Source organism: Rossellomorea sp. NRS-1567 (genome assembly GCF_050467885.1).
GTDB classification, from domain to species: Bacteria; Bacillota; Bacilli; order Bacillales; family Bacillaceae_B; genus Rossellomorea; species Rossellomorea aquimaris_C.
Genome location: NZ_JBITPL010000032.1, coordinates 1 through 56,960 on the forward strand (window position 1 = coordinate 1; position 56,960 = coordinate 56,960).

A 56,960-nucleotide genomic window follows, 5' to 3' on the forward strand; every position below is an offset into this window, starting at 1 on the left:
CAACAGGTGCAACGGGACCGGCAGGCGCAACAGGTGCAACGGGACCGGCAGGGGCAACAGGTGCAACGGGACCGGCAGGGGCAACAGGTGCAACGGGACCGGCAGGGGCAACAGGTGCAACGGGACCGGCAGGCGCAACAGGTGCAACGGGACCGGCAGGACCAACCGGTCCATTGAGTGACACGGTAACCATTGAGAACATTGGACCCGAGGTCAGTTCACAATTTAATGAATTGATGACGGCAGAACGAACACCTGTATTGGAGTTGCAATCGGTTTACGGGTTATCCGACCTGAGAGATCTTGTAACAACTACCGGAAGCGGAACGGTTACAAGTACTTCTGTCGAGTATCAAGTAAGTGTTACAGGCGGAGCGGCAGATACTGCCACATTGGATAGTGTGGAAAGGGGGAGGTACATGCCCGGTTATGCTGCAGAAGCAGGGATTGGGGTGAGAGTACCTTCCGGGCCAGATACAAACCAAGTTTTTAGATGGGGCCTTTTTGATGACGAGAACGGGGCTTACTTTGGCCAAAGTGTAGCAGTTGGAATATTTGTGGCCATTAGAAGGGAAGGAGTTGATACAATCACTCCACAAACATCCTGGAATATTGATCCACTTGATGGATCCGGCCCCAGTGGTATCACCCTGAACCTTGCTTTAGGGAATGTTTTTCAGATTCAATTTACTTGGTACGGATACGGTGTTGTTGAATTTAATGTTGTAGTCCAGGATCCCTTGACCCTCGCTCAAGAGGTAGTGACTGTCCATAGGTTCAGGCCCGTTAACCAAACGAGCTTTACCGATCCAAATTTGCCTCTCAGAACACAGATTGAAAACCAAGGGGCATCCTCTCCGCGGAGTATCTTCGTTGGCGGAAGGCAATATAGTATACTCGGAAAGTTCAATCCGGAATTTCGTATTACGTCGGATCGACGGGCAGTAACCGTCGGTACGGGAGGGTTACCTGTTTTATCTTTTCAAAGAAAACCTGTCTTCCCGGCTGGTTCCGCAAGACCAAACTCAGTAAGTGTAACTCTTGAGGGATTAGATATAATCAATGCCGCTGATATTTATTTCCAAATATTAGTAGGAGGTACTTTGAATACAGCATTCACTAATTTCCCAACGGCAAATACAGCAATTCCGAATACCGAAACAGCCTTGCTGGTGAACAATACGGCTACTAACATAACAGGAGGACAAGTAGTGTATCAGGGGGTAGGTGCTGGAGCACAAGGAAATACGAGAAATCTTTCAACAGCTACTTTATTATCGTTTCAATTACCCGATGATCAGATTGTTTCATTGGTAGTGGGTACATTTAGTGGAACAACACCAGTAGTGGCTGTCTTCCGGGTAACGGAAGAGTGGTAATAACATTTCAATTTAAACCAGAAAGGGGGGAAATACTTGACTATCATAAATAATATAGGACCTAATGTAAGCTCTCAATTCAATGAGTTAATGACTGCTCAAAGGACTCCTGTCTTAGAATTAAAATCAGTATATGGATTATCAACCCTAAGGGATATTGTTGAAACGAGTGGTGCTGGAACCGTTACAAATACAACTGTTGAGTATCAAGTAACTGTAACGGCAGGGGCAAACGACACCGCTACTTTGGATAGTGCTGAAAGGGGACGTTATATGCCTGGATACGCCGGTCAAGCGGGGATTGGAATTCGAATACCTGAAGATGCGGCAGCAAATCAAATATTCAGATGGGGGTTGTTTGATGATGAGAATGGAGCATTTTTTGCCCAGAGTTTAACAGATGGCATTTATTTGGTGATCCGAAGAGCAGGGGTGGATACCACTATTCCACAGCTTTCCTGGAATGTGGATACATTAGACGGAAGCGGGCCAAGCGGCCATACTTTGGATTTGGCATTAGGAAATATTTATAACATTACTTTTACCTGGTATGGGTACGGAGTGGTGGAATTCGAAGTAGTTGTCCAGAACCCAGTCACATTGGCCCAGGAAATGATTACGATTCATCGTTTTAGACCCGCAAATGAAACCAGTTTTGCCGATCCAAACCTACCTTTGAGAGCTCAAATTGTTAATACAGGTGCGTCGGAAGCACGGAGTATATTCGTTGGTGGCCGCCAATACAGCATCCTTGGAAAATTTGATCCTGAGTTTCGTATTACTTCAGAAAGAAGATCCACTAGCGTTACTACTGCTGGAACCCCTATCATATCCTTTCAAAGAAAGCCTATTTTCCCAGCAGGTTCCGGCAGAGCAAATTCTGTAAGCGTAACCCTTGAAGGAGCAGATATCATTACAGCGGAGGATATCTATTTTCAGATTGTATTGGGGGGGACGCTCGATACCGCCTTCGTCAACTTCCCGACTGCAACTACTAATATTCCTGATTCTGAAACCGCTTTGCTGGTCAACAACACTGCTACTACGATTACAGGGGGAGAAGTCGTATTTCAAGGGGTAGGAGCCAGTGCTCCTGGGGTAGCAAAAGATATTGCCAAAGTAAACCTATTGGATTTTGAACTGCCGGATGATCAAACAGTATCGTTGGTCATTGGTTCATTCGGGGGAAGTGTATCGATCTCAGCCGTATTTCGCGTGACAGAAGAATGGTGATTTGTTAGAAAAGCTCTCTCTTATCGTGTGAGAGCTTTTCTGCTTATCTGATTGAGGTGGGTAGATTTTTAGAGGTAACTAGTCCAATTACCTAAGCAGTTGAATCGCTTTTCCATAAGTTAAATATAGAACATTCAGGAAGGAGCAGATTAATGATTTCTATTAGTTTATGTATGATTGTTAAAAACGAAGAGCAAGTACTTTCCCGTTGTCTTGACTCAGTGAAAGACCTTGTAGATGAGATTAATATAGTTGATACCGGTTCAGGGGATGGAACTGTAGAAATTGCAAGGGCCTATACAGATAGAGTTTATTTTTTTGAATGGACAGGAAAATTCACAGACGCTAGAAATGAATCGTTTAGGCATGCTACCAAGGAATATATTATATATTTAGATGCCGATGATGTGATGCTGGAAGAAGATAGGGCAAAGTTAAAAAAGTTAAAGAATTCCCTTGACCCAGCAGTTGATTCCGTTTCCATGTATTATAACGCCGGAGTCGATGAGTTCGGGAATGTAACCTTGAAATATCGGCGGAATCGATTAGTTAAAAGGAGCCGATATTATAGATGGGAAGGGGATTGTCATAATTATTTGAATGTATATGGCAACATCATTAATTCTGATATATCCATTACGCATATGAAAATCCAACATTCCGTAGGAAGGAATTTATCCATTTATGAAGATAAGATAGCCAGAGGTGATGAGTTTTCTCCTAGAGACTACTTTTATTACGGAAATGAGTTACGTGAAAATGGACTCTATAAACAGGCGATTGAAAGCTACACAAAAAATATAGAATTAAAGGAAGGATGGGTTGAGGATAAAGTATATGCTTGCATCAACCGGGCAGATTGTTACCATTATTTGAATGATTCTCAGGGGGAGATGTCATCTTTATTTGAATCTCTATGTTATTCCAAGACACCACGACCTGAGATGTGCAGCAGAGTCGGCTATATATTTCAGTGCAAAGGGGAATATGAGTCTGCGATATATTGGTACGAACTTGCCACCAGCCATAAAGAGGACCCTGATAAATGGAGCTTTACGTATCCTGCATATTCAACCTGGTATCCCCATCTGCAGCTTTGTGTTTGCTATGATAGAATTACAAATTTAGAGAAAGCGTACGAGCATAATGAATTGGCGAGGAAATTCCGGCCCAAGGATAAAAATGTACTATATAATAAAGAACTTTTAGAGAAGAAAATGGGTATTGACTGAAAGTGAAAAGAAGCTATTTTAATCTTAGGGGGACTTCTTTTCCTGAGTACACTGAGTGTCAAATGACATTGCCAGACTTCTAAGAAAATTTTCCACAACATAATGGAATAAGTTACAAAAAATGCCATCACGATTTACGTAATGGCATTCCATTTTATGATCTTATCTTGAAGGTTCGAGAAGAACAACACTTTCTATGGTTGTAGCCAAAAGGCTGATGTCTGTAAACTCTTCAACTTTCATTGAATCCATATAAGTGATTTGAAAGCAATCCGTGTCCAACTGGTAGGTAACGGTCATAACAGGTGAGTGATCATGACTTGATATCGTATGAACAATCTCACTATCCTTGAATTCCTTAAGAGTCTTGAGCATGGTTACGATATTTTCTAGTGACATATAACATGTCTCCCTTCTACTTGCTCGAGGGATTGACTAAATACAGTCTCGTAGACCCAATGAAACTTAAGTATAACATATAAACGTATAAATAGAAACGTTTGTTCTGAAAACAACTGGAAATGAGCTCTTGGTCACAGAGAATATACGTATACCTCCTTTTTTGTTTTCATATGATAAAAGAAACAGGGGAGGCGGGTGATGACAGATGGCAAATCAACAATCAAGGGATGACCCTTCCAAATTGAGTTATCCAAATGACATGCTGGATATTATTCGAAATGGATTAAAGCCCGCTAAGTCAAAAAAAGTAATCGTCGTTGGAGCAGGGATGAGTGGTTTAGTCGCAGCTTCTCTATTAAAAAAGGCCGGGCATGAAGTAACGATATTAGAAGGAAATAAGCGAATTGGGGGTAGGGTATATACTGTACGCAAGCCCTTCACCCCCGGTAACTATATGGACCTGGGCGCCATGAGGATTCCCGATAACCACAAGTTAGTATTCGAGTATATTAGAAAATTCAACCTGCCCTATCAAGAATTCATCAATAGTTCTCCAAGAGATTTACTACTAGTTAACAATATCCTAACAACAAGGGAACAATATGAAAAAAATCCAGACATACTACAGTATCCGCTACCAGAAGGTGAAAAGGGGAGAACGGCTTCGGAATTATTTATCGAAGCGACAAAACCCTTTATGGATTTATATAATAACAGTGCTCATGATGAACAGCAAAAATTAATTAAACGATACTCAAGTTATTCTATGGGACAATTTTTAGCAAACAATCCATTTGGTAAATCCTTATCTTTAAATGCCATACGAAAAATCAATGTTATTCTCGGGATAGAAGGATTCCCTGAGTTCTCATTCGTGGACATATTAAAAGACATCATTTTTCCTATATTCAGGAAACAAACAAAATTTTATCAAATAACAGGTGGAAACGACCACTTACCTTATGGATTTGTCCAAGAGCTTGGGTCACACATTCTACTTAATCAAAAAGTGACCCACATTAGACAATCCGATGTCGGAGTAAGCGTTCGTGCAGTAAACTCCGGAGACGGATTGGTGCGGGAATACAATGCAGATTATGTCATCGTAACCATTCCATTTACTGTCTTCCAGTTTATCGAGGTCATACCTTATGATTCAATATCCTTTAAAAAGTGGCAGGCGATCCGTGAGGTGCCGAATGTCCCATCCGTGAAAATAGGGATTGAATTCCGCCGTCGCTTCTGGGAAGATTTGAATTACGGAAACATCGTGTCAGATCTCCCCACACGCTTTACGTATATGCCGAGTCACGACAAGGGTAGCAACAAACCAGGAGTCATGTTAGCGAGTTACAGCTGGGGACAGAATGCACTCTTATGGAACAGCAAATCAAAAGAAGTAATCATCAAAGAAGTTTTAGAAGACCTCTCTAAAATATATGGCGAACAGGTGTATACAGAAATGCTGAATTATGTAGTCTACAACTGGAGTAAAAACCCATTCTCCGCAGGATGTTTTACCCTTTATACCCCTGGGCAGGCAAGTGATATCGGCGATTATATTAAGAAACCTGAAGGCAGAATTCATTTTGCCGGAGAGCACACGTCCTCCTTTCATGGTTGGATGGAAGGGGCGATTGAGTCGGGGGTGAGGGCAGCCAATGAAGTGAATAGCAGATAAGGGTTTAAAACGCATGAGATTGCTCATGCGTTTGTTATTTGTATAGGAAGTTTTTAATAAAGAATAAAAATAAAATTTTATTGGAAAACAATAAATCTCATTATATAATTTAGAAAAACATGGTATCAGAGGTGTGTTATGAAACGAGGAACGACGATTTTTTTAAAAGGGGCAGTAATAGCAATAGGTGCGATTGTATTCGTCCTTTGTGTTGTCTGGTTGCCAACAATGGCAAAGCATTCGGCTGATTTATTTCCGGAATTTGCTTATTTGAAATGGCCGATTCTAATAGGGTTATACTTAACAGCGGTTCCATTTAATTTAGCGCTGTATCAAGCTTTTAAGCTTTTAACGTGTATTGAAGAGAACGCTTTTTCAGGTAAAGCAATAGTGGCTCTTCACCGAATTAAACTGTATGCCTTACTGATTACAGCCATCTATGTGGCAGGTATAGTGTTTCTACTCATCCAAAATGCTCTTCATCCGGGTATCGCTATGGTTGGGATCATTATCAGCTTTGCGTCTGTCACCATTTCGATTTTCGCAGCGGTTCTTCAGGAATTACTGAGGAATGCTCTTGAGCTAAAATCTGAAAATGATTTAACGGTCTGATGACGATTATCAAAAATATTGATGTGATTCTGGTTAAGAGGGAAGGTTTAAACCGCTAAGATCTAGGAAATCCGACCGAACCTCGGAAAAAACCTTCTACTCTATCAACCCCCTGCATAAAGTTAACTATTAAATACTTTATATAGGGGTACTGATGATGTCGTATAAGTCTCGAAACAACAATAGCTTAGTCCCACTAGTATTCGTCTCTATGAAGGCCATCATTCGGGTAGTATTGATCGGTATTGTCCTCATATACTTGACAGTCTGGTTGATTTCGTCGACGGCAATTAAATTGAGGGTGGATAGTTTACTGTATTCATCGATGTCCGAACTCGTCCCAAAGGAAACGTTTCTTATGTTGTTGTCACAGGAAATGACTGGACTGCGGGCTACCAATGAGGAAGCATTAAACAGTGATTTTGATTGGTTGGAAAGCGTCACGAACGTATCTCTCCTTGATCCGCGTAGTTTATTTGGACGGGAGATCCCCGGAATCGAAAATTATCATACTCACATAGCCGTTGCCGGGAAAGGGACAGACATCACGAACCTCCCAAATGAATCACCGGCTCCAACAGAAGATCAGTTGAAAGATCAGGAAATCGATCAGAGTCAAATTGATCAGGCCAACAACAACTCAGGAGACGGCGTTCAAGAGATTGATGAAAAATCCGTCTACATCTATCATTCACACAGTTGGGAAGCGTTCAGCCCGCTGATTAAGAATAACGATTCGAAAGATCCAGCGAGTACCAACGAGAAGGTCAACGTCATTGCTGTCGGCTCAAAATTGAAGCAAGAGCTTGAAGCAAGGGGGATTGGAGCAGTCCAGGATAAGACAGATATAAACAAAGCTCTCAAAGACAAGTCATGGACATATTTTGAATCCTATCAGTTATCAAGGGGTCTAGTACAAGAAGCCATTGCCCAAAACGATGACCTAACGTACCTGATTGATATCCATCGGGATTCTCAGCCACGAAGCATCACTACCAAAACCATCAATGGGAAAAACTATGCACGTTTATTTTTTATCGTAGGAAAAGAAAACAAAAACTTCGAAAAAAACCTTAAGATTGCAAAGGAATTAAATGCTAAACTGGAGGAGAAATATCCCGGCATCAGCCGGGGTGTCTTCATCAAAACAAGGGCAGAAGGTAACGGGGTCTACAATCAGGACCTAACCGAGAGAGCCATGTTACTTGAGTTTGGCGGAGTGGAAAACAATTTAGTGGAATTGTATAACTCTACAGAAGCGTTCGCCGAGATCTTTGCAGAATATTACAAGAAGGATGCTGTAGAAGTAAATGCACAATAAGTGTTAGGGAAAAAGACGTATGCCATGTGGTGGACGTCTTTTTTCTGTTCTCAAGGAGAATGGTTTCTATGACGTCCTCAATTATGTTCTCTTGTTCTTCCTCCAACGATATCCCCAATAAAACATCCCAACCACCATTGAACCTGCCACCATAATAACCGTGCCCTTATCCGCATCCAACACATTCACCACCACAAATGCTTCAATCAACAAAGAAGGAATCTTCCCGACAGAACTGATCACAGAAAAGACAACAATAGAAATAGAGCTAAAGGCAGCGGCAACGGTAACCACACTTGAAGGCACAAATGGAACCATGCGAAATAAGAATAGAAGAAAGATCCATTCTGTACCTGACGCTTCTTTTAATTTGAGAAAATATTTGTTAGACAGAATCTGATCAATCCCTGTAAAATTCATACCTTTTCGATACAAATAAAAACTAACAATGGCCCCTAATGATTCACCAAGTATGGAAACCCCGACTCCCGGCCAAAACCCAAATGCGGAAATATTGAATGCCGTCAAGAAAACACTTGGTAGGAAACCTAGAATACTGATGAATATATTAATGGTTATACTGATGAAAATGAGAGACCAACTATCAAGGGCGATGAATTCGTTCATGAAATGCTGCAGTGTGTCCGTCATATTTCAATTCCTTTGTAAGAGACTAGATTATCAGAATAATGCATCTGGAATCCTTTTGGAACAATTTTATTTTGTGATGAGTGCATACTCTTCTATAAAACACTCAGTTAATAAACTGGAATCACCACTAGGGAGGATAGAATAGTTTAAAAACTGAAAGGAAAACGAGTTAACAATTATACAATCTTTCTTTGATTTAAGTGTGAAGATGTAAGACAGTTAGTTTAAGTAAATTAACAGCAATCCAATTCCTTGGATTGCTGCTTTTTAACTGCTTAATTTGGAACAATTTTTCCAATGAATGGAGCCAACATCGCTATGCGGATGGCATTCCTTTTGAAGATATTTGTATTCGTCCTCAAGTTCCTGGAGGGTCAACTCAAATAATTGTTTGTCTCCTTTTTTGAATATGTTGTGGACAATTAATTTGTTTATTAACTCGTTTCTTCGATTGTGAATCGCTTCCTGAAGGATTTCTCCCATATTTGATCACTCCTCTTATAATGTATACGAACAGTGGAAGAGGCTCTTTCATTGAAAAAAGCCCTCTTCCTAGTAGATAAGAAGAAGGCTTTATGTATCAAACTTCAACTCATCTTCCAAGCGAATTGCTTGTGGAATTAGCACAGTGTTCTACGATGTAGAATCTGTTGCTGAGGCATCGTCGGGCCAGTCCCTCTTCCTCTCTGGATAAGCGGCTATATAGTTGTCATGGATTTCTTATAATTATATATATTAGTATTCATAGTTGTCAACTAGGAATTGGATATTGGGTATAGGATAGATGAGAGGAATTAAAAATAAAAATGTTGGAACTAACCCTCATCCCTATACTTTTTACCAATTCAGACACAGAATCTTTTTCTAATCAACAAAAAACATGATAATCTGTATACATAAACGCAATTATTGGAGTGAATCGTATGAAGACAGTGGTTGTCGTAGGTGGAGGAATTACAGGATTAACAGCGCTGTACCATCTTCAAAGAATGTCCATTGAACGAGAAATAGATATCGAGTTAATCCTGATCGAGCGAGATCAGCAGCTCGGCGGCAAAATTAGAACCATAAATGAATGCGAATTCATAATGGAAGCGGGAGCAGATTCCATCGTTGCCCGTAATGAAGGAGTTCTTTCACTAGTTGAGGAACTTCAACTTCAAGAGGAGCTTGTCTATAATGAAACAGGCACATCCTACATATATACAAATGGCGAATTACATAAGATTCCCCAAGACACGATTTTCGGAATTCCCATGTCCGTTGAGTCTCTTCAAAATAGCACCCTGGTCTCAGAAGAAGGGAAGATCGACGCACTTAAAGACCTTGAAACGGAAAATACACAATTTACCAAAGAGAGTTCCATCGGTGAATTTTTAGAAGCGTTCCTGGGTAAGGAACTTGTTGAGAAGCAGGTAGCTCCAGTATTATCAGGGGTCTACTCTGGAAATTTGCATAAGCTCACCATGGCTTCGACACTCCCATACTTACTTGAATATAAAAATGAATACGGCAGTATCATTAAAGGTTTATCTGCAAATAAACAAAAATTCCAAGGGGCATCCAATAAAAAGTTCATCTCGTTTAAAAATGGTTTATCAACCATCATTGAACGTTTAGAAGAACAATGTTCCAATGGGACAATTTTAAAGGGAGTAGAAACAACTAAGCTCCAAAAAACAGGAGACAAATATGAGCTGACTCTAAATGGTCACGGGAGGATTCAAGCGGATTATGTGGTATTCGCAACACCTCATGACGTAACCCAGAAGATTCTGACTCATGAAAAACTTGAACCTGATTTTAATAAATTGAGAAACTCTTCCCTTGTTTCAATTTACCTTGGATTTAACATTCCAGACGAGGAGCTTCCTGCTGATGGAACAGGCTTTATCGTATCAAGCGGCAGAGATGTGAAATGTAATGCATGCACATGGACGAGCCGGAAATGGAAGCATACGTCCATTAATCAAAACCTTTTATTGAGACTTTTTTATAAAAGTACAAACCCTCATTACAATGAGTTGAAAGAGTTTAGCGAGGAAGAACTTGTGAGCACGGCACTTGAAGATATCAGAAAAAGTGTCGGCATTTACGGAGATCCGATTTCTGTTGAAGTAACGAACTGGAAAGACCTGATGCCAAACTATCATCTTGAGCATAGTCAGTCTGTGCAATCGTTAGGTGAAAATCTCGCAACCGAGCTGCCACGTGTGAAGTTGGCAGGTGCTTCATACTTTGGAGTGGGCATCGGCGCGTGTATTCAAAACGGGAAGAAAACTGCAGAAAGTATTATAGATGAGTTAGAGGAGAACGTTTGAGGAAGATAAAGAATAAAGGAAAAGAGTTTGGAATTTCCCAAGCTCTTTTCCTTTGTGTTTGCACGAGCTATGAAATCATTCGTCATTCTCCATTTTCCTTTTGAAATATTCAACAGTATTTTCTAAACCGTAGTGCAAATCATATTGAGGTTCCCATTTTAGATAGTGTAGAGCTTTCGAATTTGAGAGGTGACTGTGTAAAATATCTCCTTCCCGTTTCGCTTCGTAGTTTGGCATTTGCGAAGAGTGGAGTTGGTTTGAAAGTAGGGTGTAGAGTAGGTTGACGGTTGTTTGGGTGTTGGTGCCGATATTGATGACTTGGTTGTCAGCGTTTGCGATGGAAAGAAGATTTGCCCGGGCTACGTCCTCTACGTAAACAAAGTCCCGAGTCTGGTTTCCATCCCCAAAAATGATGGGTGTTTCAATATTTAATAGTTGCTCAATAAATATGCTTATAACTCCGCCTTCGCCATCGGATCTTTGCCTGGGTCCATATACATTGGCGTATCTCAAGATGGTGTATGGAAGATCATAGAGCTTATTAAATAGTTTAATATAGGTTTCTGATACTAATTTTGAGGTACCGTAAAAGGAAATCGGACTAGTAGGACTCTCTTCATTAATCACCTCATTTGTATAACCATATACTGCACTGGAAGAGGAGAAGATGAATTTTTTCACACCGTATCTGGTACTGTACTCCAACAACTTTACGGTTCCTAATACATTGACTGCTGCATCTTCTGCAGGATTTTCCAGTGATTTAGCTACGCTCACTTGGGCCGCGAGGTGCATAACGATGTCGGGTTTTTCTTTTTCAAAAATCTTTTCAACTTTATCGGATAATAGATTTTTTCTATATATTTTGACTCCACTTGGCACGTTTTCCTCCCTGCCATTAGAGAAGTTGTCTAGAATAATTGGGGTGTGACCTTCAGCGAGCAGTATTTCTACGAGTTGTGAGCCGATAAATCCTGCACCGCCTGTAACTAATATCTTCATGTATGATCCTGGATCCGTTCATTCTCCCTCATGATGAGTCTCCTTTCTTTATAAATATGTTTGATAGATCTGTTCAATTTTTCTCGTCATAACATGGCAGGTTAAGTGTTGTCGAGCATAGGATTCAGCAGCGTTCGCAAACCTATTACGTTCTTCCGTATTCGTTATGAAGCGCTTTATCGCATGTGCGAGTTGTTCGACGTTACCAGGTTCACAAAGGATGCCTGTTTCTTCATGTTGAACCATTTCCGGGATTCCGCCACATGTGGTGGAGATGACCGCTTGACAGGAAAACATTGCCTCCATGACGGATAGGGGAAAGTTGTCATTCACAGTTGCTAATACATAGATGTCCGACATGGAAAGAATATGGGGTATATCGTGTCGTTTCCCCAGGAAGTTCACGTTATTTAGCTTAAGTTCTTTCGCTTGTTCAATCAGTTTTTCCTTCATGACCCCATCTCCGACAATCCATACTTCCACATTAGTCAGGTGTTCACGAAGTCTGGACAATGCTTCCAAGAGAAATCCATGACCTTTACGTGGTGACAGTCGGGAGACACACGTTAGGATAATGTTTTCATGATTTTTATGAGGAAGTGGTTTAAAATCGATGCCAGTATGAACGGTGACCATCCTTTCATCTTTTGCACCGAAATCCATTAAGTTAGGGCGAAAGGAATCTGAAATCATCACGATTTCAGTGCTTGCTTCAATGCCTACTTTCTCAAGTTCAGTAAAATAGGCTTCTTCAATGGAATCTTTCTGCATTTTGTTGAATTTTAAGCGACTTTTCGTAAAGAACCCGTGTGGCGTAAAGAGTAAAGGTTTTTGGTATGTTTGGTTTAAATGTCCCAGGATGAAGATGGCAAATAGGTCTTGAGCGTGTATGATGTCATACTGCTGAAGATTTTTTTCTTTGAGAAAAATTTCAAATACATGAAGGTAACTAAGATTTTTGACGATTTTTTCATTCACTCTTCCGTAGCGTGTATTCATAAATTTACGGGCTTCAGAGGAAGCTTCAGGAATCCATTCTTCCAGCTGTTCTGAAGACATATGGTTTGGCGCCAGTACATCTACACTATGACCGACCTTTTCAAAACCGTTTTTTATCGAAGTGATGTAATGAGATAATCCCCCTGTATGGGGGTATTGAAAAAATGTAACGTATAAGATTTTCATTGGCCTTGAATCATCGCCTTTTGTCTTCTGACCGAATGGTTGGAGAGCGAGAGGCTCCTTATAGTCTCTTTCCACATCATAATACTGATCCATGATGGCAAGAAGAGAGGGATGAATGTTGAAAGGTGGCATTCGACTCAAGTTTTCTCATCCTTTCGTATCTATTTATAGATTCCCAGTTCACTTCCCCAGGTTGATAATTTTTCTAAATGGTAGGGAAGTAGCTCACCTCCGCGGTTGTCAAAGATACGTCTCAGCTGAGTGTGTAATCCTTTTTCAAGGGTTCGTTGAAGGTACGCCATTTTATATAAATGAATGGGTTTGGTTTTGAACTCGATTCCATATTTCTTCATTTCATTCGTGTACACGTCGACCGCATGGGTGCGAATTTCTTCTGCATTGCTTTGCCAATCCTTCCGAAAACCTAGTAAAATTTCTACCAGGACAATCATGTCAAACCATGTCGGGGCAAATTTGGCTGATTCCCAATCGATGAATTGAATCGCCCAGGGTTCATTTTTACTGACATCTTTTGAACAGATATTCTGCATATGAAGATCTCCATGTGTAATGGAATAGCCACTGGTCAATAGTTCCGGAAAGAAGTCAGGACCGTTACTGTATAAGTTTTTTAATGGTTTATAATGTGGTTTGATGATGTCCTTCAATTGTTTATCCTTCTTGGCATCGTCTAGAAATGTCATTGTATTTGAAATGAATTTTTCCCGGTCGTTTTTCATTTTTACCGAGTTGTAAATGGGAAACCAATGTTGAAAAGTCTTTTTTTCTTTCTTGAAATTTTCTTCATGGGTGTGGGCGTGAAGTTTAGCAAGTGTTGGGATAATATAATCAAAATGCTTGGGTGTAAAGGTCAACTGTCCGCGAATTTGGCGAACAAACTCCATGAACACCCAAGTATCACTTCCTTGTTTCTCCATCAGGTATATTTCAGGAAGAAACTCTTTTAAAAATGGGTAGGCTTGACTGTAGACATTAATCTCGACTTCATTTTTGTATTTGGTAGAATGGTAGATTTTAAAAATGATAGGGAAGGTGTCTGTGTGTTTCTGTAGCTGAAGCTGATAAATGCTGCTCCTTTTAGTTGATTTAAGGTTTTGGATTGATGAAGCCTGGATGGTCACTTTACTTCCAAGGGATGTGGAGAGTTTTTCTTCGATTCCATGTTTATGAAACATGGATATCAGTTCTTGTGGTGTATACATACTCAATCACTCCTTCGTTTTCTTTTCCACGCATTCCGCAGGTGAGACATGGTACTCCTTATAAATGGCATAGGGTCATCAAAGGCAAGAAGAGCGAATACCTTTTTTCCTCTGAATCCATAAAAGAAGTCTTTTAAGCTCATTTCTCCATTTTTTCTTTTTTCAAGAAAGGTAAGGAAGTAACGTACCAGGTAAATCCATTGAACCCCGTCAATTTGCTGCAGTTTTGGAGATGGACGTTGACCTGTAAGGTACTGGTAGTATTGAAGGGCAAAATCAACTCCGGAGTGACCGGTTAAACTATGGGTAAGCCAGAATCTGGGGTTGATTTCAATGAGCTTATATTGCCCATCCCGTGGATCTTTTTTATACTCGATCATACTTACTCCTTTTAGTCCCAACTCTTTCAGTAGTGGAACACCGACATCGACCAGATCAGATATTCGTTTGCTCACGATGTGTGCTCCCGTTCCGAATTGTGCAGGGAATTGGTGGTTTTTTTGGAGAGTGAAAAGGGCAAGTAATTCCATATCCTCATCGAAAAATGTCGCCACTTTATAGAAACATTGGTTGTCTCCAGGAATGATTTCCTGAATAATAAGCTCACCGAACTTGCGATAAATAGGATAGATTTTCTTTAATTGGATGGCGTCTTGAATATGAATGGCTTTCTTATTAACATGTTTTCTGAATTCATGTCCGAACACTGGCTTTAAGATACACGGAAATTCTAATTGAGTAATCGCCTCATCAAGCTGCTCTTCACTCTCCACAAAAAAGGTTTTGGCTGTTGGGACATTATATTCCAATGCTAATTCATAGGTTTTCTTTTTATCTAATAAATCCATAATTAAAGAGTGATCAGGATATAAAAATAGGTAGTACTGGGATAATTCGTCCCTGTATTTTGAAATGAAGACAACATAATCATCTGCACCTGCGTAAAGCACAGGCTTCTTATCAAGATTCATCGCTATTCCTTTTAAAAAAGACAGCAGATCTGCTTCTTGGTTCAAGGGGCTTGGACATACCCCACATGTTGCAAGTCTTGATTTCCCCTTTGAATAGGGACCTTCTGTATCAAATGCATATACATCAATTCCTTTTCTGGAAAGAGCATGAATGATGCCGACTCCATTAGCGCTTAAGTCAAGGACAACAGCTGGATGTGATGACAACATTATTCATCCCCCGAAGCTATTAGATTTTGGTAAATCCCTTCAATCTTGCCAACCATGGCTTCCCGAGTGAGATGATTTTTGGCATATTGATACGCATTGCTGCCCAGCTTCTTACGCAATGCTTCATTTCCGATCAGGAGTTTGAGTTGAGTTGCCAACTGGCTGACATTGCCTGGCTCAACAATGATTCCAGTTTCATTATGATGAACGATTTCCTTAATACCACCGCAATTAGTTGTCAGGATGGCTGCACCGCTATGCATGGCCTCAATAATGGAAATGGGAAGGTTGTCATTGACGGTTGGAAGAATAAATATATCCGTTTTACTTAGTATGGCAGGGACATCATCGCGTTTACCCAGGAATCGAACGTTCGATAGTTTCAGCGATTTGACTTGAGCTTCAAGCGCTTCACGCATTTCCCCGTCTCCGACAATTTGCACCTCAACCTGATGATTTGTTCCATTCATGCGAGAAAGGGCATTAAATAAATCCGAATGTCCCTTTCTAGGTCCAAGTCTCGCGATGCATGAAATCACAATTTTCCCACTCGTTTTAACGCGTTCAATGGTTTTAAAATCAATCCCTGTATTAATGGTTGTCAGATTTACAGGTTTCGCTCCCAGTGAACTCAATGGATCACGGAAAGAGTCACTTAAAATGACCATATGGTTCGCGTATTCAATCGCTTTTTTTTCAATCTCTTTGTAATACACTTCTTCTACTGAGCCTTTTTCAATTCGGTTAAATTTGACCCTGCTGAAGGTGAACATGCCATGTGGGGTAAAAAGAAGAGGTTTACCCAAATCTTCATTGAATCTCCCTAATATATTGGCTGTGAACAAATCCTGTGCATGAAGTATATCGTACTTTTCCAGTTTTACAGATTTCAGCATCTGTTCATAGATGTAGAGCAAACGACAACTTTGTATGATTTTGCTTGTGTATGATCCGTATCGTTGCTCAAAAAAAGTCTTTAATTCAGGAACGATCACCTCACGCAGCTTTTCTACATTCACTTGTGAAAACTGGTTCGGAGCAATGACATCCACTTTGTGACCTAAAGACCTCAAGCCTTCTCGTAGAGTAGTAATGTAATTGGAAAGACCACCCGTATGAGGATAGTCCCAAAAAGTCGCTATCAGAATGGATAATTTCTTACTGCCAGGTTTACCTTTCATCTTCTTAGTCTTGGATTTCTTTTTGCGTTCTTTTTTTCGTTTAGAATCTTTACCCTTATCCTTTATTTTTGCTGTTATGGGTTTTGACTTTACTCCATAATATTTATCGAGAGCAGAAACAAGGTAAGGATAAGGAAAAAATAGCTCTTTCATTTCCATACCCTCCTTATAACTTCAAATGCTTCAGCATACGGTACCCCAACCGTCATGCCTCGGACACTTGCTAAATGTTTGACTCCCTCATAGGAACGTGGATGTGGAAACTCTCGCATTTCCACTTCATAATGTTTTAAGGAAGCAATTTTCTGAACAATCACTGATGAAATGTTCACATAATAATTCGGTTTAAATTGCTTATCATTTGTCTGGGTATTCCATTCACTTGAGGATACCGTTTCAAATGTAATCAATTCAATCGGTTGTTTATTTGGTAGAGGACGAACTGCTGTTAATACGGCTTGAAACGTAATTTGATGATCACGATTCACATCGCCGTAATGATGGGTAAATATCTTAGTAGGCTGATAGATATCAATTAATTTTTCAATTTCCTTGGTAAATAGATGAAGAGGCATCATTTCTAATTCCAGGTTCGGATGCTCCAGAAAAATAACTTCTTTAATCCCAATCTCTTTGTTTGCTTTCCGGGCAAGCTGCTGAATGTGATGGGCCTCTTCCTTTCTACCGTTTGCTGTAATGATCGAGATAACTCTATTTCCTTGATCCACTAACCTTTTTAGCGTACCAGCTGTCCCAAGTAGTTCATCATCTGGATGTGCTGCTATGACCAATACAGTTTCTTTCATTCCCTTCACCCCATTCTAATCTCTATTACATTACTATATGTATCCTTCTATATTGTCGAAACAGACACTAGCACAGGGCTAATGTCTGTTTCTTATTTTTTCTTTTTCGTTTGACCGATACTGATTCCACCGCTGATAATTTGTAACCGTACATATCCATCACCATCAATCCATATGAAGAAATCAGGTCCGGCTGTTAAAAATGTCCCTTGCTGATCAAGTAATTTACTTCCGGCATATACATTGATTTTGTCACCGAGTGTGAAATATTTATTCAAAATCGTGGTATGAAAGTCGTCTTTAACCTTGGTATGAGAAGATGGTGATACTGTCTTATTAACCTTTTTATTCGTTTTCTGGTGGAATGGTTGTAATTTCGATTCTTTAGTTGGGGTGTTGGAGTGTAAGATATCGAAATCCCGCTCTTTAGTATTTTTCACTTCGTCTTTTACGATACTTTTTTGTTTGTGATTACTGTTTTTGACTTGGTTATTAGTGCGGGTTAGTTTGTATTTCACTTCATTCCCGGGTGACTTAGAGCTTAAGATATCAGATTGAACTTGTTTATTAGATGGAGTAGGTTTTGTTTCGTTTTCTTTCACTTTTATAGGTGAGATATCTGTAAACTTGACGTCCTTTTTCACTTCTTTGATAGATGAAGCAGATTGTAAGATATCAAAGTGAAATTCTGTAGTAGGTGTAGGGGAATCTGATTCATCACTTGCTGATTCTTTAGCTAAGTGTTCTGCACGATCGACATTATTATTTCCTTCTTTGGTTGGCAGGCTCAAGTTTAAAGTGTTGGTTTCATCAGCACTTTTTTTATATGCATCGACGATTTTTATAGTCTTTAAATCAGTCCGATTTAGTTTGTATTTTATTTCTTTACCCGGTGGGCTCGAGCTAAGAATCTCGAAATTGAACTCGGCAGCATACTGCTTATGTTCATTAACGATTTTCTTTGCCATGACGCAAGTGCGATTTAGTTTGTATTTCACAACTTTCGCTGAAGGAATCGGGTCATCGGTAGTAGATTTTGTATTTTTATCTTCGTTTATGTTTTTACCCGGGCGGTTATCCAATCTTGTTGTAAATGGGGCTGTATCATCATACGAATTTCCTGGATGTATAACGTCAGTATCCATTGTTAATGATGATTGATTAGAAATATCTTGATCAACTTCATCTTTCTCTAATAGGGTATAGAGCTGCTCATCTTTTTTATCTTCCAAAAGGTCTTCATGTAAAACTGCTTTCATTTTTTCTTCTTTCAAAATGATGTCACGAGTACCATCTTCATTGGCCAGGCCGGCAGAGTAAGTTTGTATCGTCATATCTGATTCTGATAAGTGGGAGGGGCGCATAGATTTCATTTCATGTGGCCGTTCCTCATGAGAAACCTTATCGTTAACTGGTTCAATATCTTGATTGTTAATATAGGTTTTTTGATCATTTTGATGAATGTCTTTTCCAGTCTCTTTTTTTAACGTTTTTTCCTGTTCATGCTTGATTTCGATATTCTCTTCTTGTCTCTCTTGATTGTCACATTGGCTGGTCGATGGATTGTATTTTGGTATATGTTGTATGGGTGGTGCGCTTGCTTGATATTTTGATTGGGGGATACTGTTGTTGCGATCGATATAATTGAATCTTTCGAATGGTCGCACCTCTCTGGATAGTAGGCGTGGACATTTGCCAAGTCTTTTACGGTGTTTTGGCTTGGAAATTCGAGAAAGTACTATGCTGGGTTGAACTTCGGTTGTTAGAGTGATGTCGAAAGATGGTCGCTTAGTCGAATGATGGTGAGTATTGGTTTCGTTCAAGCTGCTCATCATACTGTGAATGATTTGAGATACATGAGCTTGATCAAGAAAAGGAGCATTTTGCAGCTGCTCTACGGGATAAGTAACTGATTGTTTTTTGGATTCTTGGTAGCTCACAAAGATGGATTGATTGTGACAAGGGACCATATAGTCATCGTAATAAAAGGAGGAAAAGATCCTTGGCAATATATGTTCATTAATAAAAAGATAACAATTGGGCATGTGCTTCACTCCACGTCTCTGTATCTATTAATAACCTATTCAAAAGCCCGGTTAGAGTGAGCGGAATTTGGGATAATACCATAAAAATAGGCTATACATTCCTTTTTCACATACATATATTGATTATGAATTGTAGACAAAATGTAAAGGAGTGGAAAACCTATGGTAGAAGAGTATGATGATTACACTAGAAAATATTCCGATCATCATGACGATGAAGAGCATTGTGAGGGAGATCCTGATGAGCAAGATGAATTGTGCTTAGGAGACGCCGGTGAGAAAGAAAAACCAGGCAATCAAGATCTTCCTGAAACAGACGAGAACTGTGCACATGATCAAGAAAAGCAATGTTCAAATCAGGATTTTGACGACCTTCCGTGTAAATCAGTCGAAGGGGTGTTGAATTCAATGTTCCAGCTTGGAGATCATCTTGAAGTCTTCTTTGAGGATGAAATGATTGACAGCGGAGGAACGTTTGTGGCAGCTTTCGACAGTATTCTCATTTGGATGGATTATGATGCAAATGTCAATTTCACAGACTTATGTGGTCCGATCAGTGTAAGAAAAATAGGCTCAAAGAGAAAGAAAAACCAGAAACACAACGAAAAAAACAAAAATGAGCCTAAACATAAAGGCAATAACCAGATCGACAAGAAGAAAAAAGACAAACCGGATAAGAAAGAACAAGGTCCCCGGAAAAAGGATGTAAAGAATGAACAGTCCGGCGTTAATGAAGAACTGCTGAACTTCGTAAAGCTTGAGAAAGAAGAACCTGAGACTGAGGGAATATCCCAGCATTCTCTAAATCTTCAACAAGTACACGAGGACAATGAAATAATTGAAAATGAGAGCAGCACTGTAGAAATTCTTTATTCCTCTGGTGGTGAAGATGAAACCTCCATACCCGATTCAGTTGATGAAAAAGAAGGGGTAATCAATTTGTACGATGACGATTACTCTAACGATTCAGATGAAGAAGAGGAAGAGGAATACACTCCGCAATTGGAACCAGGTGAAGATCAACCGGAGGAAAAAGAGGTAGACCCTGACATTGAAGAAAAAATTTCCGATAACGAAAGTGACTCTCAAGAGGTATTAGAGGAAGAACTAGACATTAATATCCCAGAGGAGAACCTGGCTTCTTCACTAGTAGATGATGAAGTTACAGATGTAGTTGAAGAGTTCGAAAGCCAGGAGGAGACTTTATTCAGTTTGGAGGAAAGCTCTTCAGAAGATAGCTCGGAACACCCACCGACCAGCTCACTCCTTGAGGATGATAAAGAATAATTAATCTAGTAAATGACTAATTCGAAATATTTTTATGAAATCTAGTTATCTGCCTTTACGCATTTAACGGTTCAGCATAAAAATAGAGTAAACACCGAAAGGAGGAAACATAATGTCTAATTTGTTCAAAGATGGTAATATGGCTGATTTTCTTAATAAAATTTTATCTCTAGGTGATAAAATCGAGGTCCTATCTGGTGACGAAGAAATCGAAGAGGGTTCATATGTTTACGCAAGCGATAACTTCGTTGTATGGGCTGATGATAATGGCCATATGAACACGTCTAACTTAAATAATGTTACTGTTCGTAAAGTTTAGTTAACATTATTTAGAAACGAAAAAAATGACTGGACGCAATCCAGTCATTTTTTTTTGAGGAAAAATGAAAATGATAGGTAATAGCCCTATCATTTTTCGTTTTTTTTAATATAAATATATAGACTGTTGAATGTTAAAAGAGAAAGGAGGAGGCATTATGGGATTTTCCGATAAACTTAATAAAGTACTCAAGCTTGGTGATAAAATCGAGGTTATTTCGGGAGCAGAAAAAATAGACTGCGACGGAACATTTATAAAAGCTGAAGATCACTATTTAGTGTGGTCTAATGGTAATGGTGACGTTTTATTCACTCACCTGGATAGGGTAACGGTGAAAAAAGTATAATCATTTTTATTAAAAAATTCTAGGGATAGTACTTTTATGGGAGTACTATCCTTTTTTTGATTTCAGGTGCTTGTCCTAAAAACTTTTAATAAAACATTCTTTCCTTTTTGATTTTAGGAAAGAACGTTCTTGTTTCTATGATATTTTACTGAGGAACTTCATCATGTATGGAACTACTTATAGTTCTTCCAAGCATCATGGAGCTCAGGATTTAAATTCTTTACATGTTCCAGGAATTCGCCTGTTAAACCAAATTTCTTCATTCCTTTTAACAACTTTGTTGGAACAGGTGAGTCGGATGTAAATGCTCGCTTGTGATCAATCACTTTGAATTCGCCATTTTCATCCATTAACATATGGCGAACCTCCGTATCCCATCGTGTGAAGCCTATTCGTTTAAATTCTTCTAAAACGAATAATATTTTTTGTGTCATTTCTTCATCAATATGACCGTGTCGTTTCATATGACGGGCAAGGGATATCCCTTGAACAAACTCCATGACAATGTAATTGTCACCAAATTCATATAGACGAGGCATAATGGACGAGTTCTGCCCTATTTTCATCGCTTCAAGTTCCCGTTGATGTGTTTCTTCCTTAAAGAAGTACTTAACAACTTTGTCCTCTGCTACCTTATAGATTTCACCATCTTTCCCATCACCAATCATTTCAAAGGCTTCCAGGTCTTTCTTTGAGATTTTCCCGTTAAAAAAGTTCTCCATTGATCATCACTCCTTTACATGGTAGACTTTCACTTTTTCTATATTGTATGGAAACAGTTTCATTTGTGTAACCGAGCCAAATGCTGAAATTTCATAGAACTTGGTTTAAAATAATGCTTTCTTACCAAAGTGTGTCGTGTTGTAACGTAAAAGCCAGGGGTTCAGTCAATCAGTGTGTGCTTGAGATAAGAAATGTCTAAATTTAAAATGTAAAAACAAAGGGCGGCAGCAAGTTCATCATCATATAGCCTGCCGCTTTCGCAGCAGAGGCTACTATACTATAGTATTCTTCCAATACTTATAGACTATCGTTTATTTATAGAACCACAGGATGTTTGTCTACACGTACTATTCATAATTTTCATAAACTATAGTAATTCTGTTTAGTTATTCATCATTTGATTAATAGGATTAAAATATTGATATATGAAAAGTAGGTGAGTAAATTGGGATCTAAAAGAGGTCATGATAAGGAAGACAAGCATAAGAAATCAAAGATTGACGAATACGATGACAAGCCTAAAGAGTGTAAGAAAAAAAGCGAGAAAAGTAAAAAACGAGGAAAGCGAGTAGCACAAGAAGAGTTGGAACCCCAAAATGTCCAAGTTATTCAAGGCGTACAAGGGCTTCAAGGCGAACAAGGACCTCGAGGTGAACAAGGGCCTCAAGGCGAACAAGGGCTTCAAGGCGAACAAGGGCTTCAAGGCGAACAAGGACTTCAAGGTGAACAAGGCCCTCGAGGCGAACAAGGACTTCAAGGTGAACAAGGCCCTCGAGGCGAACAAGGACTTCAAGGTGAACAAGGCCCTCGAGGCGAACAAGGACTTCAAGGCGAAGAAGGACCTCGAGGTGAACAAGGAGTTCAAGGCGAACAAGGGCCCCAAGGTGATCAAGGACTTCGTGGAGAACAAGGGCCTCAAGGCGAACAAGGGCTTCAAGGCGAAGAAGGCCCTCGAGGTGAACAAGGGCCTCAAGGCGAACAAGGAGTTCAAGGCGAACAAGGAGCTCAAGGCGAACCGGGCCCTCAAGGAGAGCGTGGAATTCAGGGTGTCAAAGGTCCTCAAGGGGAATGCGCTTGCAATCAGAGATATTGTAATGTGTATAGAATTGGTGGAGATCTTATAATACCTGACCAACCTGTTTCTTTTAACCATACGGGCATTAGTTCTGCCGGCGACTTTATTCACTTGGGAACCTCAATAATCGTAGTAAACGAAGGAGACTACAAAATAAACTATAACGTTGTGTTTACTAGTGGAAAAACAGGATTTAGTAGAGGAGGAGCATACGCATTATTCGTGAATGGTTCAATAGTAACATCCAGCAGGTATGGTAACCAACTAGGCATCTTCACAAGTGCTCCTGTGACCCTGGATTCCATTTTCCAAGTAAATGGAGAAGCGATTGTTACTATACCAGCAGGAGGAAAAGTAGAGCTTAGAAATATTGGGCATACGGCAGATAACCTCATTGGTAATGTGGATAATACCCCTATTAATAGTGCAGGATTAACAATGTTAAAGCTAAATTAATAAAAGGAATTAACTAACTAGAGGGCGCTGACCGGACTTATGGAGGTCAGCGCTTTTTTTATACTTTTCCAATTCCCTCACTGCTATTTTCCAATTCTTCATTAACCTTACACATTAATGGAATTAAATGTTAATATGTTTACTGAGTTATGATCTTTCACTCCTATTGATATGTAAAGCATAAATTAGAGACGGATAATAATGAAGATATCGTATATTTAGTATTCTAAAGGGGGAAATTCAATGGCCAGGGTACCAAGGGTTGTCCAATCAGTATTAGATAACTACCTGATTTCATTTAACAAATACTTTCCAAATACGATAGAAGGTGTGTATTTACACGGTTCCATCTCGTTGGATGCGTATGCGAATAATTCCAGTGATATTGACTTTATCGTAGTTACCCGCCGCCGAATGACATCTAAAGATGCTGAGAGTTTATATCTTGTACATAATGAATTAGCGTTGACATACCCTAAGCCGGAAATGGATGGGGTTTATATCATTCAAGAGGAGATAGGAAAACTTAGCACAACCGAAACAACCGAATATCAAGAAAATGCTTATTACAATAATGGTGAATTGAAATTTGGTGAGTATTTTAATTTCAACCCAATCACTTGGTATTTGTTTAAGCATAAGGGGATTAGCGTGATGGGGCCGGACACCGCTTCTTTTGATGTAACCATTTCTTTACACCAATTAAGTTCATATGTTCTTTCTAACATGAATTCGTATTGGAAAGGAAGGATCAGTGGAATGGAAAATTCAATTGAGGACGTTATGAATTATCCGACTGAAATCATTGATAATGAGATAGAATGGTCCGTCCTTGGTTTGCTTCGTCAATACTACACATTAAAAGAATATGGAATTACCTCAAAGCAAGAAGCAGGGGAATATGGACTGCAACATCTTCAAGATGAATGGCACAACATTATAAGGGAGGCTATGAATATTCGGGACGGTTTGAAAGTGGGTCTCTTCAACTCAGAAGAAGAACGGATTAAACATACCCTTGGTTTTGCAAAGTATTTAATTTCTTATTGTAATGATATGTTCTCTCCTGCCAATTTTAATCATACATAAGGTTCCAACTCTCTAAATGAGGGTAAAGATACTGTATACATATTAAAAGGAGGATATCGCTGTGAAACAAGCCATGCTTATCGTTAACCCCTCTTCTGGGAAAGAAAAAGGGAAGGACTATAGTGAACATGCTCTTGAAACCATGTCAAAAATGGGGTATAAAACGGAATTGCGCATTACAGAAGGGGAAGGAGATGCCAGGGATTTTGCCAGGGAAGCATGTGAGCGAAAGTTTGATTTCGTCGCAGCCATGGGAGGGGACGGAACAATCAATGAAGCGATTAACGGAATAGCTGAGCAGGATCACCGTCCTCTATTTGGTCTGATCCCACTCGGAACAGTAAATGATTTCGCACGAGCTTTAAATATTCCTATGAAACCCGAAGAGGCAATCGACATATTCAAGCATAATCATGTGCAGAAGACCGATGTTGGAAAGATCAATGGCCGATACTTCATCAATATCGTAGCAGTAGGAGCGTTGGCAGAAGCATCGTTCTCAACACCCGTCGAACAGAAGTCGAAGCTTGGTCCACTTGCCTATATAATAGAAGGAATGAAGAAAATGAAGGAGAAGCAGCCGTTCGAGCTCAAGGTCCATTCCGACCATGACTGGGAAGGGAACGCGCTTCTCATGCTTGTTGCCCTGACCAATTCTGTCGGAGGCATGGAAACCATTGCACCCGAAGCCAAAGTAAATGACGGTAAGCTCCATGTCTTTATCATCAAAGACATTGCCCTTCCTCATTTTCTATTGCTCCTTCCAAAGATTCTTTCAGGAGAACTGGCAGAAAGTGAACATGTCCATTATATGAAAGTCACAAAGCTGGAAGCGTCATCGTCCTATAAGATGATTGCCAATGTTGATGGGGACGAGGGGGACGAGCTGCCAATCACAATAGAAAACCTGAAACAGCACCTTGGCATACTTGTTCCACTTACAGAATAGGAGGAACGTACAATGAAATTGGAAATCACCCAATTTGCAAAAGAAAAACTAAACGAAATCCCTTATGGAAAAATCATACATCTATCACTTGACCGCGGAAGCTGCGATATAGTGAACAATCTCTATGACATAAAGGTAGTAGAAAATAGAGAACCTGATTCAACAGAGAATATCATCCAATCCGATGATTTGACCTTCGTTGTTGACGACGACTTCGAAGATTTGTATGAACACGAACTCACGATTGATTTTAAAAATAATTTCTTTGTGTTTAAGAATAAGAATCAGACGTTTAATAATCGAATTGGACTCAGGTACGTATAAAAGGGTGAGGGGACCTCTCTTTTTTAATGGTAAGTGCTACGTTGTATAGTAATTCTATACTTTATGTGTTACCATTACCTCTTACAGCAAACAAAGGACGTGACATTCATGATAAAAATTGACATCCCACAAGCGGATATTTCCATAACGGAACGCAGACAACCAAGAGACTCAGAAGAACCGAAGATCAAAAGTATCCAAGGGTTCATCGATCTTCACGAAATCCCAAGAGACAAAGGCGGTATCATCTTGTTTTACAACATCAACGACGAACTTCTCTTCGTTGGAAAAGCACGTAAACTAAGACAAAGAGTCAAGAAACATCTTGAAGATACCGTATCACCACTACGTAACCACAGAGGCGAAATCTACCGAATCGATGTTAGCATTGTTGAAGATGCGATGGATCGTGAGATTTACGAAACGTATATCATTAACAAGCTTCAATCGAAATATAACGTAGATAAAGTTTTCTATAAATAATATAAAAAGGAACCAGTGTCACAAAATAGACGCTGGTTTCTTTTGGGTTAAAATGTATTTCAACACCTAATCACAAATTCAGGATTCCATCTAACCAGCAACTCTTCTCGAACCCCATAATATGTCGTATTAGTCCGATCCGTCACTCCATAAGACACTACACTTCCATCATCCGACCAGGTGATGTTGATTGTTACTATGACAGAAGGTCTCTTCACTCCGGCAATCTCAATATCCACTGGCTGATTCAACTCAAAAATCGTCCGAAAACGAATCTCTTCCCGATGAATCGAAGGCGGTGAAGGAGCATCTTCTATATTCACAAACTTCTTATCTTGATCATGGATGTCATACGTAATAAATGATTTCCCAGGCTTTATCCAGTACGTTATTAATTCCACACGTCCTGCTCTTAAGGGTGTCCCCTTAAAAGCTTCGTGAAAAAGATCTTCATACTTGATGACTTCGTTCAGCTTAATGGGATTGATGGTTCCTTTCACAGAAGTACCTCCTTTGTATATGCCTATATATGGTCATAGTTATACATATTGGAGGTCAGGCTTCAATAGAACAGATAGTTAACTGCAGATATTGCCGTAGAATAAGCCTATCGAGGGAAGTCGGCCAGGGAAAAGGTATAATTGAATGATGAGAACGAGTGACTAAATGAAAGTTACTTGTTATAAATGATACTATTAATTCAGTGATTAAAATAAATGAGAATAGAAAGGAAAAATAATGACTATTCATTTTACTGAGCTAATCGAACCAAATCCTATGATTATTGATGCCTTGAATCGTTGGGAAAACAATCCTGTCTTAGTTCCATTAATTCGACCTAATAAAAACAAGAAGGAACTGGAACAAGAGTGGCAGATAACTTTAGAAGAGTTCAAAAACCGTTTAGACACTCAACATTTTTATCTTATTTACATAGATGACAAGCTTGTGGGAGAAATGAATTACATGGTGGATCCAAGTCATCTTCACAAAAGAGAACCCGGAACTGCCTGGATAGGAATTACAATAGGTGAAGAGGATGGACGTGGCAAGGGAATAGGTTTCAAGGCTATCCAGTATTTAGAAGAAGAGATAAAAAAGCAAGGACTTACAAGAATTGAATTGGGTGTATTCGAGTTTAATACCCGGGCATATAAGCTTTATCAACAGTTGGGATATCAAGAAATTGCTAGAATTGCTGACTTTACCTATTGGAATCATAGAATGTGGTCTGATATCAGGATGGAGAAGTATTTAGGAGAATGAGCGTAATAATGATGGTTGGTAGAAGTAAGTCACCAACTCTCTTCTGATATATTATTGTAATAAATGTAATGTTTTGTCATTCTCATTTACTTGCACTACCCTCACTAATGCATTTACAATAAGTCAAATTGGATCAAAATGCTTTTGTATATCTCCCTATTAAAAGCGGGTTTAAGTATATCCTGAACCAACCTTGTCACTTCTCGGTGCATAATAATCATCGCTTTAACCATCCGGCGCCATTCGAAAACACAAAATTGTAAAATCGTGGTAACCTTTCTTTCTTTGTAATCAAGTAAAATGAAATTAGCTTTAAAAGGGGGGAACAAAATGCAAGAAAACATTCATAATTATGATGATTTACTGGAAATGCTGGATTCATTTCTAAGGGAACCTGCTCCATTTTGGGATGAGTTTTATTCTGATCGTGACAGATCAGTACCCATCTTTGTGAATGCACCTGACGAGAATTTAGTATCATACGTGGAAATGGGGAGGATTACACCTGGCAAAGTACTGGAACTCGGGTGTGGACCAGGCAGAAATTCAATTTATTTAGCGGAACAGGGTTTTGAGGTAGATGCAGTTGATTTATCGAAAACGTCCCTCGATTGGGCAAAGGAACGTGCAGATGAAAGGAATCTCACCATCAACTTTTTACACCAAAATATTTTCGACTTCAATAGTGAACAGGGAAAATATGATTTCATTTTCGATTCAGGATGTTTTCATCATATAGCACCTCATAGAAGAATGAGTTACATAGATATTATTGACAAATCATTAAAGGAAGAGGGATATTTCGGTATTACTTGTTTTCTTCAAGGTGGAAGTCTAGGAGGCTCTGATATAACCGATTGGGAAGTATATCGAACAGGCTCACTTATGGGTGGATTAGGTTATACAGAGGAGCGGTTATCGAAGATTTTTCATTCATTAAAGCCTATTGAGATCAGGAGAATGATCGATAAAAAACATTCAGAAAATCTATTTGGTACCTCTGACTTATTGACTGGAATTTTTCAAAAAAAGTAATCAATAAAAGGACGACATGATCAGCAGATAGTGATCATGTCGTCCTTTTTTTTACACTCTGAATCGAGACAAAAAACGCAAAAATTCCGTTTGTACTTTATGTTGATATTTTGTAATGGCGAAGGTTTTTGCTTCTGGCATGGGAAAAGCTTTTGTTTCAACCTCTAAGAGTCTTCCTTCCAGCAGCTCTCTCCTGACTGTAGACGAGGGAAGATAGGAAACGCCAAGGCCTTCTGCGATGAATCGTTTCGTAATATGCGTTTGTGAAACCCTCATCATCCTGGTTTTTGGATAAAATTGCTTTATTGTATAACAAAGATCATCCCAATAAGCAGGGTGGTTGTGGGTCAATAAGTAGTTGGATGCTAATAACTCCTCTTCATCCAAAGGTGGGGCTGATTCGAAATCCCGTCCATCATGAGGAGCCACCAAAATGACATTATCGGAAAACAATAGAGTATGTTCAAGTTCAGGACTAAAGCAAGGAAGGCAGGAAAGTCCAATATCGACTCTTTCCTCTAAAACAGCCTTCTCTATTTCAGCAGATTCAATAATTTCAACCGAAATCTCGACCTGGGGATGAGTTTCTAAATATTGTTTTAAAACAAAAGGTAACACATTATCAGCAATCAAGGGGGATATAGCCATTTTAAGTGTTGTCGTGTATCCCTGACTAAAGGATTGAAGATCAGAGATTCCTTCCTCATAGATCTCAATCAATCTCTTAGCATGCTGTAAATAGGACCTTCCCGCTTCTGTCAGTTTGAGTTTCTTCCCCTCTCTCTCAAATAGGGTAACTCCCAGTTCTTTTTCAAGTTGTTTAATGTGTACCGTAACGGTAGGCTGTGATATATATAATCGCTCCGCCGCTTTCCTGAAATGATTGAATTCAGCTGCTGTAATAAACGTTTTCACCACATTCAAATCCACTTTTTCCACCCTATCCTTATTAATAAATGTAATCAATTTAATTAAATATATTTAATTTTCTTAATTATAAATCCATTATACAATAATTGTAATGAAGGAAAAGGGGATGAAACGAATGTTTAGTCATGGATTAAAAGGAATTATAGCAGCACAAACCACTATCAGTCATATCGATGGTATGGAGGGCGTCCTCATCTATAGGGGATATGAAATCGGGGAACTTAAAGACCTGTCATTTGAAGAAGCCGCTTTCTTATTATGGTATGGGCATATTCCTACAATGGAGGATACAGTGGACATAAAAAACAAACTGAATACGTTCCGATTCTTAACGCCTGCAATGAAGGAGATCCTTCATTCTTTACCAGTGGAAATGGACATGATGAGTGTATTAAGAACCGTCATCTCCTCTCTAGGTGGACCAGAGTACAATTGGAAGCCAACTATTGAGCAGTCAATGCGATTGACGGCCGTCATTCCTACCATCATTGCCTACCGATTCAATAAGATGATGGATAAACCTATAATCGATCCGGATACCCAGCTGAACCATGCGGAGAATTATCTCTATATGCTATCCGGAAGCAACCCGTCCAAGGCAGTTGCTGATGCATTGGAAACGTATATGGTGCTGACCCTTGAGCATGGAATGAATGCTTCTGCTTTTTCAGCAAGAGTCACAGCCTCAACGGAATCCGATCTGGTTTCAGCCATCACTTCAGCCATCGGAACAATGAAAGGACCGCTTCACGGAGGAGCACCATCCGGGGTCATTGATTTACTGAACGAAATAGGTACGGCTGAAAAAGCCGAAAGTGTCATCAGAAGAAAATTGCTGAAAGGTGAGAAGCTCATGGGATTTGGACACCGTGTCTATAAGACTCATGATCCAAGAGCCATCGCTTTAAGAAAGAAACTGTTAGAAAATATGGGGGATGATCACTCTCTGGATCTAGCACTCTATGTGGAGAAGAAGGCGATTGAACTTTTAGCTGAAATTAAGCCGGGTAGATCCCTATACACAAATGTAGAGTTTTATGCTGCTGCCATAATGAAATCGATTCATCTACCATCAGATCTCTTCACACCGACATTTACGGCCAGTCGAATCGTTGGGTGGACAGCACATGTGATGGAGCAGGCTGAAAACAATACCATATACAGACCTCAATCCGAATATATAGGAAAACGAAACTGCTAGTGAGAAAAAACCTGCTTGATCTACACAACGCAGGTTTTTATTTTGTAATGATCGCCGTTCACGCGACAATTGACCTTACATTTGGGAATGTTCATTTTAATGGAGGGTATTGGGAAATTTTGTCGAATTGAAATAATACGTATTTGTATAAGGGCAAATATATAAGAGTGCTCAATTTTTCATAAATGAAGGAATATGGAGGGAACGAACATGAAAAATCAAAATGGGAAAGTAGTTGGCTTTGAATTAAGTAGTCAGGATCCAGAAAAAGCAGCAGCATTTTACTCAAGCGTATTCGGCTGGGAAGTGGCCGAACCCCAATGGGACTACTGGGCAGTTTCAACGGGGCAAGGTGATGGAATGAGTGGGGGGCTAGGCAAAGGACCTCATGATCATCCACACGGTACACGTATTCAAATTGAAGTAGACTCCATTGAAAAAACCATTTCATCAGCTAAAGAAAATGGGGCGATGGTGGTAAGGCATAAGATGGAATTCGATGATTTTTCCCTTGCGTATTTAGTGGATCCTACCGGGGTGGGAATTGGGTTGATTGAAAAGAAATAATAGCGGAAGAAAATTCATATGATAAGGATAATGAATCTACTATAATAAGGAGAATAGCCATGCTAAAGCTAGAAATCATTAATAAAGCGATGGATTACAAGAAAGCGATTATCACTCACCTGGCTGATCAAAAACAACAGTTTGATGAAGGATTGATTCCAGAAGGAGTGATTTCAAACAAACAAGGCAGGATTCAAATCCTTACTCAAACTGCCATGATTGAGGGGGAAGTGAATTTTTTTGATGGTGATGAAGAGATGAAGACATTCCTTGAATATGGGCTCGATCGATTTGGGGAAGAACTCCAGGAACTTTCCCCTGATATGATGGCAACAAATGTAACTGGACCGATACATATTAAAAACGTTCGATTCAAATCAATTTCAGCCTCCGATTCTTTTATCGAAATGGATGAAATGATTGTCTTCTCGGATCAAGTTGTTGGAATGGCTATTGTTAAATAAAAGGAAAGGAGCGCCACTTTTGTTTGAAACCATATTAGGAAAATCCAAAACCGAAATAACTGACTACAAAATGAAATATAGAACCGCCGTGAAAGCAGTCATCATTCAAAATAATAAGATTCTCCTTATGCACTCAAACAGAGGAGATTATAAATTTCCTGGTGGCGGAGTTGAAGAAGGTGAAACCTTGACTCGTGCCCTGAAAAGGGAGCTGGCTGAAGAAACTGGCTTTATACATTGTGTTGTTAATGAGCCCCTTGGAATTGTGATTCAAAGGCATTTGGATGTGTTTGAAGATGATGTCTTATTCGAAATGACTTCCCATTATTTCAAATGTGAATTAACTGACAGAGAAAGAATACCACAACAATTAGAAGGATATGAATCGGAACTGAATATGATACCAAAATGGGTTACATTGGATGAAGCGATTGAGGGGAATGAAAAGTTGATGGACCAGTTTGATAACAACCGCTGGATTAAACGGGAGAACTATGTATTGGGAGAGTTGAAGAAGTTATATAAATAATAACAGGAACACACTAGAAAAAAGAGCTGCGAATTCCAGATCTCAGCTCTTTTCAATATGAACATAGTTCTATACCTAGAAGTTCAGCCCATATTTTTTCAGTTCTTCTGTATCATTGGGCAATGTCACATATCCTTCTAATTGCATATCAAGTTTTTCCAGCAGTTTAGATGAGGATTCATTGTCCTTCGTCGTAATCGCTACAATACGTTTTATTCCTATGTCCTTTGCAAGTTCCACCGTAGCTCGTGCTGCTTCAAATGCATATCCTTGGGATTGATAGGAAGAGAGAAAAGCAAAGCCAATATCTACATCTTCAAGTCCGTCGCGCTTAATCAATCCACACAATCCGATAGGAGTATGATCCTCCTTACGTTCTGTTAAGAACAAACCAAATCCTTCCCGTTCATACATTGCTCTGGGACCCTTCAGGATATAACCATTTGCATCCTCGATTGTTCGAATTCCTTTGTCACCTATGTATTGAAGCCATCCAGGTTCATTTAATAATCTCATAATGAATTCTGCGTCTGCAGCCTCGACCCACCTCAGGGTGAGTCGATCCGTTTCTAGTACTTTCAAGTGGGACACCTCACTTATTATCATTACACCTTATTTTACCTCGAAAAATGAATTAGGTACACCAGCCATTCGATTAACCACTAAAATCATTGCGAGACACACAGCCGAAAAAAATCCAAGACTACTATTCAAGTTTCTACATGCTATAGTTTCATTATACAAAAAGAACATAGTAGAGGTGCAGTCATGACGTTAAAATTCAAAATAGAAGCTCCCAAAATCCCAACTCTATTAGAGTCAGCTAATTTTCAGGATGTTTATTATGAAGAAGATCCATTCTTATCGAATTGTACAATAGAAAATGCAAGGCTGGATCACGAAGAAATCGATCAGCTCGTTTTATCAAAAATTGTTTTTAAAAATGTTTCCTTTATAGGTTCATCGTTTCCTCGAATCGATATGACCGATGTTGTATTTGAAAACTGTGACCTTTCGAATGCGAACTTCACCGAAGGCATCATTCACCGGGTAACGTTTAAGGAATGCAAATTAATGGGGGTGAATTTTTCCCAGGCGAATTTAGGCAATGTCAGTTTCATAGAGTCCTTGGCAAATATGAGTGACTTTGTTGATGCACGATTAAAGCAGGTGAAATTCAACCAAACCTCCTTACAAAATGCCAACTACTCAGACTGCAGGCTCGTGAAGGTAAACTTTGATCAGTGCGATCTTAATGAGGTTGAATTCACCCAGACTAATCTTAAAGGAATCGATATTAGTTCATGTACGTTTACACGTATAAATGTAGCCATAGAAAATCTATATGGATGTGAGGTTTCACAGGAGCAAGCGATTGGATTTGCAAGCTTATTGGGATTAAAGGTGAAGGAGTAAAATCAAAGACGTGTAGAGGTTGTTAGCTCTACACGCTTTTTTATGCATAGTAAATATGAGGTTCTCCATGAAAATAGTGGTATAATTAATAGTCTGAAAATTATATTCTATGTTTATCTGGATTTGAGGCAACGTTCAATTGGGTTAATTTAGAATGAACGATTTCAATGAACAACAAGGAGATGCGGAGTATTAACAAGCTGCCTTCTTACTTTCGAAAGGGGAAAATGAATGAATTCAAACAGTGTGAAATTAGTAGAAGTAAATAAAGATAATTGGTACGATTGCTGTCAGCTGGAAATTCCCGAAGATCAAAAGGCATTCATCGAATCAAATGCGATATCGATAGCCCAATCAAAATTTGAACCTTCACTAAGGCCATTTGCCATCTATTATGAGGACAAAGTGGTCGGCTTTTTAATGTATAACACTATGCCAGAAGAACTCGATGCTTACTGGGTATACCGAATCATGGTGGATAAAAGCTATCAGGGTAAGGGCATTGGAAAAGAAGCAACTGCCTTGATGATAGAAGGAATGGTTGAAACCCTTGCTGCCGATAAGATTGTAGTGGGTTATCATCCTGAAAATAAAGGGGCACACCATTTATATACGAGTCTGGGATTTGTTGACCAGGGAGATAGATTCGGCAGGGAAATGGCTGTTGTGAAAAATTTTTAGTAGGAAAGGCCAAGTTAAGATACTTGGCCTTCATTAAGACAATTCTGCTTGAATCTCTCTGATTATTTTCAGCTTGAAAGCCAATCACACCTATAACCACTAACTATCATTTTACATCCAACAATCCCTTTAATCTCTCCTTTGCTCCCTTACGCCACTTCTTCACTGCGGAAATCGAAACATTCTCTACCTCTGCAATCTCACTCACCGTCAGCATGTGCATACATGTATAAAGCACCCATGTCCTCTGATTTTCAGTTAAATCCTCACAGTAACTGTACAGTAACTCTTGTGCCAACCCATCATTCCCTTTTTCATCCTCGATGATTTCAAAAAAGTCCGCTTCTTTGAAAATACTTTTTTCTTCATTACGGTTTTCACTTGTTAATTGAGATAGTATTCTGCCACGTACAAATGAATAAGCATAAGCAGGGAAAGCCCCTTTTTCTGAATCGAAATTTTCATGTGCCTCCCAGAGTGCAATCAGACCTGTCTGATAATATTCATGTTTGTTTTTGTATATGTGTAAAGAATGAATCACTTTATGAATCATTAAATCATATTGCTTATGAAGCTCTTCAAATTTCTCCAACGCAGATTCCTTCTGATTGGCGCGCCTCTCTTTGTATTCCCAGGTAGCTTAACCATACAAAGAAAAAGGGAGAGGGACAAAAGGAGTAAGTGTCCGTAAACCTGAAGTAAACACAGAGTAACTTAATGACGTGGTATACGCCGTTTTCTCATTAAAAACGCATAGTTTACCTGAACTATCACCTTTATTAAATAAATACAGAAATAACGAATCAACATTGCCTCTATTATTCAAGATTTATTACATTAAGGACATACTAAGGTAGATTCGTTTACCAAATCACATCATTAGGCAATACTACATGTACCAAGTAATGCTAAGGAGGGACTCACATGCCAAGGAAAGATGAATCCTCAACTGAAGAAAATGATGAACCGGTACAGGAAAAAGAAAAAACCGAGAAGCTCGAACGAATGTTAGCGGCTGTTCTCAACTATTTATCCGATGATGAAATAGAAGAGATTGACCTTGAATATCTCCTGACAAATACAGAAGATCTTAGGCAATGGTGGAATCAGTACAGGGAGAAAAACAAAAAGCAGATTGAGGATGAAATCAAAAAGTCTTTGAGCAAGTTGACTCTTGAAGAACTAGAAAGCATTAGGGAACAAATAAAGGAAAAGAATGGCTAAGTCATTAATGACTTAGCCAATTTATATAGTATTATTTTTTTTATTTATAACAGTATATAAATCTATATTTCAAATCTCCTTAACAATTTCTCGAAACAACTGATCTGCAATCGCCACAACCCCGATTGGCATTTGATTCACGATAACGGTTAAAGACATTTCACAGTCAGGATAATAAAGTGTCACTGATTCGTAGCCATGTATGCCTCCCTGATGACCAACGGCCTGTCTTCCATCTTCAAAGGTATATTGTTGGAGTCCCAAGCCATAGGAATGCTTCGGATCATCAGCTTCGAGGAAACTCATCATTTCAGTCAAAGATTCCTCAGTTAATAATTGACCGTTAAAAAGGGCCTTCATAAACGTTTGAATTTCAATGGGATTGGAAATAAGAGCCCCTGCAGTCCAGATAATCGATATGTTTAGATTCGTAATTTCTGATATTTCATCTGAAAAGTCTGTCAGGTCAGGAGTCGCTCTGGAACATCCTGTCGCATAAGGCTTTCTTAGATCATTCGTAATAGGAAAGTATGTCCTTTCCAAATCAAGCGGTTGAATGATCCATTGATCCAATAGGTATTCTATCGATTTTCCGGAGAGTTTTTCCGCTATCATTCCAAGCAGGATATAACCTGTATTCGAGTAGTTAAATTCAGTACCCGGTTCAAATTCAAGATCATGGTTGGCAACAAGTCTGATGAGGCTTTGTGGCGGGAATACATCTTGAAGGCTGTTTACAGCGTGCTGGATACATTTTGTTCCAGCAACATCCATCCATATGTAGTCCTTCAAGCCACTTCTATGTTGAAGTAATTGACGGATGGTTATATGGATGCCATCTTTCAAGATACCGGGTAAGAGGGAATCTACGGTCTGTTCAAGCGACACAATGCCTGCATCCTTTAGTTTTAAAATAAGTGTGCTGATGAAAATCTTCGTAATGCTCCCGACCCGTAGATGATCATACGGGTCTAACTTTGTATCTGATGCAATGTGACGAACCCCGGCTGCCAATGGAAAGTCCTCTCCAGTAGAATCTGTCAGGCACACTGAGATGCCTGGAAGCTGATATCTCTCGCGCAAAGAATGTACGGTATCCTCAACCAATATGCGATCTATCAAAAAAATCATCCTTTCGAGTTGTAGTTAAGCTCAGTGTATCAATGGTTTATCTTAAAGTACTCAGTCCGGAAACCGAGATCTCATACTCCCAAAGAAGAAATGGAAGAGTCAGGCAGGATATGCGAAGCCTTTTATTGAAACTTATTCTAGTACTCTAAAAGAATTGGAGGGAGCTCTATGATGAAGAGTCCGATCAAGAACAAAGTGAACCTGGTTTTTATTCCTGTAAGTAACATTGAAAAGTCTAAAGAATGGTACTCAAAAATCCTTGGGATCCAAAAAGGAGAAGAACATTTTGAACATCTATTCGTTGCCGACATGGACGGAGCAGGTATGATCCTTGACACAATGCCCATGTGGAAAGACGAAAATGGAAAACTTCCAAGGCTGAATTTCCCGGCCATTCAATTTGCCACTGATGATATCCATGATTCCTATCAATTTATGAAAGACAATGGTGTCGAATTGGTAACTGATGTTGAAAATGATCAATACTTTGTTTTTAAAGATCCCGATGGGAATGTATTGATGGTTTGCAAATAATCAACACTTTAAAGTTGGGAGACTCTTTTACAGTCTCCCGTCCTTCCAAATGATTGTTAGATAGCGATATTTTATACATATGAGAAATGAAAGCAAATAGAAGGAGAGATTATCCATGGCCATCCGAAATTCAGCTAAAGCCATCATTATAAGAGATGACAAAATCCTGCTCACTAAGAATAAAGACGGGAATGGATTCTTTTATCTGCTTCCAGGTGGAGGCCAGGAACAAGGTGAGACACTTCATGAAGCGTTAAAAAGAGAATGTATCGAGGAGATCGGAAGAGAAGTAGAAGTAGGGGAACTTTTACACATTCGGGAGTATATCGGGCGGAATCATGAACATGCTTCCTTTGATTATGACGTACATCATATGGAGTTTTATTTTAAGTGTTCAATGTTCAATGAAATGGACAAGGAGCCTGCCCCTACCAATCCGGATAGTCATCAGGTAGGGGTCGAATGGATGGATTTGACTGAGTTAAGGAAGTGTAGGTTATATCCTAAGAAAATCATTCCTTATCTAAATAAAGAACTAGCTCAGGTAGTATATCTTGGAGACATCAACTAATGAAACAAGCTCAGGGTTTAAACTCTGAGCTTGTTTCTATCTAGAGAAAAAGAGGGTCTCCTCGATGAATCGGTGGTTTCATTGAGAATATTCCATTCTGCACATCAATGATCAGCAGTGCTTTCTTCAAGCGATTCCCTCCTTAATGCTCAATTCCCGTAGGTGGTTTCGGTCTTCTGACTAACTCTCCACTACAGTTCGGGCAGATAGAGTCATTTTTAGCTGTACAGTCCTCACAAAAGGTACATTCATGGACACAGATGTACGCGTCATCCGTCAAAGTCCTCCGGCACGCCTGACAATCCGTCTTCATTTCTAATCCCATATGTATCTCCCTTTCTATTAATCTCTTTCCATTATATTCTAAAATGCGTTAATATAGTGAATATATGGTAAAGTCTTTTTGAATCGGGGCGGATTTTATGGATTCTATATACGAAACCAATTAACATAGGAACCGTATCCAGTCCATTTCGGGCTGGGAGATGTTTATTTTGCCTAAGATACTGGAATAGTGTGAGTTCGCTGATATATTTGAAATTCCGCTGATAAAATCGGGATTTCGCTGATAAATGAATACGTAAGTCTAAATTTTATAGTATAGGCAGGAAACATCCGCACAAAATCAACAATAATCAATAAAAACAGCTGGGATGAAGATGCAAATCCCTTATTCGGACGAAATCTGCTACCTATTTGACAAATTCTCTATATGCAATATGAACCTTCGACTAAACTGAGGAATGGAGGACACCACATCATGATTCAAGCGGCCATATTCGATCTGGACGGAACCCTGCTGAACAGAGACGCCTCTGTAAATGAATTCATCACTAGCCAATATGAAAGATTGGATAAATGGCTAAGACATATACCAAAAGAATCGTACATAACCAGATTCATTGAATTAGACCAGCGCGGCTACGTCTGGAAAGATGAAGTGTACAAGCAGCTTATCGAGGAATTCACTATTCCTGAAATAACCTGGGAAGAACTGCTGGAGGATTACATCAGTGAATTCAAGCACAGCTGTGTACCTTTTCCACATTTACATAAAATGTTGGAGGAATTAAGAGAGAAAAATATCAAACTGGGAATGATCACAAATGGCTTTGGCCAGTTTCAAATGGACAACATCCTGGCTCTTGAAATAAAAGCATACTTTGATGAAATTTTAGTTTCAGAATGGGAAGGCTTGAAAAAGCCAGACCCTGAAATCTTCAAGAGAGCATTAGTAAGGTTGAATTTAGAACCTCATGAATGCATCTTTATCGGGGATCACCCTGAGTATGATGTGTATGGTGCTCAGAAAGTCGGGATGAAAGGTATTTGGAAGAAAGACACTCACTTTAATCATGCGGAACAAGCAGATGGGGTGATTGATGATTTGATGGAATTGCCGAAATATATTGATCATCTTAATAGCAATGGAAGGTGAAATAAATGACCATCAACAAACCAATCGTCCATTTAACTCCTTGAGTGATCATCCACTGTGTACAAGTTAGGGAATGAGCAGCAGAATTCGTAATGTTGTCATTAAATTCATAAAAAAAAGATGGGAAAATACGTAGAGTCATTCCTCAAAGTATTTTCCCATCTTTTTGCCTCCAATAAACTTCTAACCGACGTTAACTGTTCGAATTTATACAATTACATACAGCTGTCTAAAATTTCTAGCAAATTACAAAGGTGCAAAATTGATATCAGGGTTTGGTAGGTGCTATATTATTCTGAATAAGGTATGAATTCCAATCATACCTTTAATAGAGTTCAATTCCTACGAAGGGAGAATATATGGATAATAAATGGGAAACAGCACTACCATCTCTATCCCAAGTCACCGTGTCTTCCAATCCCAATAATGAACCTGTCAGGATACATGGTGGGGATGATAGTCTAAGATGCATCGGTGTCGGGACGGATGCAGCGGTCTTTCAATCCATTCATGCTCCAGAGTTTGCGTTCAAATTGTACGCGGAGGATAAGGGATCGAAAATTACTATAGAAGAAAAAGTGTACAATGCCATTGGGAAATCACCTTTTTTCTCAACCTGCTATGCAGCTTACGATAAATTTCTCGTTTTAAGTTACGAAGAGGGACCAACGCTATTCGATTGTCTGCTCCAGGGAATTCATATTCCAGAACAAGTAGTTCAAGATGTGGAGGATGCCAGACAATATGTTCGTGATCAAGGAATGAATCCCCGTGATATTCATTTAAAGAATATTTTACTTCAAAATGGAAGAGCGAAAATTATAGATGTGTCAGAATATGTGCTTCCTGGAAATGATTTCAGATGGGAGCATTTAAAGAAAGCATATGAGGATCACTACCACATCATAGACGGTAAAGCCGTTCCATTTTGGTTACTTGAAACGATTCGGAAATGGTATAACTCCTGGAACAAGCATTTTACTTCCTATGAGGAATTTATGAAAATTGTATTGAAGTTTACTTCATTTAAAAGAGACTAAAAAAGCATTCAGAGCAATAAAAGCTTTGAATGCTTTTTTTTCTAGGTAAAGGTACTTCCAGTTGCCAATACCACCTTGCAAGTAAGTACTTCTCAATACAGTAAATGAGGAATTCTTATATGAGTTTTCGTGCTAATACAATCAATCTCAATTTATATCTTACATTTTTCCCCTTCACTTTCTATAGAAAGAAAAAGAGTAATCAATTGTACATGAAGGATAAATTTGTCATAATTTATTTATACTTCAATTTAAAGCACTTCAAGAAAAAGGAGGGGAAATCATGTGGAATCAAAATAGCGTTTCTAAAGTACTGGGCACACACTACCCCATCATCCAAGCAGGAATGGCTGGTGGAGTCACTAATGCAAATCTGGTATCAGAGGTCTCAAATTCGGGAGGTTTGGGAACCTTGGGAGCAGGATATATGTCAGCAGATAATATGAAACTAGCAATCAAAGAAATAAAAGATCAAACGAATCAGCCTTTTGGGGTGAACCTTTTCATACCTGAAACTCCAATAGTAAATGAAGAACAAATAACCAACGCCAAAAGATTGTTGGAGCCTTTTAATAAAGAATTAAACCTAACGGACAACAGCTCGTTTTCAGAGCTCCAAACCGATTTTGAAAAGCAGCTAGAAGTCATCTTCAATGAAAAGATATCCATCTGCAGCTTTACGTTCGGAGCCCCATCTAAAGAACTTGTGAAAGAGTTAAAAAAGGAAGGAACCATCGTGATCGGTACCGCGACGACCGTTGAAGAGGCAGTTATCAATGAAGAGAGCGGAGTAGACATCGTTGTCGCCCAAGGAAGTGAAGCTGGTGGGCATCGAGGCACGTTTCTTGACTCATTTAAACACTCAATGATCGGAACCTTTGCTCTCGTTCCACAAGTGGTGGATGCGGTGAGCATACCTGTGATTGCTGCAGGAGGGATAATGGATGGAAGAGGCGTCATTGCAGCACTTGCTTTAGGGGCAAAAGGAGTCCAAATGGGAACTGCTTTTCTTACATGTAAAGAGAGTGGGGCTGGGGCTTCTCATAAAAGGGCTGTCTTAGAATCATCAGAAATTCATACGGTCATCACAGCTGCCTTTAGCGGGAAACCTGCCCGAGGAATTGAAAACAGATTTACAAGGGAAATGCAGGAATTCGAGAGCCAATTACCGCCGTACCCCATACAACATGCGTTAACGAAAAGGCTGAGAAAAGAAGCGGGTAAACAGGGAATTCCAGAATTCTTGTCCTTGTGGTCTGGACAAAGCCCGAGACTCAGCAGGGATATATCTACTAAAGACCTCCTTATATCCATCGTATCTGAAGTTGAAGAAACGATAGGAAGGTTGAATGAATAACCAATTCACTCGTTCCATTCATAGTCCCAATCTCACAAATCCTATTTTCCAAATATTAAACCTTGTAATCATTTCTAGCAAAGGTATAATTTTGATATAAGGAAAGCGTTTTTTTATTTATCTTAAATTTTCTAAATAGTTAAAATCCATTCGCTATGTTGCTTTTTTTTAGGAGGTTCTAATGAGAGAAATATTACCTGGATCTGTACTGTCTCATATTCAGTATGGTTATCAAAAAGTTCCTAAGAAGGTCAAAAGTCAATGTCCAAGCTGCTCAAAGACAAGTGAATTTGTTTTGAAAGCCAATTTTTATCAAGTAAATAAAACAGGACTGTTTGCAGAAGCAAATTGTTCAGAGTGTAAGAAATCTGCTCTCTTTGTTATTATGCTAAATGATGATTCGGTCAATCGACGTGAGGAAGCGGGCCTGTATATTTATGATCCCCTGGCAACGAACGGACCGTTGGATCAGATTCAAGGGAATAAACGGATTCCACAGGACCTCGTCCGATCATTTCGATCCGCATTAAATGTCAGCCAGTCGAAGGATAACTCTGCTACAGCCGTTATGTCTAAGCGCGTACTGGAGAGTGTGCTGAAGAATTTTAATGGAGACAAAGTAAATGGGCAATCGTTATCGGAACAGTTCGACCAATTACCCGAAAATGTCGATCTTTCAAAGCCAATCCAGGCGCTGAGCCACCTTGTTCATCCCAACTCCCCATTCTATGAAATGCTGGAATTGGAAAGGGAAATTGACGATGAAACAGCGGCATTACTTATGGAATTATTAGAAGGCCTCATTGAATACTTATTCGTTCTTCCAGAAAAAATCGAAACGCTACAAGAGAAAATCGAAAAGAAATATTAGTAGAAGTAGAGTGCCGTTTCTAGCACTCTACTTTTTTATAGTGGTTTTAACTTAAGGGAATACAGTGCCTGATTCACGTCATCCATGTCATAGATTTTCTTCTCTAAACAAAACTGAATCACGAGATCGAATCGGTCGCTGTCTGAAAGGGAGAAACCGGCGGCACTCAACATATCACCGGTTTCTTCCTCCGATAGTTCAAGAGAGAGACACAGGGCTACTACTGTCCGTTTACTCGGCTTGTAATCAGGGATGGATCTGATTTTCGAAAAGTGCTTGCGGTCGAGTCCTGCTTTTTTGTAGATGGAAGCATCTGTCTGACCCTTGCCATCGATGTGCTGAAATAACCTCTCTGAAAAAGACGCTGATTGATGCAGCTCAATAAAATCTTGCAGCTCACTGGAATAAATCTTATCACTTAAGAAGGGTTCTTCTTTTTGTATATCATATATCCGTATTTCTCTATTTGTTTCCACGAAATCACGAAGTTCCTGCAAGATCTTTTCACTAAGCATTGTTTCACCTCCAAAATGTCGCTTACTAGGCGACCCATTCCTTACTCTTCGTGGTTATGATTATATCAGAAACCACGAAGAGAGGATGGAAAAAAATGAATACTGACTTAACCGAAATTATATTCCTGTTAGACAGAAGTGGATCAATGGGTGGACTTGAAGATGAAACGATTGGAGGTTATAACTCTTTTATTGAAAAGCAGAGTCAATTACCGGGTCAAACCCTCGTTACTACCGTTCTTTTTGATGATAAGGTCGAGCAATTATGGAGTGGGATGGAGGCTAATAAAGTAAGGCTCACACAAGAGGAATATTATGTACGCGGTTGCACTGCTCTGATGGATGCTGTCGGAAAAACGATTCTCAAAGTAGGTCATCGCTTATCTGGTCTTGAGGAATTGGAACGACCAGGTAAAGTCATCTTCGTTATCACAACCGATGGTATGGAAAATGCAAGCGTTGAGTTCTCGGCCAGTAATGTGAAGGACCTTATCAGTCATCAGCAGGATAGATACAATTGGGAGTTCACTTTCCTGGGAGCGAATATCAATGCTGCTGAAGAAGCATTGAATATCGGCATCGATATGGGGAATGCTTATCAATTTGAGGCTTCTTCTGAAGGGGTCGAAAAGATGTATGATGTGGTGAGTGAGGCTGTGTTTGATAAAAGAAGTAGATAGTAATATCGATTTTGGGATCTCATCTATAGGATGGGATTCTTTTCATTATAAAGAATACCTGTCGTGCTTTATAATGAATTCGCCGTTATATTTAAAATATCGCCGTTAAAATAGAAATATCGCCGTTAAATCAGACCAATAGAAATCAACAGACCAAAATTCCCACCTTAACCCATTCAACACATATAAAAATCACCTCAAAAACCAAGATCTTTATCGATTCTAAACAGAATTTATTTAAATTTTGCCAAAACTAGTTTATCATAATGAGGTAGATTCAATTTAATCAAATTGGAAGTCAACGGAATTAAAGGAAGGTACACTATGTCGACAGAAAACGAAAAGAATATTACCAGAATACATATGGATGGGAAGGAATACATTCTCATCGGAACTGCTCACGTGTCGCGTCAGAGTGCAGAGCAGGTAAAAGAAGTGGTCGAAGCCGAACAGCCGGACACGGTTTGTGTCGAGCTGGATGAACCAAGGTATCAATCAATCGTCGAGGGTGATAAATGGAAAGATACGGACATCTTTCAAGTAATTAAAGACAAAAAAGCTACATTGCTTCTTATGAATCTGGCCATTGGATCATTCCAACGGCGTATGGCCAAGCAATTCGGCATCAAACCAGGGCAGGAAATGATACAAGGAATTGAATCGGCTAAAGAAGTTGGCGCTGAACTCGTCCTGGCTGACCGGAATATCCAAATCACGTTTTCCCGTATTTGGAATAGTGTGGGGTTCAGTGGCAAAGCGAAACTTATGACCCAAATCATATACAGCATCTTCAGTACCGATACCATTACAGAAGAAGAGCTCGAGAAAATCAAATCTCAAGATATGCTGGATTCGATGCTTAATGAATTTACCCAAGTGTTTCCTAAATTGAAAATACCATTAATCGATGAACGGGATCAATACCTTGCCCAGAAAATCAAAGATGCCCCGGGAGAGAAAATTGTAGCAGTGTTAGGCGCTGCTCATGTACCCGGTATAACGAAAGAAATCTATAATGAACATAATCTGGACAAGCTGAACGAACGTCCTGCTAAATCAAAATGGCCAAAGATTATCGGCTGGGCCATTCCCGTCATGATTCTTGCCGTGATTGCCTATACCTTCATCTCTAATCCGGATGCCGGGATACAACAGGGAATTAGTTGGATACTATGGAACGGAGGATTCTCTGCACTGGGCGTAGCCATTGGATTAGGACATCCATTAGCAATATTGACAGCATTTGTGGCAGCACCATTCACATCGTTAAATCCACTTCTGGCAGCAGGGTGGTTTGCCGGATTCGTGCAAGCATATTTCCGCAGACCAAATGTCGGCGACTTTGATTCACTATCTGAAGACGTTCTGAGTGTAAAAGGATTCTGGAGAAACAAAGTAACGCGAATCCTCCTCATTGTCATGCTTGCTAACTTAGGAAGTACACTTGGTACTGTAATTGGTGGGGCAGATGTTGTGCGACTGTTTCTAGAAAATTTAAAGTAAAGTGAAATAAGTTATCCTTTTGGGGGTAGCTTATTTTTTATTAAAAGATTTTGGAATATTATGTTAAAATGAATAGAATAATGATATTTTGGAGGGATCCTTAAAATGAACCACCTTATAAAAAGATATGCCCACTGGTTACTTCTCCTTCTTGTAGGATCTAGTTTTGTTATGGGATTCTCTCTCTTCACACATTCCGTTCAGGGAATAATCGCTGGTGTTTTTGGGATTATTGGTTTTAGTGGTGTGGCTTTTCTTGCTTTTCATATTGAGAGACAGAGGGGGAAAGAGACTAAATAATACATACAGTGTGGAATTATTAAGTTCAGGAGGCATTATAATGTATCCAGAATCACTATCAAACTTGATATCTATTAACAATGATGTTTTGTGGGGAATCATTTTAGCAATGGGACATTTAATCTCCACTACTCTGGCATTAGCCATATTTTCATCAATCGTGCTTCAAAATAAAAAGAACGGATTATTATTCCTTATTCTCTTAATTGTCATGGGTGTGCTGACCCTCTATCGAGTAATGACTTATTCTATAACATTAGGATTAATCATTGGTTTCATGTATATCATGTTATGTTTTGTTACCTTTTTCTCTTTGAAAAAGAAAATGACCAGGGAAAATCAATTATGACTTGGATTTAAACCGGGAGTAAATAACTCGTTACATATGGGAGATAGAATGATAGAAAGGAGTGTATATATGATATACGTTATCAGACACGGTCAAACTGACTTGAACAAGGAAGGCAGATTACAAGGAAGAAAGGGACTCCCCTTAAATAAAGAAGGTTTCAGACAAGCTGAATACTTAAAGGACAAACTGTCCCAGATTCCTTTTGATTATGTCTATTCCTCTCCACAAGAAAGGGCGGTTCAGACGGCTGAAATTGCCACTGGAAGGAAAGCCCTCATAGATCCAAGATTGGATGTTTATGATTTAGGTGAAGCGGACGGGCTGCTGAAAAGCGAGGTGAAAATGGCTGGGGTTCTCCCTAATGCAAGAATTTATAAAGGACTTGAAGAAACAGATTGTTTCATAGAAAGAATTTTTTCATTTATGACTGAACTGAAAAAAGAGCATGGAAATAATGAGAAGAATATTCTGATTTCAGGTCACCGTTGTACGACTGGGGCTATCGGCTCATATTTCACAGTAGGGTCCAAGGATGAAAATATCCTGAAGCACTCTTCTAATAATGGCGATTATAGATTATTTTCTTTCTGAACTATAGACAAACTGATTAGGGGAAAAGATGATTGAAAGAGAATTTGTTCCTCGTTGGGGGACAGGAATTCTATTCTGGATCAACGCAGTCCAGAAAATACGCTAATTATAAATGCTCGATATACGTTTTCAAAAAAGATCAATGGGTAAATAGTAAGTAGCCTTTACCCGCAACCTTGTGAGGAGAGAATAATAGGAGCTGTGACGATCGTTGCTCAATATACATGACAAATATTCCATTGTTTTGTATCAAACACATATGGCAAAAAATCAAGCTTCTCGTAAATCTCAGAAAATTACGATCCAAATGCTTTCTCAGTATACAGGTTACTCTGAGGAGATCATTCTCGAAGCACTTGAGTTTGGAAAATTAGCACCTGATTTATCTATTAGATAATCACCTACGTGTAAAGGTCTAAGAAAATTATTTTCTCCTCCAAGGTTGACCATTAGGAAGCTGTAATGTAGTTGATTCATTTTTTTACATAATTAATTTTTTAAGAATATATTGAAAAAACAAGTCTATATTTATTATAATAACAGAAAGGATTTATAGAGGAGGATCTAATGGACACCCACAGGAGTAAAAGGATATCCAAGTTATACCGAAAGTTGATTACTTCTGATGCAACACAAGCTTTCCTTATTTATAAAGGCCTAGATGAGACAACGAAAGCAGAATTACTCGATTTAGTGGCAGAGATGGGCTCTCAGCACTCAGAAAAACTTTTGAATAAAATAAGCTAACATACATTAACCGAGTTTAAGACCTGGAGAGGTGATTTCTCCAGGTCTTTTCCTATGGAAGGTTCATTATCATAAAAACGAATAGCTGTTGGAACCAATAAAATATGAACCTGGGTCATTTATCCTTCATCAAACGCTCTATCCTAAGGATATAAAACATCTACATTAACAAAAGGTGCGGTGTGATTTCGATTATGAAATCCATCGCATTTTTAGTTTTTCATTAAATTTGATGATTCTAATGAACTATTTCTTGATTAAAAAGGTGGAAAATCCTTTTGGAGGAATCTAAAAATAGTCCTATTTTCCTTATTTTATGGAAATAGGAATAAATTCCTTTTTATTCAAAAAATTGTTGTAATTAGGCGGATTAATATTTATAATATTAAGAAAATTTAATAAATATTTCCTAGGAAAGGGGGTTACTATATGAATGTATATATGTCGGTGGATATGGAAGGAATTACAGGCTTAGTTGATCATACACACGTAGATTCGATCAAGCATAATTATGAGCGTGGGAGGGTCTTGATGACGGAGGAAGCGAATGCGGTAATATCTGCTGCCTTTGAGTCAGGTTGCGCCGAAGTACTGGTAAATGATAGTCATTCACAAATGAATAATCTATTAATTGAAAAGCTGCATCCAGAAACAAAGTTGATATCCGGTGGAGTGAAACCATATTCGATGGTTCAAGGACTGGATGCCACGTTTGATGGGGCTTTTTTTGTGGGTTATCACGCACGGGCTTCGACGAAAGGGGTGATGTCCCATTCGATGATTTTCGGCGTTCGCAACATGTATATCAATGATGTTGCCGTAGGTGAGCTGGGCTTTAATGCGTATGTTGCAGGATTTTACGGGGTTCCAGTGTTGATGGTTGCAGGAGATGACCAGGCAGCACTTGAGGCAGAAGCATTGATCCCTAATGTTACGACAGCCGTCGTGAAGGAAACGATTTCCCGTTCTGTGGCAAAAAGCCTGACACCTCAGAAATCAGCTCAATTATTAAAGGAGAAAACCGAAGAAGCGATACATAATAAAGAAATCGTAAAACCTCTCACTCCACCTGACCATCCGACATTGCGAATCGAATTTGCGAATTATGGACAAGCGGAGTGGGCAAGTCTTATGCCAGGAACAGAAGTGGAGGCAGGCACCACCACTGTACGATTTGAGGCAAAAGATATCCTGGAAGCCTATAGAGCCATGCTTGTGATGACTGAACTGGCGATGCGAACAACATTCTGTTAGAAAGTGTGAGATCAATGGGTACATATTTGTTGAAACGGCTACTGGCCATGGTGATTACGTTATGGCTGATTGTGACATTAACATTTTTCTTAATGCATGCCATACCAGGGTCACCGTTTAATGAAGAGCGAAATACAAGTGAGATAGTACAGCAAAATTTAGAAGCTCATTATCATTTGAATGAGCCGTTGATGGTTCAATATCTTCTCTATTTAAAGTCCCTGGTTTCATTAGACTTTGGTCCATCTATTACACAACCATCACAAACCGTAAATGACTTATTGGGAAGGGGATTTCCAATTTCCTTTGAATTAGGAATGATTACTCTCGTGATTGCAGTATTGTCTGGCATTATTTTAGGGATATTGGCTGCTCTCAGACATAACCGAATCATAGATTACATGGCAATGACCTTCGCCGTACTCGGTATTTCGATTCCAAACTTTGTGATGGCGACATTACTTATTCAGGAATTGGCTGTAAACAGGGGAATCTTTCCTGTAGCCACATGGACGAGCTGGCACCACATGGTTCTTCCGACCTTGGCATTAGCGACAGGGCCAATGGCCATCATTGCCCGTCTGACTCGTTCGAGTATGTTGGAGGTGTTAACCCAGGATTATATTCGAACAGCCCGTGCCAAAGGGTTGTCACCAATCAAGATTGTGTTTAAACATGCCCTGCGAAATGCCTTACTTCCGGTTGTAACTGTACTGGGTACTCTAGCAGCAGGAATATTAACAGGAACATTCGTTATTGAACAAATCTTTGCGATTCCGGGAATGGGAAAGTATTTCGTGGAAAGCATCAATCAGCGTGATTATCCCGTCATAATGGGGACGACTGTATTTTACAGTGCATTTCTCATACTTATGCTGTTTTTAGTAGATTTAGCTTATGGTTTCCTGGATCCCCGTATTAAGTTACATAAGAAGGAGGCGAAATAATGGGAGTTCCAAAACACCAAGAGCCAAATGTGACTCCAGACGTACTGGATGAGTGGTTTACACCCAAGAAGAGGAATAAAGATGATGCCGAAGCGGTGGTCCGTCCGAGTCTTTCTTATTGGCAGGATGCGTGGAAGCGTCTTGTGAAAAATAAGCTGGCAATGCTTGGCTTTGTTTTTTTAATCGGATTAATTGTGATGGCAGTCATTGGCCCCATCATTTCTCCCCATGACGTAACGAAGCAAACACTTTCGAACCAAAACCTGCCGCCTTCCGGTGATCACTGGTTTGGTACCGACGATATGGGACGAGATGTATTTACCCGTACGTGGTACGGTGCACGCATATCCTTGTTTGTTGGCTTTATGGCAGCACTCATTGATTTTGTTATTGGAATTGTATATGGAGGCGTAGCAGGTTATAAGGGTGGTAAAACCGATAACGTTATGATGCGTATTGTTGAAATTCTATACGGATTACCTTACCTATTAGTTGTGATTTTATTAATGGTAGTGATGGGGCCGGGCCTACTCACTATTATCGTTGCCTTAACCGTGACGGGCTGGATCGGTATGGCCAGAATTGTAAGGGGACAAGTGCTCCAAATTAAAAACTATGAGTTCATTCTTGCTTCTAAAACGTTTGGTACGAAAACAGCCCGTATCATACGGAAGAATCTCCTGCCTAATACGATGGGACCGATTATCGTACAGATGACACTGACCGTACCAAGCGCTATTTTTGCGGAAGCATTCCTAAGCTTCCTTGGATTGGGCATTCAAGCTCCGTATGCGAGTTGGGGAGTCATGGCTAATGACGGCTTATCTACGATTCTATCAGGATATTGGTGGCGATTATTCTTCCCGGCTTTATTTATTTCACTAACTATGTTCTCATTCAACGTTTTAGGTGACGGACTACAGGATGCACTTGATCCGAAGCTAAGGAGGTAATCATCATGAATCAAGTATTATCTGTACAAGATCTACATGTACATTTCTCGACATATGGGGGTGAAGTCAAAGCGGTACGGGGAGTGAGCTTTGATTTACATAAGGGGGAAACGCTTGCCATTGTCGGCGAATCTGGATGCGGAAAGAGTGTAACGTCTCAAAGCATTATGAGATTAATTACGAGTCCTCCTGGGAAGGTGACGAACGGCAGGATACTATTTAAAGGAAAAGACCTTTTAAATGTAACCGAACCCCAAATGCGAAAGATTCGAGGGGCCGATATCTCGATGATCTTTCAGGATCCCATGACAGCTCTGAATCCGACCCTGACAATCGGGGAGCAAATAATAGAAGGAATTCTGCAGCATAACGATGTTTCCAAGAAACAGGCCAGACAAAAAGCGATTGAGATGCTGACACTTGTCAGTATTTCAAACCCTGAAGAACGATTAAAGCAATATCCCCATCAATTTAGTGGGGGAATGAGGCAGCGGATTGTTATTGCCATGTCACTCGTATGCGAACCAGACGTTATAATCGCCGATGAGCCAACAACAGCTCTCGATGTAACCATTCAAGCGCAAATTTTGGAATTATTTAAAGAAATACAGCAAAAAACCGGGGTCTCGATTATTTTGATTACCCATGATTTGGGTGTAGTAGCTCAAGTTGCTGATCGCATTGCCGTCATGTATGCCGGTAAAATTGTAGAGGAAGGAAACAGAAGAGAGATTTTCTATCACCCTCAACATCCGTATACTCAAGGGTTACTAAAATCCGTTCCAAGACTTGATCTTGATGGGGAAGATCTGATTCCGATACCCGGTTCACCGCCTGATTTATTTTCACCACCCGTAGGATGTCCTTTCGTTCCCCGGTGTGAAAAGGCGATGGAAGTGTGCGACCGTGTATACCCAGCGAAAACACAACTATCAAACGATCACCACGTTGACTGCTGGCTTCAGGATAAACGTGCCAAAACGATGCTTTCATCGATTAGCTTAACCTTCCGTTAAGTTAATTGTTTGATAGATAAATAGAATAAGAGGGGGAAGAATATGAAGAAGCTATTATCAGTTCTTTTAGTGGGAATGCTCTTGTTTGTGTTGGCGGCATGTACAGCTACAAAGGATGCAGGCAGTGAATCAGGCAGTGGAGACAGTAAGAAAGAAAATGCAGGAAAGGTTCTTCACTTGAATAATGGTGCTGAACCAACGTCTTTTGATCCTCCTATTGGATTCGACTCCTATTCCTGGACAGCATTAAACAATTTAATGGAAGGGATGACGCGTTTAAACGCCAATCATGAACCCGAAGCGGCAATGGCAGAAAAATGGGACGTGTCTGAAGACGGAAAGGTATACACATTCGACATTCGTGACAATGCCAAATGGTCTAATGGTGATGATGTAACCGCTGGAGACTTCGTTTTTGCTTGGAAACGTCTGTTGAATCCGGAAACAGGATCACCGGCTGCCTTCTTAGGTTATTTCATTGAAGGTGGAGAGGCCTTCAATACAGGTAAAGGGTCCGCTGATGAAGTGAAGGTAGCGGCGAAGGACGAGAAAACATTTGAGGTCACTCTAACTAGTCCACAAGCGTATTTCTTAAGCGTCATTGCGAATCCAGCGTTCTTCCCAATCAATGAGAAAGTTGCTACTGAAAACCCTGAGTGGTTTGCAGAAGCTGATACATTCGTAGCAAATGGACCGTTTAAGCTGACTGAATGGGAGCATGACAGCCACTTTGTTATGGAGAAGAATGATCAATATTGGGATAAAGATTCAGTGAAATTGGATAAAGTTCACTGGGCAATGGTGAACGATACAAACACCGATTATCAATTATTCAAAACAGGTGAGTTGGATACAGCCGATGTTCCGGCTGATTTAAGTAAACAGTTATTCGAAGAAGGTAAAGTCAATGTAGAGGATCAAGCAGGAACCTACTTCTACCGTTTCAATATAGAAAAAGAGCCTTTCCAAAACCAAAACATCCGTAAAGCATTTGCCATGGCGGTAGATCAACAGCAAATGGTCGACTACGTGACAAAGAACAAAGAAAAAGCAGCATACGGCTTCGTATCAAAAGGCTTTAAAGATCCTTCAGGAAAAGACTTCCGGGAAGCAAATGGAGATTTAGTGAATACAGATATCGAAGAAGCGAAAGCCCTTCTGAAAAAAGGAATGGAAGAAGAAGGATACGATAAACTACCTGAAGTAACCTTAACGTACAGCACTAGTGATACACACCAGAAAATCGCTGAAGCCCTTCAACAAATGTTCAAGGAAAATTTAGAGGTAGACGTTAAATTGGCCAATATGGAATGGAACGTATTCCAGGACGAACAAAAAGCATTGAAGTTCCAATTATCACGAAGCTCATTCCTGGCAGACTACGCAGACCCGATCAACTTCCTGGAGAACTTCCAAACAGGGCATTCCATGAACCGAACAGGTTGGAGCAACGAAAAGTTTGACAGCTTAATCAAACAAGCCATGAATGAAGCAGATGAAGCGAAACGCTTCGAATTAATGTATGAAGCAGAGAAAATCTTAATGGATGAAATGCCGATCATTCCAATCCACTTCTACAACCACGTGTATTTACAAAATGAAGGTGTATCCGGCATCGTTCGCCATCCAGTTGGATATATGGAATTAAAATGGGCAGACAAGAAATAGGTGCTTAAACTAAGAGTGAGTGGAGAAGACGCAAGGCTGTTTTAAGCCTTGCGTTTGCTCCCTCTTTTTCTACGAAAGGGGTAGACAGCGTGTGGTGATAAAACCGTTAAGACTCAAAAAAGGGGATACAATAGGAGTCATTGCTCCTGCAAGCCCTCCGAAATCTGAACCATTAAAAAAAGCCTTAACCTTTCTTGAAGAATTAGGTTTGGACATAAAACTGGGGAAATCTGTCCATAAGAAATATGGGTACCTGGCAGGTTATGATCAAGAACGGATAGAAGATATCCATATGATGTTCAGAGACCGTGACGTTAAAGCCATCATTTGTGCTTGCGGCGGTTTCGGTACAGGACGGATCGTATCCCGATTGGATTACAACTTAATAGGGGAAAACCCGAAAATCTTTTGGGGATATAGTGATATCACTTTTTTACATACAGCTATTCATCAACAAACAGGACTCGTTACGTTTCATGGTCCTATGTTAAGTTCAGATATTGGTCTTTCGGATGTACATGCATTAACGAAGAATTCCTTCGAACAGTTGTTTCGTTCGGAAGACATAGAATATACAAACAAACTTTCCATGTTGGAAACGGTTGTAGAAGGCGCAGCAAGTGGACCTGTAATAGGTGGAAACCTTACCTTATTGGTTAGCACATTAGGGACTCCTTTTGAAGTGGATACAAAAGGTAAAATCCTACTTATCGAGGATATCGATGAAGAACCTTATAAAGTGGACCGAATGATGAATCAGCTGAAAATGGCGGGGAAATTCCATGACGCATCCGGAATCATCATCGGGGATTTCAAAAACTGTGTGCCGGAAAAACGCGAAGAATCCCTGACTCTCGATGAGGTGCTCAAAGAACATATTTTAGATGCAGGCAAACCTGCATTAAAAGGATTGCATATCGGTCATTCTTCCCCAAGTATCGCCATACCATTAGGAAGTATGGGACGAATGAATACGTATAACCAAAGATTCATCGTAGAAACTGGCATAAGAGAGGATGAGAATAAGTGAAGATCCATCAACTGGAAACATTCCGAACAGCTGTTCCGTTGCATACACCTTTTAAAACGGCGTTACGCACCGTTGAAGTGGCAGAAGGCATCGTTGTGAAATTAACGTGTGATGACGGGACTGTTGGATGGGGAGAAGCTCCCCCGACAGTCGTGATTACAGGGGACAGCCTATCAAGCATTGAATGGGCCATACAACAAGTGATCAAGCCGGCCATCATAGGGAAGAGTCTCTTAAATTATGAACAGCTTTTTCAACAATTACATTCTCTACTTGTCCGTAATTCAAGCGCAAAGGCTGCTGTAGATATGGCCTTATATGATTGCCTTTCTCAGTATAGCAATCTTCCACTCTATCAATTTCTTGGCGGGTACCGTCATGAGCTGGAGACCGATTATACTGTGAGCGTTAATAGCCCAAAGGAAATGGGTGAGGATGCAGAAGCCTATGTGAAGCAAGGCTTTAACGTACTGAAGGTCAAAGTGGGGAAAGATGATATCGAGACGGATATTAAAAGAATTTATGAGATACGCCAACGAATCGGGTACGATATCAAAATTCGACTGGATGCTAATCAAGGCTGGGAATCGAAAGCGGCTGTCAAAGCGATTCGTAAACTGGAAGACCTTGATCTTAATATTGAATTAGTCGAGCAGCCAGTACCCGCTCATGACATTGAAGGGCTGAAGAGAGTCACTGATGGAGTGGATACACTGATTATGGCAGATGAGAGTGTTTTTACACCATATCAAGCATTTGAGGTGTTAAAAACCCGCAGCGCAGACCTGATCAATATTAAACTCATGAAAGCCGGGGGCATTTATTACGCTCAGAAAATTAACGACCTCGCGGAGGTTTGTGGTGTCGAATGTATGGTAGGGAGCATGATTGAAACCCGCCTCGGGATTACGTCCGCAGCTCATTTTGCAGCAAGCAAGAAGAATGTCACCCGATTTGATTTCGACGCCCCTCTTATGTTGGCAAAAGATATAGTAGTGGGAGGCATTGAATATAACGGTCGAAAGATCACGATGCCCACCCAATCTGGATTAGGGATAGAGAGAGTACTAGTTTAAATAACTACGAGGGGGAATTAATATGATGACAAAAGCGCTAATAGCAGTACCCGTATCAACCGTTTGGACATCCAAGGATTCAGCCCGTGATTTGGATTCACCTGCCGTTTCCAATCCCGTGCAAATCAACGAATGGTTAGATTCTTTGACACATGAAACCCGGTTGGCTCTTTGCGATGAAAACCGCATACAATCACAAGCTTTATTCGGCCAGGAAGTATTGGTGATGGAAGAGGAGGACGGTTGGTCTCATGTGATCATTCCGGACCAGGCTACATCGAAAGACAATCAAGGATACCCTGGTTGGGTCCCCAGCGCTCAACTTTCACTCGGGGAGTTAACTCAAACGGATACATATGCCATAGTCATTAGCAAATTTACGAATTTAATTAATGAAGGGGATGAGGTGGAATTGGCACTCAGTTTCCAAACGATTTTACCCGTTGTGAAAGAGCATGATCATGTTATCGAAGTTGTGACTCCGTTAGGTACACGCTTCTTAAAACAGAAAGATGTGATCATCTCAACCACAAAGGTTAACGATCAAAAGGGTAGTGGCCAAGACATCGTCAATTCCGGAAAAACATTTCTTGATCTTCCTTATTTATGGGGAGGGATGACGAGCTATGGGTTTGATTGCTCAGGCTTCAGCTATACCATGTGCAAGGCAAATGGTTATCTGATTCCCCGAGATGCAAATGACCAGGCAAAAGCTGGAAAAGAAGTAGCACTGGATCAATTAGAGCCTGGTGATCTTTTATTTTTTGCATATGAAGAAGGGAAGGGGAGCATTCATCACGTTGGGATCTATCATGGTGACGGAAAGATGATCCACTCTCCCAATACTGGGAAAACCATTGAAATTCTTTCCCTGAAAGGTACCTACTACGAGAAAGAGCTATGTATGGCAAGACGTTACTGGGAGGAAGCGGAGGAATCACCATGACGAATCACAAACTACTAGAAGTAAAGGAATTAAAAAAATATTTTCAGCTTGAAAAAGGTAAAATCTTAAAGGCAGTGGATCGTATTTCATTTGATATCTATAAAGGTGAGACATTCGGTCTAGTAGGGGAATCGGGTTGTGGGAAGTCGACTACAGGCCGCACCATTATCGGTTTGTATGACAGCACAGATGGGGAAGTCCTGTATGACGGGAAGAATGTTCATACACTCTCTGAAAAAGAAAAGCTATCCTTTTATAGAAGTATGCAGATGATTTTCCAGGATCCGTACGCTTCTCTTAATCCCCGTTCAACGGTACGTGAAATTATTGCAGAACCGATGGAGGCACACAATTTATACCGGGATAAAAAAGAGCAGATGGAACGTATTTATCAGCTGCTGGAAGATGTCGGACTGAATAGGGATCATGCTAATCGTTATCCCCACGAATTCAGTGGCGGACAGCGTCAGCGTATTGGCATAGCACGAGCTCTTGCCCTTAATCCGGATTTCATAATCGCCGATGAACCTATTTCTGCTCTGGATGTTTCCGTTCAAGCTCAAATCGTAAACCTATTGAAAAAGCTTCAAAAAGAAAAGGGTTTGACCTTTTTATTCATTG

63 protein-coding genes and 1 riboswitch (1 of these 64 running past the window's edge) are annotated in these 56,960 nt (G+C 39.8%); of the genes, 45 read left to right on the top strand and 18 right to left on the bottom strand.

Annotated elements, in window-relative coordinates; all coding sequences use genetic code 11:
* The 3 genes from ACIFOD_RS21605 to ACIFOD_RS21615 form a co-directional block, all read left to right on the top strand.
* Positions 1 to 1,379, top strand: a 1,379-nt coding sequence (locus ACIFOD_RS21605; protein WP_430316214.1) for a collagen-like triple helix repeat-containing protein, incomplete at its 5' end; no start/stop codon positions are given.
* A gap of 36 nt (positions 1,380 to 1,415) precedes the next feature.
* Positions 1,416 to 2,612, top strand: coding sequence for a hypothetical protein (locus ACIFOD_RS21610; RefSeq protein WP_430316215.1), 1,197 nt, complete (start codon positions 1,416 to 1,418; stop codon positions 2,610 to 2,612).
* 152 nt (positions 2,613 to 2,764) lie between these two features.
* A complete protein-coding gene (locus tag ACIFOD_RS21615; protein ID WP_430316216.1) occupies positions 2,765 to 3,844 on the top strand; it encodes a glycosyltransferase in 1,080 nt (359 codons plus the stop codon).
* 162 nt (positions 3,845 to 4,006) lie between these two features.
* Here ACIFOD_RS21615 and ACIFOD_RS21620 read toward each other — a convergent pair whose 3' ends face one another.
* Positions 4,007 to 4,243 (bottom strand): hypothetical protein, encoded by a 237-nt coding sequence (locus ACIFOD_RS21620; protein WP_430316217.1) that lies wholly within the window; start codon positions 4,241 to 4,243, stop codon positions 4,007 to 4,009.
* Positions 4,244 to 4,451: 208 nt separating this feature from the next.
* Between ACIFOD_RS21620 and ACIFOD_RS21625 the strand changes: the two genes are divergently transcribed.
* From ACIFOD_RS21625 to spoIIP, 3 genes are all read left to right on the top strand, one after another.
* Entirely contained in the window at positions 4,452 to 5,927 is a 1,476-nt protein-coding gene (locus tag ACIFOD_RS21625; RefSeq protein WP_430316218.1) for a flavin monoamine oxidase family protein, read from the top strand.
* A gap of 138 nt (positions 5,928 to 6,065) precedes the next feature.
* Entirely contained in the window at positions 6,066 to 6,539 is a 474-nt protein-coding gene (locus ACIFOD_RS21630) for a DUF2975 domain-containing protein (RefSeq protein ID WP_430316219.1), read from the top strand.
* Positions 6,540 to 6,696: 157 nt separating this feature from the next.
* Positions 6,697 to 7,860 (top strand): stage II sporulation protein P, encoded by a 1,164-nt coding sequence (gene spoIIP / locus ACIFOD_RS21635; RefSeq protein WP_430316220.1) that lies wholly within the window; start codon positions 6,697 to 6,699, stop codon positions 7,858 to 7,860.
* Between the two features lie 81 nt (positions 7,861 to 7,941).
* Here spoIIP and ACIFOD_RS21640 read toward each other — a convergent pair whose 3' ends face one another.
* Positions 7,942 to 8,511 (bottom strand): TVP38/TMEM64 family protein, encoded by a 570-nt coding sequence (locus ACIFOD_RS21640; protein ID WP_430316221.1) that lies wholly within the window; start codon positions 8,509 to 8,511, stop codon positions 7,942 to 7,944.
* A gap of 267 nt (positions 8,512 to 8,778) precedes the next feature.
* A complete protein-coding gene (locus ACIFOD_RS21645; RefSeq protein ID WP_397551485.1) occupies positions 8,779 to 8,994 on the bottom strand; it encodes a Fur-regulated basic protein FbpA in 216 nt (71 codons plus the stop codon).
* A 106-nt stretch (positions 8,995 to 9,100) separates the two neighbouring features.
* Positions 9,101 to 9,208: riboswitch (SAM riboswitch) on the bottom strand.
* Between the two features lie 226 nt (positions 9,209 to 9,434).
* Between ACIFOD_RS21645 and ACIFOD_RS21650 the strand changes: the two genes are divergently transcribed.
* Positions 9,435 to 10,832 (top strand): protoporphyrinogen oxidase, encoded by a 1,398-nt coding sequence (locus ACIFOD_RS21650; protein ID WP_430316222.1) that lies wholly within the window; start codon positions 9,435 to 9,437, stop codon positions 10,830 to 10,832.
* A 75-nt stretch (positions 10,833 to 10,907) separates the two neighbouring features.
* Here the strand turns inward: ACIFOD_RS21650 and ACIFOD_RS21655 are convergent, their stop codons facing one another.
* The 7 genes from ACIFOD_RS21655 to ACIFOD_RS21685 form a co-directional block, all read right to left on the bottom strand.
* Entirely contained in the window at positions 10,908 to 11,834 is a 927-nt protein-coding gene (locus ACIFOD_RS21655) for an NAD-dependent epimerase/dehydratase family protein (RefSeq protein WP_430316223.1), read from the bottom strand.
* 48 nt (positions 11,835 to 11,882) lie between these two features.
* Positions 11,883 to 13,151 carry a glycosyltransferase family 4 protein gene (locus ACIFOD_RS21660; RefSeq protein WP_430316277.1) on the bottom strand — a complete coding sequence of 423 codons (1,269 nt, stop codon included), beginning with the start codon at positions 13,149 to 13,151 and terminating at the stop codon, positions 11,883 to 11,885.
* Between the two features lie 29 nt (positions 13,152 to 13,180).
* Positions 13,181 to 14,242: a hypothetical protein gene (locus ACIFOD_RS21665; protein ID WP_430316224.1), complete on the bottom strand. Its 1,062-nt coding sequence runs from the start codon at positions 14,240 to 14,242 to the stop codon at positions 13,181 to 13,183.
* A gap of 2 nt (positions 14,243 to 14,244) precedes the next feature.
* Positions 14,245 to 15,423 (bottom strand): carbamoyl-phosphate synthase, encoded by a 1,179-nt coding sequence (locus ACIFOD_RS21670; RefSeq protein WP_430316225.1) that lies wholly within the window; start codon positions 15,421 to 15,423, stop codon positions 14,245 to 14,247.
* Complete coding sequence (locus tag ACIFOD_RS21675; protein WP_430316226.1) at positions 15,423 to 16,757, bottom strand: glycosyltransferase family 4 protein; 1,335 nt, start codon at positions 16,755 to 16,757, stop codon at positions 15,423 to 15,425. The genes ACIFOD_RS21670 and ACIFOD_RS21675 overlap by 1 nt, the downstream gene beginning before the upstream one ends.
* Positions 16,754 to 17,410: a PIG-L deacetylase family protein gene (locus ACIFOD_RS21680; RefSeq protein WP_113967734.1), complete on the bottom strand. Its 657-nt coding sequence runs from the start codon at positions 17,408 to 17,410 to the stop codon at positions 16,754 to 16,756. Before ACIFOD_RS21680 ends, ACIFOD_RS21675 begins: the two co-directional genes overlap by 4 nt.
* Positions 17,411 to 17,502: 92 nt before the next feature.
* Positions 17,503 to 19,350: a hypothetical protein gene (locus tag ACIFOD_RS21685; protein ID WP_430316227.1), complete on the bottom strand. Its 1,848-nt coding sequence runs from the start codon at positions 19,348 to 19,350 to the stop codon at positions 17,503 to 17,505.
* A 267-nt stretch (positions 19,351 to 19,617) separates the two neighbouring features.
* Between ACIFOD_RS21685 and ACIFOD_RS21690 the strand changes: the two genes are divergently transcribed.
* The 3 genes from ACIFOD_RS21690 (at position 19,618) to ACIFOD_RS21700 (ending at position 21,407) form a co-directional block, all read left to right on the top strand.
* Positions 19,618 to 20,742: a hypothetical protein gene (locus ACIFOD_RS21690; RefSeq protein ID WP_430316228.1), complete on the top strand. Its 1,125-nt coding sequence runs from the start codon at positions 19,618 to 19,620 to the stop codon at positions 20,740 to 20,742.
* Between the two features lie 112 nt (positions 20,743 to 20,854).
* A complete protein-coding gene (locus tag ACIFOD_RS21695) occupies positions 20,855 to 21,061 on the top strand; it encodes a hypothetical protein (protein WP_113967737.1) in 207 nt (68 codons plus the stop codon).
* A 157-nt stretch (positions 21,062 to 21,218) separates the two neighbouring features.
* A complete protein-coding gene (locus ACIFOD_RS21700) occupies positions 21,219 to 21,407 on the top strand; it encodes a hypothetical protein (RefSeq protein ID WP_113967738.1) in 189 nt (62 codons plus the stop codon).
* A 173-nt stretch (positions 21,408 to 21,580) separates the two neighbouring features.
* Here ACIFOD_RS21700 and ACIFOD_RS21705 read toward each other — a convergent pair whose 3' ends face one another.
* Positions 21,581 to 22,129 carry an RIO1 family regulatory kinase/ATPase gene (locus ACIFOD_RS21705; RefSeq protein WP_430316229.1) on the bottom strand — a complete coding sequence of 183 codons (549 nt, stop codon included), beginning with the start codon at positions 22,127 to 22,129 and terminating at the stop codon, positions 21,581 to 21,583.
* Positions 22,130 to 22,726: 597 nt separating this feature from the next.
* Here ACIFOD_RS21705 and ACIFOD_RS21710 point away from each other — a divergent pair.
* The 6 genes from ACIFOD_RS21710 to ACIFOD_RS21735 all read left to right on the top strand — a co-directional run bounded on the left by ACIFOD_RS21710 (position 22,727) and on the right by ACIFOD_RS21735 (position 26,506).
* Positions 22,727 to 23,254 (top strand): hypothetical protein, encoded by a 528-nt coding sequence (locus ACIFOD_RS21710; protein WP_430316230.1) that lies wholly within the window; start codon positions 22,727 to 22,729, stop codon positions 23,252 to 23,254.
* Positions 23,255 to 23,427: 173 nt separating this feature from the next.
* On the top strand, positions 23,428 to 23,661 hold the full coding sequence (locus tag ACIFOD_RS21715; RefSeq protein ID WP_430316231.1) for a hypothetical protein: 234 nt from the start codon (positions 23,428 to 23,430) through the stop codon (positions 23,659 to 23,661).
* A gap of 243 nt (positions 23,662 to 23,904) precedes the next feature.
* Positions 23,905 to 24,750, top strand: a complete 846-nt coding sequence (locus tag ACIFOD_RS21720; RefSeq protein WP_430316232.1) for an aminoglycoside adenylyltransferase domain-containing protein — start codon at positions 23,905 to 23,907, stop codon at positions 24,748 to 24,750.
* 61 nt (positions 24,751 to 24,811) lie between these two features.
* Positions 24,812 to 25,699, top strand: coding sequence for a diacylglycerol/lipid kinase family protein (locus ACIFOD_RS21725; RefSeq protein WP_430316233.1), 888 nt, complete (start codon positions 24,812 to 24,814; stop codon positions 25,697 to 25,699).
* Between the two features lie 12 nt (positions 25,700 to 25,711).
* The gene (locus tag ACIFOD_RS21730) at positions 25,712 to 26,023 is read left to right on the top strand and encodes an iron-sulfur cluster biosynthesis family protein (protein WP_430316234.1); all 312 of its coding nucleotides are present in this window, start codon (positions 25,712 to 25,714) and stop codon (positions 26,021 to 26,023) included.
* Positions 26,024 to 26,131: 108 nt separating this feature from the next.
* Complete coding sequence (locus ACIFOD_RS21735) at positions 26,132 to 26,506, top strand: nucleotide excision repair endonuclease (protein WP_397551471.1); 375 nt, start codon at positions 26,132 to 26,134, stop codon at positions 26,504 to 26,506.
* Between the two features lie 59 nt (positions 26,507 to 26,565).
* On the opposite strand, the gene ACIFOD_RS21740 is transcribed toward ACIFOD_RS21735, so the two are convergent.
* Complete coding sequence (locus tag ACIFOD_RS21740) at positions 26,566 to 27,006, bottom strand: hypothetical protein (RefSeq protein ID WP_430316235.1); 441 nt, start codon at positions 27,004 to 27,006, stop codon at positions 26,566 to 26,568.
* Positions 27,007 to 27,244: 238 nt separating this feature from the next.
* On the opposite strand from ACIFOD_RS21740, the gene ACIFOD_RS21745 reads away from it, so the two are divergent.
* Both ACIFOD_RS21745 and ACIFOD_RS21750 read left to right on the top strand, forming a co-directional pair.
* Positions 27,245 to 27,772, top strand: coding sequence for a GNAT family N-acetyltransferase (locus tag ACIFOD_RS21745; protein WP_430316236.1), 528 nt, complete (start codon positions 27,245 to 27,247; stop codon positions 27,770 to 27,772).
* A 330-nt stretch (positions 27,773 to 28,102) separates the two neighbouring features.
* Complete coding sequence (locus ACIFOD_RS21750; protein WP_430316237.1) at positions 28,103 to 28,807, top strand: class I SAM-dependent methyltransferase; 705 nt, start codon at positions 28,103 to 28,105, stop codon at positions 28,805 to 28,807.
* A gap of 51 nt (positions 28,808 to 28,858) precedes the next feature.
* On the opposite strand, the gene ACIFOD_RS21755 is transcribed toward ACIFOD_RS21750, so the two are convergent.
* Positions 28,859 to 29,737 carry a LysR family transcriptional regulator gene (locus tag ACIFOD_RS21755; protein ID WP_430316238.1) on the bottom strand — a complete coding sequence of 293 codons (879 nt, stop codon included), beginning with the start codon at positions 29,735 to 29,737 and terminating at the stop codon, positions 28,859 to 28,861.
* A gap of 115 nt (positions 29,738 to 29,852) precedes the next feature.
* Here ACIFOD_RS21755 and ACIFOD_RS21760 point away from each other — a divergent pair, with 115 nt between their 5' ends.
* The 4 genes from ACIFOD_RS21760 (at position 29,853) to ACIFOD_RS21775 (ending at position 32,498) form a co-directional block, all read left to right on the top strand.
* Positions 29,853 to 30,938 (top strand): citrate synthase/methylcitrate synthase, encoded by a 1,086-nt coding sequence (locus ACIFOD_RS21760; protein WP_430316239.1) that lies wholly within the window; start codon positions 29,853 to 29,855, stop codon positions 30,936 to 30,938.
* Positions 30,939 to 31,148: 210 nt separating this feature from the next.
* Entirely contained in the window at positions 31,149 to 31,505 is a 357-nt protein-coding gene (locus ACIFOD_RS21765) for a VOC family protein (RefSeq protein WP_430316240.1), read from the top strand.
* Between the two features lie 59 nt (positions 31,506 to 31,564).
* Positions 31,565 to 31,969, top strand: coding sequence for a hypothetical protein (locus ACIFOD_RS21770; RefSeq protein ID WP_430316241.1), 405 nt, complete (start codon positions 31,565 to 31,567; stop codon positions 31,967 to 31,969).
* A 19-nt stretch (positions 31,970 to 31,988) separates the two neighbouring features.
* A complete protein-coding gene (locus tag ACIFOD_RS21775; RefSeq protein WP_430316242.1) occupies positions 31,989 to 32,498 on the top strand; it encodes an NUDIX hydrolase in 510 nt (169 codons plus the stop codon).
* Between the two features lie 75 nt (positions 32,499 to 32,573).
* Here ACIFOD_RS21775 and ACIFOD_RS21780 read toward each other — a convergent pair whose 3' ends face one another.
* Positions 32,574 to 33,080 carry a GNAT family N-acetyltransferase gene (locus ACIFOD_RS21780; RefSeq protein ID WP_430316243.1) on the bottom strand — a complete coding sequence of 169 codons (507 nt, stop codon included), beginning with the start codon at positions 33,078 to 33,080 and terminating at the stop codon, positions 32,574 to 32,576.
* Between the two features lie 186 nt (positions 33,081 to 33,266).
* Here ACIFOD_RS21780 and ACIFOD_RS21785 point away from each other — a divergent pair, with 186 nt between their 5' ends.
* The gene (locus ACIFOD_RS21785) at positions 33,267 to 33,914 is read left to right on the top strand and encodes a pentapeptide repeat-containing protein (RefSeq protein ID WP_430316244.1); all 648 of its coding nucleotides are present in this window, start codon (positions 33,267 to 33,269) and stop codon (positions 33,912 to 33,914) included.
* A 231-nt stretch (positions 33,915 to 34,145) separates the two neighbouring features.
* Complete coding sequence (locus ACIFOD_RS21790) at positions 34,146 to 34,595, top strand: GNAT family N-acetyltransferase (RefSeq protein ID WP_430316245.1); 450 nt, start codon at positions 34,146 to 34,148, stop codon at positions 34,593 to 34,595.
* A 106-nt stretch (positions 34,596 to 34,701) separates the two neighbouring features.
* Here ACIFOD_RS21790 and ACIFOD_RS21795 read toward each other — a convergent pair whose 3' ends face one another.
* Complete coding sequence (locus ACIFOD_RS21795; protein ID WP_430316246.1) at positions 34,702 to 35,187, bottom strand: sigma-70 family RNA polymerase sigma factor; 486 nt, start codon at positions 35,185 to 35,187, stop codon at positions 34,702 to 34,704.
* Between the two features lie 332 nt (positions 35,188 to 35,519).
* Between ACIFOD_RS21795 and ACIFOD_RS21800 the strand changes: the two genes are divergently transcribed.
* Positions 35,520 to 35,819, top strand: a complete 300-nt coding sequence (locus ACIFOD_RS21800) for a hypothetical protein (RefSeq protein ID WP_397551456.1) — start codon at positions 35,520 to 35,522, stop codon at positions 35,817 to 35,819.
* A gap of 69 nt (positions 35,820 to 35,888) precedes the next feature.
* Here the strand turns inward: ACIFOD_RS21800 and ACIFOD_RS21805 are convergent, their stop codons facing one another.
* Positions 35,889 to 36,941, bottom strand: a complete 1,053-nt coding sequence (locus ACIFOD_RS21805; protein ID WP_430316247.1) for a serine hydrolase domain-containing protein — start codon at positions 36,939 to 36,941, stop codon at positions 35,889 to 35,891.
* Positions 36,942 to 37,118: 177 nt separating this feature from the next.
* Between ACIFOD_RS21805 and ACIFOD_RS21810 the strand changes: the two genes are divergently transcribed.
* Both ACIFOD_RS21810 and ACIFOD_RS21815 read left to right on the top strand, forming a co-directional pair.
* Positions 37,119 to 37,484, top strand: coding sequence for a VOC family protein (locus tag ACIFOD_RS21810; RefSeq protein ID WP_430316248.1), 366 nt, complete (start codon positions 37,119 to 37,121; stop codon positions 37,482 to 37,484).
* A gap of 115 nt (positions 37,485 to 37,599) precedes the next feature.
* On the top strand, positions 37,600 to 38,055 hold the full coding sequence (locus ACIFOD_RS21815; RefSeq protein WP_430316249.1) for an NUDIX domain-containing protein: 456 nt from the start codon (positions 37,600 to 37,602) through the stop codon (positions 38,053 to 38,055).
* Between the two features lie 142 nt (positions 38,056 to 38,197).
* Here the strand turns inward: ACIFOD_RS21815 and ACIFOD_RS21820 are convergent, their stop codons facing one another.
* On the bottom strand, positions 38,198 to 38,380 hold the full coding sequence (locus ACIFOD_RS21820) for a DUF1272 domain-containing protein (RefSeq protein ID WP_113967761.1): 183 nt from the start codon (positions 38,378 to 38,380) through the stop codon (positions 38,198 to 38,200).
* Positions 38,381 to 38,815: 435 nt separating this feature from the next.
* Here ACIFOD_RS21820 and ACIFOD_RS21825 point away from each other — a divergent pair, with 435 nt between their 5' ends.
* The 4 genes from ACIFOD_RS21825 (at position 38,816) to ACIFOD_RS21840 (ending at position 42,761) form a co-directional block, all read left to right on the top strand.
* Positions 38,816 to 39,493, top strand: a complete 678-nt coding sequence (locus tag ACIFOD_RS21825) for an HAD family hydrolase (protein ID WP_430316250.1) — start codon at positions 38,816 to 38,818, stop codon at positions 39,491 to 39,493.
* 359 nt (positions 39,494 to 39,852) lie between these two features.
* Positions 39,853 to 40,533: a serine/threonine protein kinase gene (locus ACIFOD_RS21830; protein ID WP_430316251.1), complete on the top strand. Its 681-nt coding sequence runs from the start codon at positions 39,853 to 39,855 to the stop codon at positions 40,531 to 40,533.
* A 283-nt stretch (positions 40,534 to 40,816) separates the two neighbouring features.
* Positions 40,817 to 41,890: an NAD(P)H-dependent flavin oxidoreductase gene (locus tag ACIFOD_RS21835; RefSeq protein WP_430316252.1), complete on the top strand. Its 1,074-nt coding sequence runs from the start codon at positions 40,817 to 40,819 to the stop codon at positions 41,888 to 41,890.
* A 181-nt stretch (positions 41,891 to 42,071) separates the two neighbouring features.
* Positions 42,072 to 42,761, top strand: a complete 690-nt coding sequence (locus tag ACIFOD_RS21840) for a hypothetical protein (RefSeq protein ID WP_430316253.1) — start codon at positions 42,072 to 42,074, stop codon at positions 42,759 to 42,761.
* A 35-nt stretch (positions 42,762 to 42,796) separates the two neighbouring features.
* On the opposite strand, the gene ACIFOD_RS21845 is transcribed toward ACIFOD_RS21840, so the two are convergent.
* Complete coding sequence (locus tag ACIFOD_RS21845; protein WP_430316254.1) at positions 42,797 to 43,276, bottom strand: hypothetical protein; 480 nt, start codon at positions 43,274 to 43,276, stop codon at positions 42,797 to 42,799.
* 95 nt (positions 43,277 to 43,371) lie between these two features.
* Here ACIFOD_RS21845 and ACIFOD_RS21850 point away from each other — a divergent pair, with 95 nt between their 5' ends.
* The 14 genes from ACIFOD_RS21850 to ACIFOD_RS21915 all read left to right on the top strand — a co-directional run.
* A complete protein-coding gene (locus ACIFOD_RS21850; RefSeq protein ID WP_430316255.1) occupies positions 43,372 to 43,956 on the top strand; it encodes a vWA domain-containing protein in 585 nt (194 codons plus the stop codon).
* A gap of 324 nt (positions 43,957 to 44,280) precedes the next feature.
* Entirely contained in the window at positions 44,281 to 45,459 is a 1,179-nt protein-coding gene (locus tag ACIFOD_RS21855; RefSeq protein WP_430316256.1) for a TraB/GumN family protein, read from the top strand.
* A 340-nt stretch (positions 45,460 to 45,799) separates the two neighbouring features.
* Positions 45,800 to 46,108 carry a hypothetical protein gene (locus ACIFOD_RS21860; protein WP_430316257.1) on the top strand — a complete coding sequence of 103 codons (309 nt, stop codon included), beginning with the start codon at positions 45,800 to 45,802 and terminating at the stop codon, positions 46,106 to 46,108.
* A gap of 69 nt (positions 46,109 to 46,177) precedes the next feature.
* Positions 46,178 to 46,702: a histidine phosphatase family protein gene (locus tag ACIFOD_RS21865; protein WP_430316258.1), complete on the top strand. Its 525-nt coding sequence runs from the start codon at positions 46,178 to 46,180 to the stop codon at positions 46,700 to 46,702.
* A 612-nt stretch (positions 46,703 to 47,314) separates the two neighbouring features.
* Complete coding sequence (locus ACIFOD_RS21870; protein WP_430316259.1) at positions 47,315 to 47,449, top strand: hypothetical protein; 135 nt, start codon at positions 47,315 to 47,317, stop codon at positions 47,447 to 47,449.
* 429 nt (positions 47,450 to 47,878) lie between these two features.
* A complete protein-coding gene (locus ACIFOD_RS21875) occupies positions 47,879 to 48,703 on the top strand; it encodes a M55 family metallopeptidase (protein ID WP_430316260.1) in 825 nt (274 codons plus the stop codon).
* Between the two features lie 14 nt (positions 48,704 to 48,717).
* Entirely contained in the window at positions 48,718 to 49,650 is a 933-nt protein-coding gene (locus tag ACIFOD_RS21880; protein WP_430316261.1) for an ABC transporter permease, read from the top strand.
* Positions 49,650 to 50,603 (top strand): ABC transporter permease, encoded by a 954-nt coding sequence (locus ACIFOD_RS21885; RefSeq protein WP_397551437.1) that lies wholly within the window; start codon positions 49,650 to 49,652, stop codon positions 50,601 to 50,603. The genes ACIFOD_RS21880 and ACIFOD_RS21885 overlap by 1 nt, the downstream gene beginning before the upstream one ends.
* 5 nt (positions 50,604 to 50,608) lie before the next feature.
* The gene (locus ACIFOD_RS21890; protein ID WP_430316262.1) at positions 50,609 to 51,619 is read left to right on the top strand and encodes an ABC transporter ATP-binding protein; all 1,011 of its coding nucleotides are present in this window, start codon (positions 50,609 to 50,611) and stop codon (positions 51,617 to 51,619) included.
* Between the two features lie 42 nt (positions 51,620 to 51,661).
* Positions 51,662 to 53,287: a peptide ABC transporter substrate-binding protein gene (locus tag ACIFOD_RS21895; protein ID WP_430316263.1), complete on the top strand. Its 1,626-nt coding sequence runs from the start codon at positions 51,662 to 51,664 to the stop codon at positions 53,285 to 53,287.
* A 91-nt stretch (positions 53,288 to 53,378) separates the two neighbouring features.
* A complete protein-coding gene (locus ACIFOD_RS21900; protein ID WP_430316264.1) occupies positions 53,379 to 54,317 on the top strand; it encodes a S66 peptidase family protein in 939 nt (312 codons plus the stop codon).
* Positions 54,314 to 55,393, top strand: coding sequence for a dipeptide epimerase (locus ACIFOD_RS21905; protein ID WP_430316265.1), 1,080 nt, complete (start codon positions 54,314 to 54,316; stop codon positions 55,391 to 55,393). The genes ACIFOD_RS21900 and ACIFOD_RS21905 overlap by 4 nt, the downstream gene beginning before the upstream one ends.
* A gap of 25 nt (positions 55,394 to 55,418) precedes the next feature.
* Positions 55,419 to 56,339: an NlpC/P60 family protein gene (locus ACIFOD_RS21910; RefSeq protein ID WP_430316266.1), complete on the top strand. Its 921-nt coding sequence runs from the start codon at positions 55,419 to 55,421 to the stop codon at positions 56,337 to 56,339.
* Positions 56,336 to 56,960, top strand: partial view of an ABC transporter ATP-binding protein gene (locus ACIFOD_RS21915; RefSeq protein WP_430316267.1) — the 5' portion only. It continues 380 nt past the right edge of the window; 625 of the gene's 1,005 nt are visible here — the first part of the coding sequence; the start codon lies at positions 56,336 to 56,338; its stop codon lies off the right edge, out of view. The genes ACIFOD_RS21910 and ACIFOD_RS21915 overlap by 4 nt, the downstream gene beginning before the upstream one ends.

Excerpts from the sequence above, each read along its gene's own strand:
- ACIFOD_RS21615 (WP_430316216.1), top strand. The coding sequence starts at position 2,765 with ATGATTTCTATTAGTTTATGTATGATTGTTAAAAACGAAGAGCAAGTA.
- ACIFOD_RS21620 (WP_430316217.1), bottom strand. The coding sequence starts at position 4,243 with ATGTCACTAGAAAATATCGTAACCATGCTCAAGACTCTTAAGGAATTC.
- ACIFOD_RS21625 (WP_430316218.1), top strand. The coding sequence starts at position 4,452 with ATGGCAAATCAACAATCAAGGGATGACCCTTCCAAATTGAGTTATCCA.
- ACIFOD_RS21630 (WP_430316219.1), top strand. The coding sequence starts at position 6,066 with ATGAAACGAGGAACGACGATTTTTTTAAAAGGGGCAGTAATAGCAATA.
- spoIIP (WP_430316220.1), top strand. The coding sequence starts at position 6,697 with ATGTCGTATAAGTCTCGAAACAACAATAGCTTAGTCCCACTAGTATTC.
- ACIFOD_RS21640 (WP_430316221.1), bottom strand. The coding sequence starts at position 8,511 with ATGACGGACACACTGCAGCATTTCATGAACGAATTCATCGCCCTTGAT.
- ACIFOD_RS21645 (WP_397551485.1), bottom strand. The coding sequence starts at position 8,994 with ATGGGAGAAATCCTTCAGGAAGCGATTCACAATCGAAGAAACGAGTTA.
- ACIFOD_RS21650 (WP_430316222.1), top strand. The coding sequence starts at position 9,435 with ATGAAGACAGTGGTTGTCGTAGGTGGAGGAATTACAGGATTAACAGCG.
- ACIFOD_RS21655 (WP_430316223.1), bottom strand. The coding sequence starts at position 11,834 with ATGAAGATATTAGTTACAGGCGGTGCAGGATTTATCGGCTCACAACTC.
- ACIFOD_RS21660 (WP_430316277.1), bottom strand. The coding sequence starts at position 13,151 with ATGCCACCTTTCAACATTCATCCCTCTCTTCTTGCCATCATGGATCAG.
- ACIFOD_RS21665 (WP_430316224.1), bottom strand. The coding sequence starts at position 14,242 with ATGTATACACCACAAGAACTGATATCCATGTTTCATAAACATGGAATC.
- ACIFOD_RS21670 (WP_430316225.1), bottom strand. The coding sequence starts at position 15,423 with ATGTTGTCATCACATCCAGCTGTTGTCCTTGACTTAAGCGCTAATGGA.
- ACIFOD_RS21675 (WP_430316226.1), bottom strand. The coding sequence starts at position 16,757 with ATGAAAGAGCTATTTTTTCCTTATCCTTACCTTGTTTCTGCTCTCGAT.
- ACIFOD_RS21680 (WP_113967734.1), bottom strand. The coding sequence starts at position 17,410 with ATGAAAGAAACTGTATTGGTCATAGCAGCACATCCAGATGATGAACTA.
- ACIFOD_RS21690 (WP_430316228.1), top strand. The coding sequence starts at position 19,618 with ATGGTAGAAGAGTATGATGATTACACTAGAAAATATTCCGATCATCAT.
- ACIFOD_RS21695 (WP_113967737.1), top strand. The coding sequence starts at position 20,855 with ATGTCTAATTTGTTCAAAGATGGTAATATGGCTGATTTTCTTAATAAA.
- ACIFOD_RS21700 (WP_113967738.1), top strand. The coding sequence starts at position 21,219 with ATGGGATTTTCCGATAAACTTAATAAAGTACTCAAGCTTGGTGATAAA.
- ACIFOD_RS21705 (WP_430316229.1), bottom strand. The coding sequence starts at position 22,129 with ATGGAGAACTTTTTTAACGGGAAAATCTCAAAGAAAGACCTGGAAGCC.
- ACIFOD_RS21710 (WP_430316230.1), top strand. The coding sequence starts at position 22,727 with ATGTCCAAGTTATTCAAGGCGTACAAGGGCTTCAAGGCGAACAAGGAC.
- ACIFOD_RS21720 (WP_430316232.1), top strand. The coding sequence starts at position 23,905 with ATGGCCAGGGTACCAAGGGTTGTCCAATCAGTATTAGATAACTACCTG.
- ACIFOD_RS21730 (WP_430316234.1), top strand. The coding sequence starts at position 25,712 with ATGAAATTGGAAATCACCCAATTTGCAAAAGAAAAACTAAACGAAATC.
- ACIFOD_RS21735 (WP_397551471.1), top strand. The coding sequence starts at position 26,132 with ATGATAAAAATTGACATCCCACAAGCGGATATTTCCATAACGGAACGC.
- ACIFOD_RS21745 (WP_430316236.1), top strand. The coding sequence starts at position 27,245 with ATGACTATTCATTTTACTGAGCTAATCGAACCAAATCCTATGATTATT.
- ACIFOD_RS21750 (WP_430316237.1), top strand. The coding sequence starts at position 28,103 with ATGCAAGAAAACATTCATAATTATGATGATTTACTGGAAATGCTGGAT.
- ACIFOD_RS21760 (WP_430316239.1), top strand. The coding sequence starts at position 29,853 with ATGTTTAGTCATGGATTAAAAGGAATTATAGCAGCACAAACCACTATC.
- ACIFOD_RS21765 (WP_430316240.1), top strand. The coding sequence starts at position 31,149 with ATGAAAAATCAAAATGGGAAAGTAGTTGGCTTTGAATTAAGTAGTCAG.
- ACIFOD_RS21770 (WP_430316241.1), top strand. The coding sequence starts at position 31,565 with ATGCTAAAGCTAGAAATCATTAATAAAGCGATGGATTACAAGAAAGCG.
- ACIFOD_RS21785 (WP_430316244.1), top strand. The coding sequence starts at position 33,267 with ATGACGTTAAAATTCAAAATAGAAGCTCCCAAAATCCCAACTCTATTA.
- ACIFOD_RS21790 (WP_430316245.1), top strand. The coding sequence starts at position 34,146 with ATGAATTCAAACAGTGTGAAATTAGTAGAAGTAAATAAAGATAATTGG.
- ACIFOD_RS21800 (WP_397551456.1), top strand. The coding sequence starts at position 35,520 with ATGCCAAGGAAAGATGAATCCTCAACTGAAGAAAATGATGAACCGGTA.
- ACIFOD_RS21810 (WP_430316248.1), top strand. The coding sequence starts at position 37,119 with ATGATGAAGAGTCCGATCAAGAACAAAGTGAACCTGGTTTTTATTCCT.
- ACIFOD_RS21815 (WP_430316249.1), top strand. The coding sequence starts at position 37,600 with ATGGCCATCCGAAATTCAGCTAAAGCCATCATTATAAGAGATGACAAA.
- ACIFOD_RS21820 (WP_113967761.1), bottom strand. The coding sequence starts at position 38,380 with ATGGGATTAGAAATGAAGACGGATTGTCAGGCGTGCCGGAGGACTTTG.
- ACIFOD_RS21825 (WP_430316250.1), top strand. The coding sequence starts at position 38,816 with ATGATTCAAGCGGCCATATTCGATCTGGACGGAACCCTGCTGAACAGA.
- ACIFOD_RS21830 (WP_430316251.1), top strand. The coding sequence starts at position 39,853 with ATGGATAATAAATGGGAAACAGCACTACCATCTCTATCCCAAGTCACC.
- ACIFOD_RS21835 (WP_430316252.1), top strand. The coding sequence starts at position 40,817 with ATGTGGAATCAAAATAGCGTTTCTAAAGTACTGGGCACACACTACCCC.
- ACIFOD_RS21840 (WP_430316253.1), top strand. The coding sequence starts at position 42,072 with ATGAGAGAAATATTACCTGGATCTGTACTGTCTCATATTCAGTATGGT.
- ACIFOD_RS21845 (WP_430316254.1), bottom strand. The coding sequence starts at position 43,276 with ATGCTTAGTGAAAAGATCTTGCAGGAACTTCGTGATTTCGTGGAAACA.
- ACIFOD_RS21850 (WP_430316255.1), top strand. The coding sequence starts at position 43,372 with ATGAATACTGACTTAACCGAAATTATATTCCTGTTAGACAGAAGTGGA.
- ACIFOD_RS21855 (WP_430316256.1), top strand. The coding sequence starts at position 44,281 with ATGTCGACAGAAAACGAAAAGAATATTACCAGAATACATATGGATGGG.
- ACIFOD_RS21860 (WP_430316257.1), top strand. The coding sequence starts at position 45,800 with ATGTATCCAGAATCACTATCAAACTTGATATCTATTAACAATGATGTT.
- ACIFOD_RS21865 (WP_430316258.1), top strand. The coding sequence starts at position 46,178 with ATGATATACGTTATCAGACACGGTCAAACTGACTTGAACAAGGAAGGC.
- ACIFOD_RS21875 (WP_430316260.1), top strand. The coding sequence starts at position 47,879 with ATGAATGTATATATGTCGGTGGATATGGAAGGAATTACAGGCTTAGTT.
- ACIFOD_RS21880 (WP_430316261.1), top strand. The coding sequence starts at position 48,718 with ATGGGTACATATTTGTTGAAACGGCTACTGGCCATGGTGATTACGTTA.
- ACIFOD_RS21885 (WP_397551437.1), top strand. The coding sequence starts at position 49,650 with ATGGGAGTTCCAAAACACCAAGAGCCAAATGTGACTCCAGACGTACTG.
- ACIFOD_RS21890 (WP_430316262.1), top strand. The coding sequence starts at position 50,609 with ATGAATCAAGTATTATCTGTACAAGATCTACATGTACATTTCTCGACA.
- ACIFOD_RS21895 (WP_430316263.1), top strand. The coding sequence starts at position 51,662 with ATGAAGAAGCTATTATCAGTTCTTTTAGTGGGAATGCTCTTGTTTGTG.
- ACIFOD_RS21910 (WP_430316266.1), top strand. The coding sequence starts at position 55,419 with ATGACAAAAGCGCTAATAGCAGTACCCGTATCAACCGTTTGGACATCC.